This window comes from Paenibacillus catalpae, from assembly GCF_900112695.1.
Lineage (GTDB): Bacteria > Bacillota > Bacilli > Paenibacillales > Paenibacillaceae > Pristimantibacillus > Pristimantibacillus catalpae.
In genome coordinates, this window is record NZ_FOMT01000003.1 from 634387 (window position 1) to 692057 (window position 57671).

58 protein-coding genes, 1 pseudogene and 1 riboswitch (2 of these 60 only partly in view) are annotated in these 57671 nt (G+C 49.1%); of the genes and pseudogenes, 32 read left to right on the plus strand and 27 right to left on the minus strand.

The window, feature by feature from the left end; all coding sequences use genetic code 11:
- Positions 1–275, plus strand: partial view of an FAD-dependent oxidoreductase gene (locus BM200_RS16405; RefSeq protein ID WP_091187424.1) — the end only. It extends 889 nt beyond the left edge of the window; the window shows 275 of its 1164 coding nt (coding positions 890–1164); its start codon lies beyond the left edge, outside the window; it ends in the stop codon at positions 273–275.
- A gap of 40 nt (positions 276–315) precedes the next feature.
- Here BM200_RS16405 and BM200_RS16410 read toward each other — a convergent pair whose 3' ends face one another.
- On the minus strand, positions 316–2622 hold the full coding sequence (locus BM200_RS16410) for a helix-turn-helix domain-containing protein (RefSeq protein WP_091187425.1): 2307 nt from the start codon (positions 2620–2622) through the stop codon (positions 316–318).
- 116 nt (positions 2623–2738) lie between these two features.
- Between BM200_RS16410 and BM200_RS16415 the strand changes: the two genes are divergently transcribed.
- From BM200_RS16415 to BM200_RS16445, 7 genes are all read left to right on the plus strand, one after another.
- Positions 2739–4244 (plus strand): extracellular solute-binding protein, encoded by a 1506-nt coding sequence (locus BM200_RS16415; RefSeq protein ID WP_091187426.1) that lies wholly within the window; start codon positions 2739–2741, stop codon positions 4242–4244.
- Positions 4245–4432: 188 nt separating this feature from the next.
- Complete coding sequence (locus tag BM200_RS16420; protein WP_091187427.1) at positions 4433–5995, plus strand: extracellular solute-binding protein; 1563 nt, start codon at positions 4433–4435, stop codon at positions 5993–5995.
- Positions 5996–6068: 73 nt separating this feature from the next.
- A complete protein-coding gene (locus BM200_RS16425; RefSeq protein ID WP_091187428.1) occupies positions 6069–7022 on the plus strand; it encodes an ABC transporter permease in 954 nt (317 codons plus the stop codon).
- 22 nt (positions 7023–7044) lie between these two features.
- Positions 7045–7920 (plus strand): carbohydrate ABC transporter permease, encoded by an 876-nt coding sequence (locus BM200_RS16430; protein WP_091187429.1) that lies wholly within the window; start codon positions 7045–7047, stop codon positions 7918–7920.
- Positions 7921–8050: 130 nt separating this feature from the next.
- Entirely contained in the window at positions 8051–8497 is a 447-nt protein-coding gene (locus BM200_RS16435; protein ID WP_091187430.1) for a hypothetical protein, read from the plus strand.
- Between the two features lie 21 nt (positions 8498–8518).
- Positions 8519–8878, plus strand: a complete 360-nt coding sequence (locus tag BM200_RS16440) for a winged helix-turn-helix transcriptional regulator (RefSeq protein WP_091187431.1) — start codon at positions 8519–8521, stop codon at positions 8876–8878.
- Between the two features lie 190 nt (positions 8879–9068).
- Positions 9069–10238, plus strand: coding sequence for an MFS transporter (locus BM200_RS16445; protein WP_091187432.1), 1170 nt, complete (start codon positions 9069–9071; stop codon positions 10236–10238).
- Positions 10239–10461: 223 nt separating this feature from the next.
- On the opposite strand, the gene BM200_RS16450 is transcribed toward BM200_RS16445, so the two are convergent.
- On the minus strand, positions 10462–11325 hold the full coding sequence (locus tag BM200_RS16450; RefSeq protein WP_091187433.1) for an AraC family transcriptional regulator: 864 nt from the start codon (positions 11323–11325) through the stop codon (positions 10462–10464).
- A 294-nt stretch (positions 11326–11619) separates the two neighbouring features.
- On the opposite strand from BM200_RS16450, the gene BM200_RS16455 reads away from it, so the two are divergent.
- From BM200_RS16455 to BM200_RS16465, 3 genes are all read left to right on the plus strand, one after another.
- Positions 11620–12549 carry an ABC transporter permease gene (locus BM200_RS16455; RefSeq protein WP_091187434.1) on the plus strand — a complete coding sequence of 310 codons (930 nt, stop codon included), beginning with the start codon at positions 11620–11622 and terminating at the stop codon, positions 12547–12549.
- A gap of 15 nt (positions 12550–12564) precedes the next feature.
- Positions 12565–13437 carry a carbohydrate ABC transporter permease gene (locus BM200_RS16460; protein ID WP_091187435.1) on the plus strand — a complete coding sequence of 291 codons (873 nt, stop codon included), beginning with the start codon at positions 12565–12567 and terminating at the stop codon, positions 13435–13437.
- A gap of 65 nt (positions 13438–13502) precedes the next feature.
- Complete coding sequence (locus BM200_RS16465) at positions 13503–15185, plus strand: ABC transporter substrate-binding protein (RefSeq protein ID WP_091187436.1); 1683 nt, start codon at positions 13503–13505, stop codon at positions 15183–15185.
- Between the two features lie 65 nt (positions 15186–15250).
- Here the strand turns inward: BM200_RS16465 and pstB are convergent, their stop codons facing one another.
- The 4 genes from pstB to BM200_RS16485 all read right to left on the minus strand — a co-directional run bounded on the left by pstB (position 15251) and on the right by BM200_RS16485 (position 18944).
- Positions 15251–16009 carry a phosphate ABC transporter ATP-binding protein PstB gene (gene pstB, locus BM200_RS16470; protein ID WP_091187438.1) on the minus strand — a complete coding sequence of 253 codons (759 nt, stop codon included), beginning with the start codon at positions 16007–16009 and terminating at the stop codon, positions 15251–15253.
- 119 nt (positions 16010–16128) lie between these two features.
- On the minus strand, positions 16129–17016 hold the full coding sequence (gene pstA, locus BM200_RS16475; protein WP_091187440.1) for a phosphate ABC transporter permease PstA: 888 nt from the start codon (positions 17014–17016) through the stop codon (positions 16129–16131).
- A complete protein-coding gene (pstC, locus tag BM200_RS16480) occupies positions 17013–17915 on the minus strand; it encodes a phosphate ABC transporter permease subunit PstC (protein WP_091187441.1) in 903 nt (300 codons plus the stop codon). The genes pstA and pstC overlap by 4 nt, the downstream gene beginning before the upstream one ends.
- A gap of 90 nt (positions 17916–18005) precedes the next feature.
- Complete coding sequence (locus BM200_RS16485; RefSeq protein ID WP_091187443.1) at positions 18006–18944, minus strand: phosphate ABC transporter substrate-binding protein; 939 nt, start codon at positions 18942–18944, stop codon at positions 18006–18008.
- A gap of 196 nt (positions 18945–19140) precedes the next feature.
- On the opposite strand from BM200_RS16485, the gene BM200_RS16490 reads away from it, so the two are divergent.
- The 5 genes from BM200_RS16490 to BM200_RS16510 all read left to right on the plus strand — a co-directional run bounded on the left by BM200_RS16490 (position 19141) and on the right by BM200_RS16510 (position 23231).
- Positions 19141–20421: an acetylornithine deacetylase gene (locus tag BM200_RS16490; RefSeq protein ID WP_091187445.1), complete on the plus strand. Its 1281-nt coding sequence runs from the start codon at positions 19141–19143 to the stop codon at positions 20419–20421.
- A gap of 70 nt (positions 20422–20491) precedes the next feature.
- Positions 20492–20947 (plus strand): DinB family protein, encoded by a 456-nt coding sequence (locus BM200_RS16495; protein WP_091187447.1) that lies wholly within the window; start codon positions 20492–20494, stop codon positions 20945–20947.
- Between the two features lie 68 nt (positions 20948–21015).
- Positions 21016–21624, plus strand: a complete 609-nt coding sequence (locus BM200_RS16500; RefSeq protein WP_139230792.1) for a hypothetical protein — start codon at positions 21016–21018, stop codon at positions 21622–21624.
- A gap of 100 nt (positions 21625–21724) precedes the next feature.
- On the plus strand, positions 21725–22351 hold the full coding sequence (locus BM200_RS16505; RefSeq protein ID WP_091187450.1) for a hypothetical protein: 627 nt from the start codon (positions 21725–21727) through the stop codon (positions 22349–22351).
- A 109-nt stretch (positions 22352–22460) separates the two neighbouring features.
- Positions 22461–23231, plus strand: a complete 771-nt coding sequence (locus tag BM200_RS16510) for a TetR/AcrR family transcriptional regulator (RefSeq protein WP_091187452.1) — start codon at positions 22461–22463, stop codon at positions 23229–23231.
- A 58-nt stretch (positions 23232–23289) separates the two neighbouring features.
- On the opposite strand, the gene BM200_RS16515 is transcribed toward BM200_RS16510, so the two are convergent.
- Positions 23290–24078, minus strand: a complete 789-nt coding sequence (locus BM200_RS16515; RefSeq protein ID WP_091187453.1) for an ABC transporter permease — start codon at positions 24076–24078, stop codon at positions 23290–23292.
- Positions 24075–24962 (minus strand): ATP-binding cassette domain-containing protein, encoded by an 888-nt coding sequence (locus BM200_RS16520; RefSeq protein ID WP_091187454.1) that lies wholly within the window; start codon positions 24960–24962, stop codon positions 24075–24077. Before BM200_RS16520 ends, BM200_RS16515 begins: the two co-directional genes overlap by 4 nt.
- A gap of 214 nt (positions 24963–25176) precedes the next feature.
- Here BM200_RS16520 and BM200_RS16525 point away from each other — a divergent pair, with 214 nt between their 5' ends.
- The gene (locus BM200_RS16525) at positions 25177–25500 is read left to right on the plus strand and encodes a YtxH domain-containing protein (protein ID WP_091187456.1); all 324 of its coding nucleotides are present in this window, start codon (positions 25177–25179) and stop codon (positions 25498–25500) included.
- Positions 25501–25640: 140 nt separating this feature from the next.
- Here the strand turns inward: BM200_RS16525 and BM200_RS16530 are convergent, their stop codons facing one another.
- From BM200_RS16530 to BM200_RS16540, 3 genes are read right to left on the minus strand one after another with little or no spacing between them, the layout of a single operon-like run.
- Positions 25641–26417 carry a sigma-70 family RNA polymerase sigma factor gene (locus BM200_RS16530; protein ID WP_091187457.1) on the minus strand — a complete coding sequence of 259 codons (777 nt, stop codon included), beginning with the start codon at positions 26415–26417 and terminating at the stop codon, positions 25641–25643.
- A complete protein-coding gene (gene rsbW, locus BM200_RS16535) occupies positions 26414–26854 on the minus strand; it encodes an anti-sigma B factor RsbW (RefSeq protein ID WP_091187934.1) in 441 nt (146 codons plus the stop codon). Before rsbW (BM200_RS16535) ends, BM200_RS16530 begins: the two co-directional genes overlap by 4 nt.
- Positions 26855–26890: 36 nt before the next feature.
- Positions 26891–27343 carry a DUF948 domain-containing protein gene (locus tag BM200_RS16540; RefSeq protein WP_091187459.1) on the minus strand — a complete coding sequence of 151 codons (453 nt, stop codon included), beginning with the start codon at positions 27341–27343 and terminating at the stop codon, positions 26891–26893.
- A gap of 119 nt (positions 27344–27462) precedes the next feature.
- On the opposite strand from BM200_RS16540, the gene BM200_RS16545 reads away from it, so the two are divergent.
- Positions 27463–30144, plus strand: a complete 2682-nt coding sequence (locus tag BM200_RS16545; protein ID WP_091187461.1) for a response regulator — start codon at positions 27463–27465, stop codon at positions 30142–30144.
- Positions 30144–31013, plus strand: a complete 870-nt coding sequence (locus BM200_RS16550; RefSeq protein ID WP_091187463.1) for a CheR family methyltransferase — start codon at positions 30144–30146, stop codon at positions 31011–31013. Before BM200_RS16545 ends, BM200_RS16550 begins: the two co-directional genes overlap by 1 nt.
- Before the next feature lie 37 nt (positions 31014–31050).
- Here BM200_RS16550 and BM200_RS30825 read toward each other — a convergent pair.
- The 8 genes and pseudogenes from BM200_RS30825 to BM200_RS16590 form a co-directional block, all read right to left on the minus strand.
- Positions 31051–31252 (minus strand): annotated as a pseudogene (locus tag BM200_RS30825) (transposase); the annotation flags it as partial.
- A gap of 301 nt (positions 31253–31553) precedes the next feature.
- Positions 31554–31982 carry an anti-sigma B factor RsbW gene (gene rsbW, locus BM200_RS16560; protein ID WP_091187464.1) on the minus strand — a complete coding sequence of 143 codons (429 nt, stop codon included), beginning with the start codon at positions 31980–31982 and terminating at the stop codon, positions 31554–31556.
- 2 nt (positions 31983–31984) lie between these two features.
- Entirely contained in the window at positions 31985–32311 is a 327-nt protein-coding gene (locus BM200_RS16565) for an STAS domain-containing protein (RefSeq protein ID WP_091187466.1), read from the minus strand.
- 32 nt (positions 32312–32343) lie between these two features.
- Complete coding sequence (locus tag BM200_RS16570; RefSeq protein ID WP_091187467.1) at positions 32344–32883, minus strand: hypothetical protein; 540 nt, start codon at positions 32881–32883, stop codon at positions 32344–32346.
- Positions 32884–32963: 80 nt separating this feature from the next.
- The gene (locus BM200_RS16575; protein WP_091187469.1) at positions 32964–34103 is read right to left on the minus strand and encodes a PP2C family protein-serine/threonine phosphatase; all 1140 of its coding nucleotides are present in this window, start codon (positions 34101–34103) and stop codon (positions 32964–32966) included.
- 118 nt (positions 34104–34221) lie between these two features.
- Positions 34222–34623 carry a YflT domain-containing protein gene (locus tag BM200_RS16580; protein WP_091187470.1) on the minus strand — a complete coding sequence of 134 codons (402 nt, stop codon included), beginning with the start codon at positions 34621–34623 and terminating at the stop codon, positions 34222–34224.
- A gap of 47 nt (positions 34624–34670) precedes the next feature.
- Complete coding sequence (locus BM200_RS16585; RefSeq protein WP_091187473.1) at positions 34671–34832, minus strand: DUF1328 domain-containing protein; 162 nt, start codon at positions 34830–34832, stop codon at positions 34671–34673.
- Positions 34833–35050: 218 nt separating this feature from the next.
- Positions 35051–35815, minus strand: a complete 765-nt coding sequence (locus BM200_RS16590; RefSeq protein WP_091187474.1) for a glycerophosphodiester phosphodiesterase — start codon at positions 35813–35815, stop codon at positions 35051–35053.
- 272 nt (positions 35816–36087) lie between these two features.
- On the opposite strand from BM200_RS16590, the gene BM200_RS16595 reads away from it, so the two are divergent.
- The 7 genes from BM200_RS16595 to BM200_RS16625 all read left to right on the plus strand — a co-directional run bounded on the left by BM200_RS16595 (position 36088) and on the right by BM200_RS16625 (position 41754).
- The gene (locus tag BM200_RS16595; RefSeq protein WP_091187476.1) at positions 36088–37053 is read left to right on the plus strand and encodes a carbohydrate ABC transporter permease; all 966 of its coding nucleotides are present in this window, start codon (positions 36088–36090) and stop codon (positions 37051–37053) included.
- Entirely contained in the window at positions 37053–37880 is an 828-nt protein-coding gene (locus BM200_RS16600) for a carbohydrate ABC transporter permease (protein WP_091187478.1), read from the plus strand. The genes BM200_RS16595 and BM200_RS16600 overlap by 1 nt, the downstream gene beginning before the upstream one ends.
- Positions 37881–37966: 86 nt before the next feature.
- Positions 37967–39376 carry an ABC transporter substrate-binding protein gene (locus BM200_RS16605; protein ID WP_091187479.1) on the plus strand — a complete coding sequence of 470 codons (1410 nt, stop codon included), beginning with the start codon at positions 37967–37969 and terminating at the stop codon, positions 39374–39376.
- Positions 39377–39538: 162 nt separating this feature from the next.
- Positions 39539–40393: an alpha/beta fold hydrolase gene (locus tag BM200_RS16610; protein WP_091187481.1), complete on the plus strand. Its 855-nt coding sequence runs from the start codon at positions 39539–39541 to the stop codon at positions 40391–40393.
- A gap of 130 nt (positions 40394–40523) precedes the next feature.
- Positions 40524–40748 carry a cysteine-rich CWC family protein gene (locus BM200_RS16615; RefSeq protein WP_091187483.1) on the plus strand — a complete coding sequence of 75 codons (225 nt, stop codon included), beginning with the start codon at positions 40524–40526 and terminating at the stop codon, positions 40746–40748.
- Entirely contained in the window at positions 40748–41059 is a 312-nt protein-coding gene (locus BM200_RS16620; protein WP_091187484.1) for a DUF1806 family protein, read from the plus strand. The genes BM200_RS16615 and BM200_RS16620 overlap by 1 nt, the downstream gene beginning before the upstream one ends.
- Positions 41056–41754, plus strand: a complete 699-nt coding sequence (locus BM200_RS16625) for a PIG-L family deacetylase (protein ID WP_091187486.1) — start codon at positions 41056–41058, stop codon at positions 41752–41754. The genes BM200_RS16620 and BM200_RS16625 overlap by 4 nt, the downstream gene beginning before the upstream one ends.
- Before the next feature lie 15 nt (positions 41755–41769).
- Here the strand turns inward: BM200_RS16625 and BM200_RS16630 are convergent, their stop codons facing one another.
- The 3 genes from BM200_RS16630 to BM200_RS16640 all read right to left on the minus strand — a co-directional run bounded on the left by BM200_RS16630 (position 41770) and on the right by BM200_RS16640 (position 45333).
- A complete protein-coding gene (locus tag BM200_RS16630; protein WP_091187488.1) occupies positions 41770–42930 on the minus strand; it encodes an acyl-CoA dehydrogenase family protein in 1161 nt (386 codons plus the stop codon).
- Between the two features lie 58 nt (positions 42931–42988).
- Positions 42989–44746 carry an adenine deaminase gene (ade, locus tag BM200_RS16635; protein WP_091187935.1) on the minus strand — a complete coding sequence of 586 codons (1758 nt, stop codon included), beginning with the start codon at positions 44744–44746 and terminating at the stop codon, positions 42989–42991.
- Positions 44747–44802: 56 nt separating this feature from the next.
- Positions 44803–44900, minus strand: a riboswitch (purine riboswitch).
- A gap of 28 nt (positions 44901–44928) precedes the next feature.
- A complete protein-coding gene (locus tag BM200_RS16640; RefSeq protein ID WP_091187490.1) occupies positions 44929–45333 on the minus strand; it encodes a MerR family transcriptional regulator in 405 nt (134 codons plus the stop codon).
- A 116-nt stretch (positions 45334–45449) separates the two neighbouring features.
- Here BM200_RS16640 and BM200_RS16645 point away from each other — a divergent pair, with 116 nt between their 5' ends.
- The gene (locus BM200_RS16645) at positions 45450–46214 is read left to right on the plus strand and encodes an SDR family oxidoreductase (protein WP_091187491.1); all 765 of its coding nucleotides are present in this window, start codon (positions 45450–45452) and stop codon (positions 46212–46214) included.
- A gap of 81 nt (positions 46215–46295) precedes the next feature.
- Here BM200_RS16645 and gpmA read toward each other — a convergent pair whose 3' ends face one another.
- Positions 46296–47033 (minus strand): 2,3-diphosphoglycerate-dependent phosphoglycerate mutase, encoded by a 738-nt coding sequence (gene gpmA, locus BM200_RS16650; RefSeq protein WP_091187493.1) that lies wholly within the window; start codon positions 47031–47033, stop codon positions 46296–46298.
- Between the two features lie 254 nt (positions 47034–47287).
- Here gpmA and BM200_RS16655 point away from each other — a divergent pair, with 254 nt between their 5' ends.
- Both BM200_RS16655 and BM200_RS16660 read left to right on the plus strand, forming a co-directional pair.
- A complete protein-coding gene (locus BM200_RS16655; RefSeq protein ID WP_091187495.1) occupies positions 47288–48475 on the plus strand; it encodes an NAD(P)/FAD-dependent oxidoreductase in 1188 nt (395 codons plus the stop codon).
- Positions 48476–48487: 12 nt separating this feature from the next.
- Entirely contained in the window at positions 48488–49345 is an 858-nt protein-coding gene (locus BM200_RS16660) for an RNA polymerase sigma-70 factor (RefSeq protein WP_091187496.1), read from the plus strand.
- Positions 49346–49449: 104 nt separating this feature from the next.
- On the opposite strand, the gene BM200_RS16665 is transcribed toward BM200_RS16660, so the two are convergent.
- On the minus strand, positions 49450–50550 hold the full coding sequence (locus BM200_RS16665; RefSeq protein ID WP_091187498.1) for a Gfo/Idh/MocA family protein: 1101 nt from the start codon (positions 50548–50550) through the stop codon (positions 49450–49452).
- 221 nt (positions 50551–50771) lie between these two features.
- On the opposite strand from BM200_RS16665, the gene BM200_RS16670 reads away from it, so the two are divergent.
- The 3 genes from BM200_RS16670 (at position 50772) to BM200_RS16680 (ending at position 54312) form a co-directional block, all read left to right on the plus strand.
- Positions 50772–51764, plus strand: coding sequence for a Gfo/Idh/MocA family protein (locus BM200_RS16670; RefSeq protein ID WP_091187499.1), 993 nt, complete (start codon positions 50772–50774; stop codon positions 51762–51764).
- A complete protein-coding gene (locus BM200_RS16675; protein ID WP_342716409.1) occupies positions 51748–52761 on the plus strand; it encodes a helix-turn-helix domain-containing protein in 1014 nt (337 codons plus the stop codon). Before BM200_RS16670 ends, BM200_RS16675 begins: the two co-directional genes overlap by 17 nt.
- A 201-nt stretch (positions 52762–52962) precedes the next feature.
- Positions 52963–54312 carry an MFS transporter gene (locus BM200_RS16680; protein ID WP_245773050.1) on the plus strand — a complete coding sequence of 450 codons (1350 nt, stop codon included), beginning with the start codon at positions 52963–52965 and terminating at the stop codon, positions 54310–54312.
- Between the two features lie 75 nt (positions 54313–54387).
- Here the strand turns inward: BM200_RS16680 and udk are convergent, their stop codons facing one another.
- The 3 genes in view from udk to BM200_RS16695 are tightly spaced (at most 52 nt apart) and all read right to left on the minus strand, a layout consistent with a single transcriptional unit that may run on beyond the window.
- On the minus strand, positions 54388–54996 hold the full coding sequence (gene udk, locus BM200_RS16685; protein ID WP_091187502.1) for a uridine kinase: 609 nt from the start codon (positions 54994–54996) through the stop codon (positions 54388–54390).
- Positions 54997–55048: 52 nt separating this feature from the next.
- Complete coding sequence (locus BM200_RS16690) at positions 55049–56671, minus strand: xylulokinase (RefSeq protein WP_091187504.1); 1623 nt, start codon at positions 56669–56671, stop codon at positions 55049–55051.
- 15 nt (positions 56672–56686) lie between these two features.
- Positions 56687–57671, minus strand: the 3' portion of a protein-coding gene (locus BM200_RS16695) for an MFS transporter (RefSeq protein WP_091187506.1). Its footprint extends 233 nt past the window's final position; the window shows 985 of its 1218 coding nt (coding positions 234–1218); its start codon lies beyond the right edge, outside the window; its stop codon occupies positions 56687–56689.

Below are 57671 nucleotides of genomic sequence, written 5' to 3' on the forward strand. Positions count from 1 at the left end.
GTATTACGCTGATTGGAGATGCTGCGCATCTGATGTCCCCGTTTGCAGGCGAAGGCGTTAACCTGGCGATGCGCGATGCAGCGGAACTTGCGCTTGCCATTGCCCGTCATGATGATCTAGATCAGGCTATTCAAGCTTACGAGGAGAAAATGTATGAGTATTCTTCAAGCTCGGCGAAAGCTTCCGATGATAATCTGAAGCTGATGTTCTCCGAGAATGCCGCTTCGAATCTCAAAGCTTTGTTCGATGAGCTTCATGCGGAATATGCGCAATAATAGATGAGCCCGGGATTCTCATATCCCGGGCTTTCTTACATCAGGAGGACACATGCTTCTCCCGGTATTGTCCGGGTGTAATGCCCTCAAGCTTCCGGAAGGAGCGGATGAAATTTTGCGGATTGTTGTAGCATAGCCGGGCTGCGATATCTTTAACGGGCGTATCCGTCTCCCGCAGCCATTTCTTCGCCATGCTGAACCGGTAAGCGGCGAGATATTCGCTAAATGACGTGTTGGTTTCTTTGCGGAAGACGCTGCTCAAGTAGTTGGCGTTATAATTAAGCCTCGTGGCGCAGTCCTCGAGCGACAGATCGGTATCGTAATGATTATGGATCAGATCGATCATTTTCTCCGAAATATTGTGATATTGGGCATCCTGCCGGTCTGCAAAAATGTGTATCATCGGCTGAATGACCTTGTTCCAGAACCAGTCCTCGATTTCCTTGACCGTATTTAATTTCAGCAGCTCCTCGAATAAGGATCCCTTACCCTGACGAATCTGATTGAGACTAATGCCAGACTCCTGCTTCACGACTAACATACTGTTCAGCAACCGGACTAACGGCAGGTGATAATCCTGTGGTGACATTTCCGCGGAGAAAACAGGCACCAGGAAGCAGTGAAGAAGCTCCTTCGACTTCTCTTTGTCCGCTAATTTAATGGCATCGACAAGATCATTCTCCAGATGGTTCGGATACCGGATGTTCAAATAATGCTTGCCCTGGTTAAGGTTCTCGTATTGAATGACGATCCCTTCTCCAAGCTTCAGGCGGTGCTTAAGCGCGTCGAGTCCTTCCTGGTAGGCAAGAGAAATTTGGGTCATCGACTCGAATGGGAGGCTGATCCCGATGCTGATAGTCAGCTCCAGCAGGCTTTGGATTTGCTGCTGCAGATGCTCGGTTAATTCGAACAAGGCCGTCTTGAAGTCGACATTCTCAACGGATGTGCTGCCAAACAGCGTCACGACGGTATGATCGATCGTCACGGAACCCAGTCTATTCGGCTCGGGAATAAGCTCCTCGATCATATTATGAATAGCAAACAGCAGCAGCTCCGTATCCTGCTTCTCGTATCTTGTACCTTCAAGGGAATCGATCTGGATGGTGACCGCGGCCATCACATCCCATGCCTGAAGCTGCTCGCTGTAGCCGAATCTCTCCAGCTGTTCGGTCAGCTCATTATTTTTGACCTGACCTTGAAAGGCTTTTGCAAGAAACAAGGTGCGCACCTGCTTCAGATACTGCTGCAGCTCGCTCTCCAGCCGGGTTTTGGATTGGAATAACTGTTGGATTTGCTCGCCAATCGCCTGAAATTCATTCTTGCGCTTCTGCCGGATCTCCGGGGTCCGTACGTTCATTTGCTTCAGCAGCATTTCAATAGGCGAATACATCTTGCGGGAACCAAGCCAGGCAAGCAGCATCGTCACCAGCAGCATAAATAAACAGAGGACAAGGGTATAGATGCCGATTTTTTTCGATTCCTTCGTTAAACTCGCTATGGAAGTGAAGGATAGATAGATCCAGCCGCTCGAAGGGGACTTGTAATAGGTCACCGAATATTCCTGCTGATTAAGGAGCGACCGGAATTGCCCGGACGGCCCGGTCAGCTTCTGATCATCGTCAAACCCAACAACCGAGACATTCTTGCCGATCATGGAATGGTCAGGATGCAGCAGAATATGGTGCTTATCATCCAGCACCAGCGTTGTATCGCTCTGCTCCGGGTCATACTGAAGCAACGCCTGCAGGCTGCAGGACGGAATATTGGCCATGATCAGTCCGTATGGATTACGCTCGGTGACGGGCAGCTTTTTGATCAGGCTGATACTGTACTCACATCTGGAGCTGTCGGCGCTTTCTTCACTGTAGAACCAGGCAGAAGGATTCATGACCCAGGATGTATCGTTCTTGGAGTCGATAAGCCCGGTGAGCTGTTCATGATAAGGATACTGGTCAAAGCGGTATAAACCCGAGTTTTTGATCATCCAGTTATGCCGGTTATTAATCAGCACAACGTCTTCCAGCTTCGTATCGAACGATTGCATATGAAGAAGCTCATCGCGTAAATTGCCGTACAATTTGAAATCGCTTACATTTAACGGGCTGTTCATCGTCTGTTTCAGGACATTGGAGTTGATGACCTGATTTAACGTATGGTTGACAGTCGTCAAAATTTGCTCTACATTGGCATTAATTTGAACGAGCAGTTGATATTTTCCTTTATTTACATCCTTTTGAATTTCGCTTGAAGCCGTCACGTACGAGAAGATGCCGATAAACAAGACGGGAAGCGTACTTAACAAAAATCCGAAGATGGTCATTTTGGTCAGGAAACTGAACGAGCGCATGAATAACCAACACCTTATCATCGTTAATATTTCTTTATTGTAGGCCATGAACCATCACTTGGACAATAATCATTAGGTCCGGGAGTAATCATTATTACAGATTAAGGGGGAATCCGATGTTTCTTCATGATTATAAAGGCAGCCTGCCGGGTTGTGCCGGGATCCTGCTGGCGGCTGTGCTGCTTGGTTCCTGCATGGATACTCAAGGATCGAAGGCGCATAAGGATGGCCAATCCCGGCCGGTTATTACGATTATGGCGCCGCTTCATTTTCCGCAAGGCCCGGATTCCTCGTTAGTTGAGAAGATGGAAGAGATGACAGCTGCCAACCTCATTATTGACTGGGTTCCGGACGAAATCTATACGGATAAAATGAATGCGGCGCTAACGATGAACTCGCTAAAGCAAGCAACCTTCGTCAAGTATACCGATTATATCTTTCTGAAAAGCGCGATCCGCTCCGGCATGTTCTGGGAGGTTGGGCCGTATCTCGCTGAATTCCCGAATTTAAGGCGGCTGAATGCAAGCATTCTGAGTCAAACCGCTGTGGACGGAAAGATCTATGGTCTCTATACCGAGCGTCCCTCTTCCCGGCAAGGCGTGATTATCAGGGAAGATTGGCTGGATAATCTGAATCTGGAACCTCCCAAGACGATAGATCAGCTGTATAACGTGCTGAAGCAGTTTACATACGGTGACCCGGATCGGGACGGAAAACAGGATACGATAGGCCTCACTGACCGCAATGATCTTGTTTTTGGCGCATTTAAGACATTAAGCTCGTACTTCGGCACTCCGAACAACTGGATGGTAGATAATCATCGGATTGTTCCGGAATTCGAGACGTTGCCATACAAGGACACGATGGATTTCATGCGGAAATTGTACAAGGAGAAGCTGATCAACCAGGAATTTGTGGTGACAAGCAAAGACATCCAGCGGGATCTGTTGATCAGCGGCAAGGCAGGCGTATATATCGGCAGTATGACGGATGTCCAGCGATTGTCCAATGAGGCGAAGCAGGTAAATCCGGACGCAAGGTTTACCGTCGTGAACCGGATTGAAGGGCCGGACGGTTACAAGGTGTGGTCGATTCCGAATTTCAACGGCCTGTTTCTGTTCTCCAAGAGCGCAATCAAAACCGAGGAGGAGCTGAAGCAGGTGCTCGGGTTCTTCGACCGTACGATGGAGGAAGACACGGCTAATCTGATGAAATACGGCGTGGAGGGCAGGCATTATACATTAGACGGTAAGGAAGTGCTTCTGCCTGTAAAAAGCGAACAGCTTCGCATAAACGAGGTTGCTCCGCTATATTCGTTAATGATTGCCGACCTGAGCAATCCGAATCTGATGAAGGTTGCCCGGGAGGATCCGCTGCTTGCGCTGGCGGAGAAGCTGACCATCGATAATGAGAAGTTTATCGTCAAGGATCCGACGGTTAATCTGGAATCGGTTGCTTTTGATGAGCGGAGCGAGGAGTTAAACAAGATTATTATGGATGCGACCTATCATTATATTCTTGGGCAGATTGATCGGGCTGGCTTCGATCAGGAAGTTGAGAGATGGAAACGCAGCGGCGGAGAACAAATCATCGAGGAATTTACGCAGTCGTATTTTGAATAATAGAGCAGGGCCCGTCTCGTTCATGCGAGGCGGGCTTTTTAAATGCTCACTTGTGAAGGCCATAATCATTTTTGCAGATGCTCCCGCGAAGGCGGTTAATCTGCAGGAATGATTGTATCGGTACCAAGCGGTGCCAAGGTATGGTTGATCTGCAGCACAATACCTATTGATGGTGGAGGTCAATGAGCATGAACAAAAAGGGGTTTGCTATTCTGTTAGGAACCGTAATGAGCCTCAGCATGATGATGACAGCCTGCAGCAGCAACAATAACAGCGGTACAACAAACAATGGCGGGAACGAGGCAACGCCAACCGCAAGTGCGGAGACTTCGCCTGAAACGTCAGAGGCGGCAGCGGAGGAGCCGACAGAGATTACGATTATGCTCCCGCTTAACGTAGCCCAAACACCGCCGGATACGATCAAGAACGAGATTGAGAAGCTGACCCATACAAAGCTGACGTATCAATTTTTCCCGGCAGATACCTATGAAGATAAACTGAACACGACCTTGGCCACCGGCGGGCTTCCGCAAGTTACGTATTTGAAGAACCAGGCGACGTTCGTGCAAATGAAAGGGGCGATCCGTGACGGCCAGTTCTGGGAGATTGGGCCTTATCTCACGGAATTCCCGAATTTGAACAAGCTGAAGCCGCTTATTCTGAACAATACGAAGGTAGACGGCAAGCTGTACTCGCTTTATATCGGCCGGCCGCTTGCCCGTCAAGGGATTATTTACCGCAAGGACTGGGCGGATCATCTTGGCATAAAGACACCGGAAACGGTAGATGAAGTGATTGCGATGGCCAAAGCCTTCACCGAGAAGGATCCGGACGGCGATACGAAAGCAAACACAATTGGTCTTGCTGACCGGAATGATTTGATCTACGGGGCATTCAAGACGCTTGCTTCCTGGTATGCGACGCCAAATAACTGGGGGGAGAAGGACGGCCAGCTGCAGCCTGATTTTACTTTCCCTCAATATGTTGCAGCGATGGATGCGATGAAGCAAATCCGCGACGCCGGCGCGATGAACAAGGACTTTGCCGCAACGAGCAAAACGGATCAGATCAGCCTGTTTACAAGCGGCAAAGCCGGAATTTATATCGGATCGATGTCGGATGTCGATTCGCTGAACAAGGATCTGATCAAGAACGTTCCAACGGCTGTTGTGGATACCCTTGCTTTGATTAAGGGACCAAACGGCGAGCAGGCGACATGGGCTATTCCAGGCTATAACAATGTGGTCTTGTTCCCGAAATCCGCGATTAAAGACGAAGCAGAGCTGAAGAAAATATTAGCCTTCTTCGACAAGCAGATGACTCCCGAAGTGGCCAACATGATGTTCTGGGGTATTGAAGGCACTCACTATACCGTTCAGGACGGCAAGGCGAAAGTGACGGATGATTCGGATCTTATCGAGCGTGAAGTAAAAGGATACAAGGACAGCTTGATCGGCGAGACGGAGACAAACGGCATGTATGAAGGCTTCTATTCTCTTCCCGGACGCATTCATGCGGAAGAGTTCACGAAAGAGAACGAGAAAATCGCCATTATGGACCCTACAGCAGCACTTGATTCTCCAACCTATACGGATAAAGGTGTGGAATTGCAGACGATTATGACCGACGCTACTTACAAGTATATCTATGGGGAAATTGACAAGGCCGGCTTTGAGAAAGCGATCGCGGACTGGAAGAAGCGCGGCGGAGACAAAATTATCGAAGAGTTTAATGCGGCCTACAAGAAATAGGAGCTTAGCCGAAGAGGCTCGCTGATCCGTCAGCAGCCTCTTCGATCCACACATGCAGAGAGGAAGAAGCAGGATGAGGGAAGTGACCATTCGCCCGGCGCAGGTGCAGGCGCCAAGAACCGGAAGAGAGATCACGAGGCGTCTTCGCCGCAATATATGGCTGTATGTCATGGTGCTGCCGGGACTTCTCTATTTCTTAATCTTCAAATACGCACCGATGTTTGGACTGATTATTGCCTTCCAGGACTTTAAGCCGTTTAAAGGAATCAAAGGCAGCGAGTGGGTGGGGTTCGAGCATTTCAATCGCTTGTTTACGGAGCCGGATTTTCTGAACATATTGACCAATACGTTAATCCTGTTTGGGTTTAACCTTTTGTTTTATTTCCCCGTTCCCATTCTATTGGCATTGATGCTGAATGAACTACGTTTAAATGCTTTCAAAAGGCTGTTCCAAACGTTAATCTATCTGCCGCATTTCATGTCCTGGGTCATCATCGTATCGATCAGCTACGTCATGCTGACGATGGACGGCGGGATTGTAAACGCGGTACTTGAAGAGCTTGGACTCTCGAAAATTAATTTTCTGCTTAGTCCCGAATGGTTCCGTCCGACCTATATTATTCAGGTGATCTGGCGTGAAGCCGGATGGGGGACCATTATTTACCTGGCCGCCATGGCTGCCATTGATCCGCAGCTGTACGAAGCGGCACGGATGGACGGTGCGGGAAGGCTTCATCAAATCTGGCATATTACACTTCCGGCCATTCGCAGCGTCATTATCGTCTTGCTCATTCTGAAGATTGGTGATGTACTCGAGCTTGGATTTGAGCATGTTTATTTGCTGCTTAACTCCATGAATCGCGATGTGGCGGAAATTATAGATACCTATGTGTATACGGCAGGATTAAAGCAGGGGAAATTCAGTTACAGCACGGCTATCGGACTGTTCAAATCACTAGTCGGACTAGTTATGGTCATCGCCGCGAACAAGCTTTCCAAGAAATTCGGATCTGAAGGCATTTATTAAGAGATGGGGAGAGGGAATCAGCATGATCCAGGATCGAACCTTAGGAAGCCGGCTGTTTGGCATCGTGAACTTTACGCTGCTGGCGATTTTCTCGCTCGCCACCGTGCTTCCATTCATCCATGTCGTAGCCGGCTCATTAACGACCAGCGCGGAGATGGCAGTCAAAAAATTTATTATATTCCCGACAGATATAAGCTTTGAGGCATACCAGTTTGTGTTCTCGACCAATACAATATTTCGTGCCATTGCGGTATCTATTGCAGTAACCCTGATAGGAACAGCATTCAGCATGCTGGTGACCTCGATGATGGCGTACGGCTTGTCCCGCAAAGATCTGGACGGCCGCAAGCTCCTGATGTTTATGGTTGTGTTTACGATGCTGTTTAACGGCGGACTTATTCCTACCTTCCTGGTAGTAAAGGAGCTGCATTTGATTGATACGTATGCTGCGCTCATCCTTCCGCTGACGATCAGCGCCTTTAATATGATTATCCTCCGCAATTTCTTCCAGAACATCCCGGAAGGGCTTGAGGAATCGGCCAAGATGGACGGCTGCAGCGACTTCGGCATTCTGTTCCGGATTGTACTGCCGCTGTCGATGCCGGCTATTGCAACCATCTCGTTATTTTACGCGGTTACGTATTGGAACACCTATTTGAACGCGATCCTGTATTTGAACGACAGCAAAATGTGGCCGATACAGGTTCTGCTCCGCCAGATTGTTGTTCTCGCAAGCGGATTCGACTATAGCTCCAGTCTTGACGGAGCTGTGCCTCCGCCTGACCAGGCAGTCAAGATGGCCGTTATTGTTGTCGCCACGCTCCCGATATTGATCGTTTATCCTTTCCTGCAGAAGCATTTTGCCAAAGGCGCTCTGCTTGGTTCAATAAAGGGGTAATTGATCAGGCAAAAAACCACCTCGGTTGAGGTGGTTTTTTGCCGCCTGGAGCAGTGTGCAGGTTTGGATGAATATGTTAAAGTTCTAATAGGAAGGTTCGGTTAATTCATTGCATTGGAGTGAGTCGCGATTGAAAAAGGTTGTATGCCTTTGTCTTATACTTATCATAGCTCTCACGGGATGCAATCGTTCATTATCCCTGATGACGGAAGTCGAGCTTCCAAATCAGAATGAAGAGATTAGAACTTTTGTTGATCGGGTGAAAGACAAGAACGGGATTTATTTATATTCTGTTGTCGGTAAAGATGAGTACTTTATTGTGAACTACTCTGTTATACAGCAAGGTAAACAGGTGAAATTATTTAACGGTTCTCGTGCGGAGTTCCGTGAAGATGTGTTTACTATTCTCATGGACGAAATTGAAGTGAAGAATACTGAAGGGGATCATTCGAATTCACATTATCTCGACAACAAGCAATTAGGGTTGCATATTTATAAACTTGATAAGCAACAGACCACCAGCATAAAGGTGATCAAGAATGGAAGAGAAATTCCTATTGATAGGATTGGCAGCTGAGACAGGTTAGGAGGTTACAGCATGGAAGAAAAGAATGAGGAAATCAGCAAAGAAAATAAGGGCTCCAGTATATGCGAAGTGCTGCAAATATTGGGGGCCAAATGGGCTTTCCTCGTGCTGGAGGAGCTGATGAACGGGCCGCTCCGGTTTAATCAGCTTCAGCGGAATGTATCGATCGTGAAGACGCAGTCTTTGACCAATACAGTCCGCCATCTGGAAAGTAATGGCCTTGTTGTCCGTGAGGTGTTCCCGACAGTACCTGTAACGGTGGAGTACTCGCTGACGGAGAAGGGAAGGGATTTTCAAGCTGCGCTGAGAGAGATGGAGAAATGGGTTCAAAAATGGGGCGACTCGCCCAATCCCAGAATCAGCCGCTCATAAATAGAAGGTTTGCTTAAACCGCAAGAGCATTCTGCTCTTGCGGTTTTTTCTGTTCATTCACTTACCAAATGGTTAGTTACTCCAAATCAATGGATTATGCCAAAATAAATTGCGTTCTTACTAAAAGTAAGCAACCTCGATATAATCCAATTAACTCAAATAATCGATTGGTAAGGAAGGAAGTGTTGTTATGAATCGTTTGGTTATTTATCTCTTGATGATAGCGGTCTTCTTCACTGCAACCTCGGAGCTTGTGATCGCCGGAATTCTGAATGTATTAGCTGAGCAAATGCATATCTCCGTTAGTCTGGCCGGTCAGTTGATTACCGCTTATTCGCTCGCCTTTGCAATTGGAACACCTATTATTATCGCAACCACAGCCAAGTGGCCGAGGAAAAAGCTGCTGCTGACCGCGATGGCCGTTTTTATCGGAGGTAATTTTCTCTCGATTGCGGGCACCGGATTTGTATTGTTAATGGCCGCACGGATGCTGCTTGGCGTAAGCTCAGGGGTGTTCATAGTGGCAGCATTTAGTGCCGCGGCGAAGATGGTGCCGGTTGAAAAAATCGGTAGCGCGATGGGCACGATTATTCTCGGGTTCAGCAGCGCCATGATTCTGGGTGTTCCGCTTGGAGTTGCATTAACCAATATGTATAACTGGCAAATGATCTTTATGTTTCTTGGAGCAGGAGGCATTGTTATACTCATTGGTCTGGCGCTTCTGCTTCCCCAAATCGAAGGAGATGCCCCGGTTCCTTTCCGGCAGCAGTTAGCGGTATTAGCTAATCCTGTCATCTTCTTTGCCCTGCTGCTTGTGTTGTTCAGAGAAGCCGGTAATTCAGTGATGTTCACGTATATCGCCTCATTCCTTGGCGACATTCTCCACAGAAGCACGACTGAGATCGGGCTTATGATGCTGCTGTTCGGATTGGCCGGAGCGGTTGGTTCCCGGATCGGAGGCTCGGCCGTAGACAAATGGGGCAGCGCCAAATTAATAATGATAGGAGTGATGATTCATGTCATCGCACTCCTGCTGCTTCCACTCGCTGTCCATTCCTTCCCGGTTGCCATTACCCTGCTGTCTCTTTGGATTATGTCCATGTTCACATTAGGCCCGGCTACACAAACCTACTTTATCGAGCGTGCACCGCAATCGTCGAACCTCATCATCAGCTTGAACATATCCGTTACTCAAGTAGGCATCGCTGCAGGAGCAAGCGTTGGCGGGTTAGTCGTTAATTGGCAGGAGACGGTCCTGTACAATCCTCTAGCAGCCGGTATTGTCCTCATCCTTGCTCTGGCTTCAGCTGCTGTTTCCATTCGAAAAAGCAGGCAAAACCTCCCCCAAATTAAAGCATAATAGCTTTTAATAATAATGGCCGTGCAGATTAAAAATGCACGGCCATTTGTTTACTTCCCCAAAAAAACGGTTAAGAGCAAGCGGAGCATTTCGAATGATTCTTGAGAAGCGAAGCGCTCGCCTTTGTCTCCTGATTCCATCCTATGACAATTTATTTGGGGGAATCAGGAGACAACAGCGATCGAAAGAACATTCGAATGCGCAGCTGACCGTTAACCGTCCTTCACCCTCGCCCATGCAAAGCCTTATACTCCGACGGCGTGCATTTTTTATAGGTTTTAAACACCCGGTTGAAGGTGGGCAGGCTTCCAAAGCCGGATCTCATGGCGACTTCCATGATCGACAGATTAGGATCGGTCAGCAGCTTCTCCGCATGCATAATGCGGTGCTGGATCAGATAGTCGTAATAGGACAACCCCATATATTGCTTGAACATACGGGTGAAATGATATTTGCTGAAGCCGGACAGCTCGGCAAGCTCCTCCACACGAATATCCTCCGTGCAGCGCTCGTTCATATAGTTGCATACCTGCAAAAATTTATCGACGTATTTATGCTGCTTATGCCCTTTCGTACGTGGAAAACGGCGCTCCTCATGCATGAAATTACGGCCAAGCGTGACAAAGAAGCTAATGAGCTTGGCGTAAGCCGAAGCTTCCTTCAGCATCGTATGACTGAAATATTCATTCACCAGCTCCAGAAGCATGGGCCTCAGTAGTCCATGCAGCTCTTTGTTTTGCTCTGCCGTTAACAGGAGGCACGGGCGCAGCAAATGGAAGGTAGAGTCAAAGCCATTCAGAGAGTACAGCAGCGAGCAGTCGAACTGGAGGATCAACCTGGTCCCGGAATCGGGAGCAAAGATCTCATGAAGCTCCCCTGGCGGCAAAACCAGAATATCGTTCGGATAGAGGACATGCTTAGTCTCGTCAACGATAACGGTATAGATATTTTCCAGCGGCATGATGACTTCCACAGCGGTATGCCAATGGATCGGATAGTTCTCGACTTCCTTGTTCAGGAAAATCCTGATTCCTAGATGTTCACCGTAAGATACCGTTTCTTTGACTCCGTTAAGGATGGGGATCATGCATCACTCTTCCTCTCGTTAGTAACTAATCAGATAATGGCATCCTCTTCTTATAAAATCAATAAGTCTATCAAAAAAGGCAATATATGAGAAGTCGAAAGCTATATTTACGAAGAGGGGCCTATCAAATATCGCTATAATAAAGCCAATGAAAGCGAATACATTTGTCGGGAAATGACTTCTATTTTGCATTATTTCATCATGAAGTCCGCTTGACCATGCGACTAAAGTAGTTAAATATAGCTATTTTTAATCGGTCAGTAGACGAAATGGACTAGAGGAGAGTGGAGATAAATGGAAGGCTCAAGCAAAGTATTTGATGTCTCGCCGCTTTGGAAGCATGTCAGAAAAGAATGGAAGCTGTATTCCTTCCTTGTTCTTCCCATCATTTATTTTCTTATTTTCAAGTACGCCCCCATGATCGGAAATGTAATCGCTTTCCGGAAGTACAGGGGCGGTCCTAACTTTCTTGGTGCGGAATGGGTAGGGCTGCAATATTTCAAAATGTTCATGAAGGATCCTACCTTCTGGAGGGCCTTCTGGAACAATATCTTCTTAAGCGCTTCGTATTTGATTGTCCGCTTCCCGTTAACTTTAATATTTGCTCTTCTGATTAATGAGATCAGGAGGCTTAAGCTGAAGAAATTCGTTCAGACCGTTTCGTATCTGCCGCATTTTATATCAATGGTTATTTTGGCGGGGATGGTCAAGGAAATGCTTGCCGCATCAGGCCCGATTAACGCATTGCTTGGCAAGTTTGGCATCGAACCGATCTCGTTTATTTCTTTGCCTGAGTGGTTTCCGTCCATTTATATCTCCTCTGGCATATGGCAGGGCTTAGGCTGGGGAACGATCCTGTATCTGGCTGCCATGACCGGGATTAACACCGAGCTCTATGAAGCCGCCAGAATAGACGGCGCAAGCCGCTTCCGTCTCGCGTGGCATGTGACCATTCCAGGCATTCTGCCAACGATTATGACGCTTCTTATCCTGGATATCGGCGGTATTATGGGCTCGAACTTCGAGAAAGTCTTGCTCCTGTACAATCCGCTTACTTATGAAACGGCGGACGTTATATCCACCTACGTATACCGGATGGGTATTACCGGAGGGAACTTCAGCTTCGCAACCGCCGTTGGTTTGTTCGAAGGCGTCATTGGCTTAATTCTAGTGACGATGGCGAACACGATTTCCAAAAAAACGACGAAGTCCAGTCTGTGGTAGGAAGGAGTGCTTAACGTGAAGGTATCCGCATCTTCTCGCATTTTCCAAGGCTTTAATGCCTTGATCATGACGCTGGTCATATTCTTTACCCTATATCCGTTTATTTATCTGATTGCACAGTCCTTCAGCTCGGAGGCAGCGGTATATGCAGGCAAGGTATCCTTTTATCCGGTAGATTTCACGGCTCTTACTTATAAAGTGATCTTGAGCAAACCCGATTTCTTCCGGTATTACGGCAATACCCTGCTGTACGCCGCGGTTGGGACACTGATCTCGGTAACGGCAACAGCAGTGATGGCTTATCCGTTGTCGAAGGAAAAGCTGCGCCTTAACAAGTTCTTCATTCCGTTTGTCCTCTTCACCATGTATTTCGGCGGCGGACTTATCCCGAACTATATCCTGGTGGCAAAAACACTTGATATGCGTGACACGATTTGGGCTCTCGTTATTCCCGGTGCGATCAGCGCCTTTAACGTGATATTAATGAAAACCTTTTTCTCCAGCCTGCCTAACGAGCTCGAGGAATCGGCGAAGGTTGACGGTCTTGACGTGTATGGTATTTTTCTGCGGATTACGCTTCCGTTATCAAAGCCGATTATCGCTACGATGGTCTTGTTTGTTGTCGTAGGGATATGGAACAGCTGGTTCGATGCCTCGCTCTATATTCAATCGAAAGAGAAATGGCCGGTGGCGCTGTATTTGCGGCAGGTCATCGAAACGGCAATCAGCCCTACAGAGATTGGAGCGAGCTCTGAACAGACAACGCAGATCGCTGCTACCGTAAAATCTGCTGCCATGGTCTTAACCTCACTGCCTATTATTTGTATCTACCCGTTTGTGCAGAAGTATTTCGTGCAAGGGATGATGATTGGTTCCGTGAAAGGCTAACGCGATATAACCGGAACGGCCGTCAGGTGAGTTCTGTTATATAACTATTAAAAGGGAGGCACGACATGAAAAGATTCAGTAGAAGAATGGGAATGATTTTATCCGTCATAATGATCATGTTCGTAGTAGCAGCGTGCAGCGGCAATAATGGGAATTCCGGGGGCAATAACAAGCCCGCAGAATCAAATGCGGCATCTAACGATGCAACGCAATCGGAGAAGCCGGCAGAGGATTACGCATTTGGAGAGGACGTTACTTTCCATTCGAATGAGCCTGTTACTTACTCGATGATGTACAGCGACCACGAAGGCTACCCTTATAAAGAAGACTGGAGATTCTGGAGCGCAATCAAAGAAAAAACAAACGTGTCATTCGACCTTGCGATTACAGCGAGAACCGAATACGAGAATCAGAAATCGCTGCTCGTAAACAGCGGCGACGCGCCATATATCATTCCAAAAACATATGAAGAAGCAGCGTTTGTTGCCGGCGGTCAAATCGTGCCGATCAGCGACTATGTGCAGTACATGCCTAACTTTCAAAAAGCGGTAAAGAATTGGGGCATGGAAGAGGACCTGAAGGTGAAGCTGCAAGCCGACGGCAAATATTATGTTTTGCCTGGTTTGTGGGAATCGCCGGGCGGCGGCTACTCCTACATCATCCGCAAAGATATTTTCGAGAAAGCTGGCGTAGATCTGTCCAAGCAAACTTCTTGGACTTATGAAGACTTCTATGAAGCGATGAAAAAGGTAAAAGAATTCACAGGCAAGAAATATGTTCTGTCCGATACATCCAAAGGCGAATCCACCTTGAATATCGCTGCTGTTGAATACGGCGTAACAGCTGGCTGGGGCAAAGCGAACGGGATGCGGTTCAACCAGGATACCAAGCAGTTCGAATTCGCTGACAACACGCAAGACTACAAAGATTTCGTAACTTATTTCAATAAGCTGATTACAGAAGGCATTATGGATCCGGAATCGTTCACGCAAGAGGATGATGCCGCAAAATCCAAATTCTTCAAAGGCGACTCCTTTGTCGTTAACGGCAACTATCAGCTGCTTGCTGACTATCAGACGAAGATGGAAGATCCTAACGCCGAGCTGTATATGATTACGCAGCCAGGTGGTCCTAAAGGTCAGCTGCAGGTTGAAACCTCCCGTCTTGAGAACGGTGTTATGATCAGTCAGAACGCGCTGAAAGATTTGGGCGAAGAGGAGTTTATCAAGATGCTTCGTTTCGTTGACTGGCTCTGGTACTCGGAAGAAGGACAAACTCTTAGCCTGTGGGGCGTAGAAGGCGAGACTTATTCGAAGGATGCCAGCGGCAAGATTACGCTTAATTCGGATATTTCCTATAACGGCATGAATCCTACAGCAACGAAAAAATTGAACGTGGATTACGGCTTTGGCAGCGGCATGTTTGCTTACGGCGGTTCTTCCAACCTGAGAATGTCCAAAATGACGGAAGGCGAGAAAGATTTTGTCTCCCGTGTACTGAACGACCGTACGCCTCGCAAGCTGGCACCGCCTATCATGGCTAATCCAGATGAGAGCGAGCAATTGAATCTGATCTCCAAGCCGCTAATGGATTACGTTAATACAATGACGCTTAAATTCATTACCGGTCAAGAGAAGCTTGAGAACTGGGATAAATACGTGGAGCAAGTAAAAGCAAACGGCAGCGACCGTTATACGCAGATGGCAAACGAAATCTTCGAGAAAACAAAGAGCACTCTTGGATACTAAGAAATAAATAAAGGGCAGGACGAATCTTAACGGTTCGTCCTGCCCTTTAGGTTTGCCTCATATCCTTAGCCGAAACGGCCGGTAATGTAGTCATTGGTCCGTTGATTTGTAGGATTAGTGAAGATCGTTTCCGTTTTATCATACTCGACTACATGACCGTTCAGGAAGAAGGCGGTTTTGTCCGACACCCGTGCGGCCTGATGCATATTATGCGTAACGATAACGATGCTGTAATCCTGCTTCAGTTCCGAGATCAGCTCCTCGATCTTGGAGGTAGAGATAGGATCTAGTGCAGAAGCCGGTTCGTCCATCAGAATAACATCCGGCTTAACCGCGATCGTGCGGGCGATGCAGAGGCGTTGCTGCTGGCCGCCGGATAATGCCAGGGCGGATTTATGCAGGCGGTCCTTTGTCTCTTCCCAGATCGCCGCTTTCCGAAGCGACTGCTCTACGATCTCGTCCAGCTGCTTCTTGTTCTTGACCCCGTGATAACGCGGGCCGAAGGCGATATTCTCGTAAATCGATTTGTGGAACGGGTTGGGACGCTGCCATACCATGCCGATATTTTTGCGGAGCGCAACGACATCCGTATCCGAGCCGTTAATATTTTGGTCTTTCAGCCAAATATCCCCGGTCACCCGGCATGATGGAATCAAGTCGTTCATCCGGTTCAGGCTTCGTAAAAAGGTCGATTTGCCGCAGCCGGAAGGACCGATTAGAGCGGTAACTTCCTTCTCGGCAAAATCAAGCGAGACGTCGTGAACGGCATGTTTTTCTCCATAATGAACGTTTAATTGTTTGGCAGACAATGCGATATCTATCACGCTCAGGACCTCCTAAAATGAATTGCGAAGCAATTCATGCTTCGCAAGCATTCGCTTAATGAATTGCGAAGCAATTCATGCTTCGTAAGCATTCGCTTAATGAATTGCGAAGCATCCGCTTATTTAGACGCTGTGAATCTGTTGTGCATGTATCGTCCAAGCGCTCTTGCGCCCAAGTTGAACAGCAATACGGTAATGATAAGTACTGCCGAAGCGCCTGCAGCGATCTGCGTAGCATCAGGAGCAAGACCTTCCGAGTTGACCTTCCAGATATGAACGGCGAGCGTTTCGGCCGGTCTAAGCGGGTTGAGCGGCGAATCGTTGTGGAGCGGATTCCAGTCGCTGAAATCAAGACGCGGGCTGCTCATGCCGGCGGTGAACAGAAGCGCTGCCGCTTCCCCGAAGATCCGGCCTGCAGCCAGAATCGAACCGGAGAGTACGATAGGCAGAGCAATCGGAAGCTGGACGGAACGGATTGTTTTCCACTTGGAAATACCAAGGGCGAGACTTGCTTCTTTCTGCTGTACCGGTACGCTGCGGAGACCTTGTTCGGTAATCCGCACCATGAGCGGAAGGTTGAATATCGTAAGCGCAAGCGCGCCGGATAACAGGGAGAAGCCAAGGTTAAATTTATTAACGATAACAAGAAGGCCAAACAAACCAACGATAATCGAAGGGAAGGAAGACAATACTTCGACTACCAGACGGATAGCAGAAGTGATCTTGCCAGCCTTCGCATACTCGCTCATATAAATGCCGGCACCAATGCCAAGCGGTACGGTAATGATCATCGTTAACACGAGCAGGAACAGCGAGTTGAACAGCTGCGGGCCAATACCGCCGCCTTTGCGGATCGTTTCTGGCGGAGAGGTAAGGAAATGCCAGCTGATATGGCCAAGTCCCCGGAACAAAATGTAGCCCAGGAGTCCAAGCAGGGCGAGAGCAATTAAGCCGGTGATGAAAACAATAACGCCTGTTGCGATTTTATCTGCGGTTTTGGCACTCATAGCTTCTTCCTTCCTTCCAGCCAGCGAATAATAAAGACGAATACAAAGGTCATCAGCATCAGAATTAATGCAAGAGACCACAGGGCGTTATTTTGAACGGAGCCCATCGCCGTGTTACCCATGCTAAGTGTAATCGCGCTGGTTAGCGTTGAAGTTGATTCGAACAGGGAATTCGGGATATGGGGCGCGTTGCCGATAACCATTTGTACGGCGAGCGCTTCGCCAAATGCCCGGGCGATACCAAGTACTATGCCTGTCATCTGCGCGGGAAGCGTAGTCGGCAGGACGATGCGATATATCGTTTGCCAACGGGTTGCGCCAAGAGCATACGAGCCTTCTTTCAGGCCCGCGGGCAGGGAAGCCAGCGCATCCGTTGCTATAGTCGTAATTGTAGGTAATATCATAAAGGCGAGTACGAGCGAGCCTGCTGCGATCCCGACACCTTGTCCGGGGAACAGATCACGGAATAAAGGTACGATAACACTTAAGCCAACAAATCCGTATACAACGGATGGAATGCCGGCAAGCAGCTCAATAACAGGCTGCATAAACGTACGGCCGATTTTTGGGGAAAGCTCAACCATAAAGACTGCCGCGCAGAACCCAAGCGGAGCAGCGATGATGGCTGCAAGGATGGAAGTGCTGAACGATCCAAAGATAAATGGCAATGCGCCAAACATAGGCGGTTCGCCGTCTGGTTTCCATTTCAGTCCTGTTAACAAATCCTTTACATTTACGCCGTTTACGATAAAGGTGCTAAGTCCTTTTGACGCGACGAAGTAAACCATCGAAAAAATGGTGATGATAAGAAACAAGATGCAGATGAATGTATAAACTTTGCCAACCCATTCTTCCGCAAGATGCGGCGTGGCTACTTCTCGATCATTAGACTTCTTCATCGTGACCACCCTTTACTTAGTTTACATAGGCATGCAGTCAAGAGACGAGCTGGCCCGCCTCTTGACTGTGCCTTATTTATTTAAGTTGAATTATTTCGTTACAGCACCTGCAGCATCCCGTTTAACTTCCATTTTGCTGATTGGAATGTAGCCCATTTCAACGACATCGCCTTCGTCGTTTTGAACTTCTTCAGATACCATGTAGTCGAGGAAAGCTTTAGTAGCTGCGTCAGGCTCGCCTTTTGTATACATGTGCTCGTAAGCCCATACCGGGTAAGAACCGTTTGCTACGTTATCTACGTTAGCGTCAACGCCGTCGTATTTCAAAGCTGTTACCGAATCATCCAGGTAGGACAGAGCCAGGTAGCCGATAGCGCCAGGAGTTTCGCTTACGAGCTTCTTAACTGTACCGGAAGCATCCTCTTGGATCGAACCTTCAAGATCTTCTGTTTTAGTGCCAAGTGCGAATTTCTCGAAAGTTGCGCGTGTGCCGGAGCTCGAAGGACGGTTAACGATTTGGATTTTCGCATCTTTACCGCCAACGTCTTTCCAGTTCGTTACTTTGCCTGTGAAGATGTCAACCAGTTGTTGTTTAGTAAGATTGTCAACGCCTACGTCTTTATTTGTAACAGCAGCCATCGCTACAACAGCTACTTGATGGTCAACCAGTTCAGCCGCTTTGTCAGCGTCAAGCTTCTCTTCAGCGAATACGTCGGAGTTACCGATTTGTGCTTGGCCTTCGGATACTTGCGTCAGACCAGTACCGCTGCCGCCGCCTTGAACCTGAATCGATACGCCGGAGTTTTTCTCCATGAACTCTTTGGATACTTGATCAACAAGCGGTTGAAGTGCAGTGGAGCCGGATGCCAGAATCGAACCGGACAGATCAGCAGAAGCAGCGTTATTTGTTGGAGCATTGTTTGATGCTGCTGCGTTTCCGTTGTTGGCACCGTTATTCGTATTGTTGCCGCATGCTGCGAGCGATAACGACAATGTCAGTGCCATTGTGACGATCAGAGACTTTTTCATTTTGAGTAGGTTCCCCTTCCAAACTATCGTTTTTGTTTTTCCTTACAAGAGTCATTGTAGTAGGGCTACGTAAACAGAAAACCCTAATCATGTTAACGCAATGTAAATTTTTTTGAGCGTTGTAAAAATTGCTCGAATGGGACCGAATCCTCTATAGTAGGAAGGAAAGTTTCTATAGAGATGAGGGCGCATTTTGATGAAGGAATTACTGCTGGAGCAAGTACTGAATCAGGTGGAGAAACGGCAGGAGGAATTACTCGCTTTGCTAGCTGAATTGGTCGCATTCCCGACGGTAAGCCCGCCTGCGCGCAATACGATGCAGGCACAGCGGTTTATGGAGGAGCAGCTAAGCAGACTCGGCTTTGAGACCGAGCTGTGGGAAGTGTATCCGGGCGATCCGAATGTAACGGCTGTTCGAAAAGGAACGCACAGCGGAGCTTACCGCAGTCTGCTGCTGAACGGACATATCGATGTTGCTGAAGTAGGCGACACCTCGGAATGGTCGGTTGATCCGTTCCGCTTAACCATTCATAACGGAAGGGCCTACGGCCGCGGGACAGCGGATATGAAGGGCGGCCTTGCCGCACTGCTGTTTGCGGTCAAGCTTCTAATAGAAGCGAATATGGAGCTGAAGGGTGATTTGCTCTTCCAATCCGTTATTGGGGAAGAAGCCGGTGAAGCGGGTACAAGGGCCTGCATGGAGAGGGGCTGCGAAGCGGACTTTGCGATTGTGGCGGATACAAGTCAATTGTCTGTTCAAGGTCAAGGCGGGGTCATTACCGGCTGGGTGACGGTGCAAAGTCCGGTTACCCATCATGATGCGATGCGCTCGCGGATGATTCATGCAGGAGGCGGTCTGCATGGGGCAAACGCGATTGAGAAGATGGCCAAGCTGATTACCGGACTCCAGGAGCTCGAGAGGCACTGGGCGGTCACGAAGGCCTACCCGGGATTTCCACCGGGATCGAATACAATAAACCCCGCTGTTATAGAAGGCGGACGCCATGCGGCCTTTATCGCGGACCGATGCTCGTTATGGATAACGGTACATTTTTACCCGGATGAAGATTACGAGTCCGTAGCTGCCGAGATCGAGGAGCATTTGCTGCGCGTGGCCCAAGGCGATCCGTGGCTTCGGCTTAATCCGCCTGAATTCCGTTGGGGCGGCAGGTCGATGATTGAGGAGAGGGGAGAAATATTCCCTTCATTAAAGCTGGATCAGAATGACGATGGGGTTAAGGCATTGTTAACGAAACATCAGGCTGTTCTGAATCGCGAAGCGGAGGTTGGCATGAGTCCAACCGTTACGGATGCCGGCTGGATTGGACGGGCAGGAATTCCAACGGTCATTTATGGACCCGGGGAACTAGGTAAAGCGCATGCCGTGGACGAAAGCCTTGATCTAAAAGAGCTACTTGATTACACGAAGGTTATGATTGCTTTTATCGCGGACTGGTGCAACCGGGAGAAAGTGTAAAAGATGAAATTGAAGTTTTCAGCCATTATAATGAATACGGATGATAATAAACCAGAGGAGAGATCATAAGATGACTAACATCAATGAGTTTATTGCCGCATGGAGAAGCCACCGTAACGTATTGCATGACATGGTGGCGGATGTAACAACGGAGCAAATGTCCTTCAAACCTTGGGAAAAAGGCATGTCGATTGCAGAGCTTGTCCTACATATAACAGGATCGATGGACATGTTCGTGAAGACGGTACAAAACGGGGTATTTACGCCGGGCAGCAAGCAGGCCTTTACAACGGCGGATGAGCTGAGAGCTGGGGTAGCAGGGGCAACCGAGCAAACGGAAGCCATCCTTCGTTCCCTTACTCCGGAGCAGCTAACACAATCCATCGATTTCTTTGGCAATTCGCTTCCGGGCTTTGTTCTGCTGCAAAATGCGAAAGACCATGAAATTCATCATAAAGGCCAACTGTTTACTTATTTGCGTCTGGCAGGCATCGAGAAGCTTCCATTCTTCGTAAGCCGCGGATAGGACTGTTAAAGTATAGCACTGGACGGTGCAAAGCGCCGGATGGTATGATGCTTGAGGGTGATTACAAGATGAATAATGATACGACGAATACGAATAATAACGATAATACGGAAGTATGGGACTCCCTGATGAAGACGATTTTTCAGAGGGGACTAGCTGCCATAAGACCATTTTTCCCTAATGTAGAAGGTCTTATTGTGACGGATGAAAAGTTCGGCCAAATCTTCATCTACCGGGTAACGAATGATTTCAAGAAGTCGTATGACTGCGGCTTCTTCCTACGCGAACTGGCTGAACAGTTCCAGGACGGCGGCCGGGACGCAGGGGAATGGATGGCATCCTTCTTCTATGAGCTGATGAAGACGTCGAAGGGCGGCAGAGAGCTGCCAGGGCCGCATGAAAGCGAAGAAAAAGAAGAGGAATTTATCGATCATGTGTTGTTCCCGCATTGCCTTGGGGCGGTCAGTGAGGAATTTTCCCCTCTTCGTATTACGGGCAAAAGAGGGCTGGATGACAACCTTACGCCTGTCCTTGAGCTTGGATTTATGGATATTCCAACAGAGAAATGTGTCTTCCCGATTCATTATTTGTATAAAATGATGCAGTTGAACCGCGATCCTTCGGATACGCTTCTTATTGCACTCACCAAGCTGCGCCAGAAGCATGTTGTTGAGTAATCGCAGGCGTTGGGCCGTCCTTTAGGGCGGCTTTTCTTTATTGGGAATTGGACTAGACTGTTTAATTGGTGGAATGATATGATAATTACGGGTGAAGCGAATGAATAACGAGACGACAAACGAAGAGATCAAAGGCAATCAAGAAGAAGAGGCGAAGCAATTCGCGGAGCTGGTCAAAGCAGTCCAGCATAACGGCTTTGTCGCATTGAGACGGCATTTCGAAGACGTCCAAGGCCAAGTATTGAATCAAGAGCTTTATGGTCCCGTGTTTGTTTACAAAGTGAAGGATGAATCGGGCAGCGACTATGTATGCGGCTTCTTCCTTCGTGAGTTAATCGCGAATTTCCAGGCGGGTAACGATGAGGCAACAGAATGGATGGCTTCGTTTTTCTACGAGTTGATGAAATCCGAGGGGGGCAAACCACTTCCTGAGCCTCCTGCAAGCGAAGATGATGCCAAGGCTTTAATCGATCATGTACTCATCCCGCATTGCATTAAGGCTGTTGAAGAAGAATTCCCTGAGGAGAAGGTTCATGCAGGACTTGCCTGGAACGAAGAGCTTAAGGGTCCGGTGTTCGAAACGGGCTTCCCGGCTATCGTTGACGGCAATAATGTTTGCGCTTTCTCACTTCATCTGTTGTATACGCATCAGCTTCTGAATCGCGATCCTGCGGAATTGCTCCTGAAGGGATTGTACAAAATCCGCGCAGAGCATGGTTTGGATTAAAGAAAAAAGCGGCTCCTAACAAGGAGCTGCTTTTTTTATCCCAGCTCATTTATGGTATACTGTTTACATAGTAAGCAATTATGGGAAGACAAGTATGGAGGACAGTGGGATGGAGCATGACGATGAGGTTGAAGTGTTAAATAACCTGCCGCGTGGAGTCGCGCTGGCATGGGGGCTGGTGAAAGAATCCCAGAGAGGGCCAAAGCGCGAGCTGTCCATTGACCAGATCGTTGCCGCCGCGGTAGATCTGGCGGATCGCGAAGGGCTTGCGGCTGTCTCCATGAGCCGGGTTGCGGCTGCTTTAGGATTCACGGCCATGTCTCTTTACCGCTATGTACAAAGCAAAGATGATCTGCTGTTGTTGATGCAGGAAGCGGTCTGCCAATTCCCAGACCAGCCTGAAGAAATACTCGCCGATTGGCGAGAGGGGTTGCGTCTGTATGTACGGGCTTGCATTGAGGTATTCGTCAAGCATCCCTGGTATGCGGATATCCCGGTATCTGGAGTGCCTATCACCCCCAATAATCTGCTGATCGTAGATCTGGCTCTTCGGCCGTTGCGAAATCTTCCGCTTAATGACTATGAGAAGATGTCTACGGTACTGCTGTTGAGCAGCTACGCGCGTTCAACCGGTATGATACAGAGGGATATGGAGCGGGCGATTCAAGGAGGGGCAAGTCCGGGTTCATTCAGTGGTTTGGATTACACCAAGGCACTTAAGCTTCTTGTTAAGAAGGATCGTTATCCGGATCTGCAGCCTATTATCGAGTCAGGCGTATACACCGAGGAGAATCCGGCTGACAATCCGGTTGGCAACGACTTTGATTTTGGCCTGGAGCGGATTTTGGACGGCATTGAGCATTATCTGGCATCGAAATAATAAAAAGACATCGGCTTGATGGATTCCATCAGGCCGATGTCTTTTTTAGGTGGCTCCGTTAGCGGCGCCCTGCTTTTTTTCGGAAGGAGGAGATGCTCCATAAGAATGCTATAGCCAGGATAAGCAGGCACCAGCCGACTGCCCACCATGCGCTGTCGTTTAGCGGTGTGCCAGTGAGCAGACCCCGGATCGTCTCAATGACTGGGGTGATCGGCTGATGATTCGCTACGCCTTGCAGCCACGAAGGCATCGTATCTGTCGGAACGAAGGCACTGGACAAATAGGGGAGGAACAAGAGCGCAAAGCCATATCCGCTAGCAGCGGCAGGACTGCCGGCTACTAACCCGATAGCGGCGAATAACCAGGTGAAGGTTAGGATAAAGAGGGTAATAACGGCAATCGCGAGCACCCATTCGAGAAAGCTTGCGTTAGGCCGGAATCCGACTAGCAGGGCTACGCCAAAGACAACGCCGGTTGCGAATAAATTACGGGCCAGACTGGCTACGACATGGCCGGTTACAACACTGAGGCTTTTGATCGGCATTGTCCGGAATCGGTCGATGATGCCATTCGTCATATCATTGGATACATCCACGGCTGTACTTGAAGAGCCAAATCCTGCACAGAGCAAAATAATGCCGGGAACAACGTAATTCACGTAGTCTCCGCTCGAATCGATTGCTCCTCCGAATACGTAAGTGAAAAGAAGCATGAGCATAACCGGCAGCATGATGGCCATAAGCAGAGCTTCTGTATTGCGCAGGCTGTGACGAAGACTCCGGCTGATAAAGACGAGATTTGTCGTCATGAGGGATGCCGGCTTAACTGGTTTGTCCGCTGCTATCATACGTGTAACACCTCTTTCTTGTTTGCCGTCAAGGCAACAAATACATCATCCATGCTTGGTCTGCGGATATTGACCCGTGTCCCGGGCGGAACTGAATGGGCCAGGTCATTTAAAGTGCGGCTTATATCCTGAATGCTGCCTGTAGTTGGTACGGTATGGATGACTTCGTCATGGGCATTCAAAAGCTCAATGACTTCTCCTCCCACACGAGCCTTTAATTGCTCGGCGCTGCCGGATGCTACGATCCTTCCGCCATTGATAACGGCAATCTGGTCGGCAAGCTGATCGGCTTCTTCCAAATACTGCGTCGTAAGAAATATCGTCCTCCCTTGTCTCGCCAGCTGACTGATGATATCCCATAACGCCCGGCGGCTGATTGTATCAAGTCCGGTTGTAGGTTCATCCAGGAAAATAACAGGGCGGCTGACAACAAGACTGATTGCAAGATCCAGTCTGCGCCGCATGCCTCCCGAGAAGGTTTTTACCCGTTTCTTGGCTGCATCAACGAGATCAAATGCTTTCAGAAGCTCCATTGTACGCAACCGGGATTGTGCAGCGGTAAGGCCGGAAAGCCTGCCGATCATCCGTAAATTTTCCTCGGCGGATAAGACTTCATCTACTGCGGCGAATTGACCGGTCAGGCTGATGTTCTGCTTAACCTGATCCCGCTCTGTCAGGACATCATAACCTCCCACATTCACTTTTCCTTCATCAGGCGAGACCAAGGTAGACATAATATTAATCAGGGTTGTTTTGCCGGCTCCGTTAGGACCCAGTAAGGCAAAGACAGTTCCGGCAGGAACAGTCAGGTCAACGCCGCTTAGCACGGTTTGTTTGCCGAAGCTTTTACGTAGGCCCGAAATTTCAATCGCGGATTGTTTCACAACGAAACGCCTCATTTCTGTGTACGTCGTACACTGATTATTATATAAACAGTATATGAAATAAACATTAAAAGATGCAACGTTTTTTTATCTTCGAATATTCGCAGGCGGGGAAGGGGAATTCGTCTGTTTCAAAATAACCCTAATGGTGTAATAGATAATACGAGATCGAATACGGTTTCGAATACGAGAACGGAATAAAGGAGAGATAACAATGCCAAAGGAAAACACAGGTAGCGGTTTGCTGGTGGGTACGATTGTCGGGACAGCGGTAGGTGCTGTTGGGGCGCTTCTGCTTGCACCAAAATCAGGTGTGAAGCTGAGGGAGGATCTCTCGAATAAGTTCCAGGCTATTAGCCAGCGTACACAGGAACTTGCTTCGACAGCCCGAGATAAAACAAAGGATGTCTTATCAAGCGTAAGGGAAGAAGCATCGGATTTGTCCGAGCACGCCAAGAAATCCAATGAACATGTCATGGATGCCTTCAGCGCTGCAAAGGATGATGTAAAAGATAAGGTAGGATCGACCTCTAATTAATGTATGAGAGGGGATCGAAGGAAAGAGGCTGTCCGGTCAGGACAACCTCTTTTTTTTTTGCTCTCAATGAGCAGTGTAAAATTGTGCAGAGCAAAAGAAAACCGCCTGTCTCTTCAGAGACAGGCGGTTTTAAGTTCCGTTCATCCTTCTTCGCTTTGCTGCGGATGCAAGATCTGCTTGAGTTTATCCAGAGCACGCTTCTGGAAGCGGGATACGCTCATTTGGGATACGCCGAGCTGATCGGCAATTTCCCGTTGGGATTGGCCATGCTGGTAGACAAGCACCAATACCTTGCGTTCCTCTTCTTTTAATTGATCCAGAGCATCCTGGAGTGCCAGCTGATTATCGACATGACGGTAATCATCCGTCTGATCACTGATGACATCGCCAATGGTGGCACTGTCGCCTTCGCTTGAGAGCGGAGTATCGAGGGATACATACTGATAAGATTCCCGTGAAGACAAGACTTCGATGGTTTCCTCTACCGATAATCCCAGATATGCCGCGATTTCATCCATTTTCGGCGAACGCTCCAGCTTTGTTGTCAGCTCATCAATGGCTTTTTGAACAAGCAGCCCTTTTTCCTTCATATTTCTTGGCACCTGTATGTACCAGGATTTATCGCGCAAGTAGTTTTTGAGCTGACCGATGATGCTCTTCATCGCATAGCCTTCAAAAGGAACGCCTTTGTCACTGTCATATTGCTTGAACAACCGCAGCATAGACATTTGACCGACCTGGAATAGATCCTCATACAGATCCGGTCGGTTTCGCGATATTTTAGATACAGCCATACGGACCAGCGGTTCAAAATGCTGCAACAATGCCGTTGCGGCATCATTGCAGCTTACTTGTCTATATTGAAAAAGAAGATTTGTTATTTGCTGCTGATCCAGGCAGGATGATTGTGATTTCATGCCATCTCCTCTTTCCTACCAAGTCGCTTGGTTAGAATCACCTCGGTTCCCATTTCTGTGCGGACTTCCACTTGATCCATCAAAGCCTGCATCAGAAATAGACCGAGACCTCCCACATTAGCGTCACTTAAAGGCTTGTGATGCAATGAAGCATCGGCTATGACAGAAGGTTCATAAAAAAAGCTGCTGCCCGAGTCTTTCACCCTAATGTGAAGGGAGTCCTGCTGAACTTCAAATACAATTTCCATTATGCCATGGACACCACCGTCATAAGCATGAAGCACAACATTCGTGCATGCCTCTGTTACGGCTACCTTCATATCTTCAATTTCCTCGTAGGAAAAGCCTTCTTTTGCAGCTAACCCCGACAGGGTCAGCCGCACAATATCAATATAATCTGCTTGAGCCGGTATAGTTAAACTTATCCATGGTTTCATCATTTTCTCGTTCCTCTCCGCTAGTCCTATTATAGCCTATTGTTGTTTGAGTTTTCTCCAAATACGTACCGAGGATAAAATGCCATCTGTTATAGCGCTGGTGACTTTGCTGCTGCGATGTCCGGTTGCTTCATTGTCGTAGACTTCCCGATGCTGTTTGCTTTTCATCGTTGTCACAAGACTAACGGCCGTTTCCTTCATCACGCCGGTGAAGCTGTGGAGCGTCTGGCCGATATCGTGAACGGTGGCAAAGACAACATCCAAAGAGCGAAGCTTCGTACGGACATCACGAGTCATTTCATTTGTATTGTGGATCATTTCCTTCACGTCGCCGCTGATTTGCGACACATCGGTTCTGAGTTCTCCGACGGTTGATCGAACTTCCTCCAGGGTTGCTGTTAACGCTTTAATGGTCTGAATGAGGAAAAACATCAGAATAACGAAAGCAACCGTAATAACAGCAATAATGATTTGAATAAAGAGATCCATCTGCAATCACATCCTCTTTTCTCTTTAATTACCCTAGAAAAATGTAAGTGAAACAACAGATTCGAAGAGATGATAGTGGTATACTTATTAGAAAGAGATCAGGAGAAAAGGAGATTAGTATGCTTCGAGCCATCAAATTTAATATCAGGACGAAGATAGCGATCGGGTATTTCCTCATACTTGTTTGTCTTGGTGCCTCGATCTTGGCCGTAACCGACCGTATTGAGGCTCTGCAAACTGAAGTGGAGTCCATTACATCAAGAGATGTAGAAATTCATAATCTTATTGCATCTATTCAATATGACGCTATTAGTATGGAGACCGCTCAGCGGGGATTTATCATTACCGGCGACACAAGTTATCTGGAGCCTTATGATCTGGGCAAATCCCAATGGGAAGCCAATTACAATAGCCTGTATGCCTATATATCCGATAACCCGAGCACACAAAAGGCGCTTGAAGAGATCAAGCTGTCGATTCAGGAATGGATCAGCAAGACGGCAGAGCCGACCATTGCGATGAAGAAGGAAAACAGAAGTGCTGACATTATTGCCTTTTTCCAGGATGATGTCGGCAAGCAGCAGATGGACAGCCTCCGAGCGAAATTTGATGCTGTCGGGAATCAAGAGGTCCAATCGACAAGACTGCATATTATTGATCTGGAAAATAAAAACAGAATACTGACCATTGGGATCTATGTCCTGCTGCTGGCTGCGACGATTATTTCACTCATGATTGTTTCCTTTGTGTCGGGGTCCATTGTGAAGACCATTAAGCAGGTTGTAAGAACAATTACCGAGATCGCTTCTTCCGGAGGTGATTTGGGCACAAGGATTAAAGTGAATACGAATGACGAGATCAAGGAGCTTGGTGATGCAACGAACAGATTGCTCGCAAGTCTCGAAGCGCAAAGCTGGATTCAAGCGAAGGTAGCCGAAGTGGCGACAATGAACCAAGGAATTAATGATCTGGGGATATTGGCGAGATCCTTCCTGACCAAGGTAGCGCCAATGATCAATGCTTCTTACGGCGTATTTTATATCCGGAGAGGAGCAGGCGAGCAGCAGCGCTTGGAGAAGCTGGCATCCTATGCGGGTACCGGCGAAGAAGCCGGCAAGGAATCATTCCGTTTCGGAGAGGGTCTGGTTGGTCAATGCGCCTTGGAGAAACGTGTATTCCTTCTTAATCAGCCGGATCAAGCCCCGCTGATTACAACTGGACTTGTCCAGCTGGAGCCCCGCAGCATTCTGATGGTTCCAATTGAATATGAGGAGCGGCTCGAGGCCGTCATTGAATTTGCTTCCCTGCAGTCATTCACCACGCAGCATCTGAAGCTGCTGGAGGAGATTGAGCAGGACTTTGGCATTGCCGTCAATAATGTAGCTGGGCGGATGGAAGTAGAACGGCTGCTGAGCGAATCCCAGGTGCTGACGGAAGAGCTCCAGATGCAGCAGGAGGAAATGCGGATGACGACCGAACATCTGGAAGAGCAATACTTGGTCGCCGAGCAGAAAACAAAAGAGCTTGAGAAAGCGAAGGAAGAGTTAGAAGACTATTCCGAGCAGTTGCAGAAAAGCTCGCAATACAAAACCAACTTCCTGGCGAACATGTCACATGAGCTCCGGACACCGCTTAACAGCATTCTCATCTTGTCCCAGTTGCTGGCCGAGAATGAAAACCAGACATTAAATGATGACGAAGAAGGTTATGCTAAAGTTATTCACACTTCGGGTACGGACCTGCTTAAGCTGATTGATGACATTCTGGACCTGTCGAAGATTGAGGCAGGCAAAGTGGTTCTGACTATTGATGAGGTTAACCTTACTGAAATTCCGGAGATGATGAAGCTGACATTTAACCCGGTAGCAGAGAAAAAGGAACTTGCCTTTATCGTTGATATGGCCGATAATCTGCCAGATGTCTGGTATACGGACGGGCAGCGGTTGCAGCAAATTCTTAAAAACCTGTTGTCGAATGCTTTCAAGTTTACGGAAAAAGGCTCGGTTCATTTGCAGATTGAGCGGGCAGGTGACGAAACGCTGGCTATTTCGGTGACCGATACGGGGATCGGTATTCCAATGGATAAGCAAAAGCTGATCTTTGAAGCTTTCCAGCAGGTAGATGGCAATACGAACCGGCTCTATGGAGGAACCGGTCTTGGATTATCGATCACCAGTGAATTTGTGAAGCTTCTTGGCGGTTACATTAAGCTTAACAGTTCGGTTGGCAGAGGAAGCTGCTTTACCATTTATCTGCCTGAGCTAAGCCAAGAGAGGCTGGATACCATCCAGCTCGCTATGCAGGAATCGGCTGCCGCTGCCGAACAGCTTGGCGAGATCCCGGTACAGGAAGAGAGCGGGAATGAGACGGATTCTTCACGGATTAGCGAAAACGAACAAACAAGCGGATCGAATTTTGCCGGGAAGAAAGTGCTGCTGGTAGAGGATGATGCACGGAATGTATTCGCGCTTGTTCAGGCGCTCGAGAGCAAAAAGATGCAGGTAACCGTAGCGGGCAACGGCCGGCGCTGTATGGACATTTTGGAAGAAAATACGGACTTTGATCTTGTATTGATGGATATTATGATGCCGTTGATGGACGGATATGAAACGATGCGGGAAATACGCAAATTGCCGCAGCTGCAAGATATGCCAATTATCGCGCTTACCGCTAAAGCGATGAAATCCGACCGCGACAAATGTCTGGAAGCGGGAGCGTCGGATTATATCAGTAAGCCATTACAGATGGATCAGCTGTTCTCGCTTATGCGGGTGTGGCTGACGAAGCAGGTGAGCCATTGATGGATGATCATCCTTACAAGGACTTGCCTGAAGCGGCATTGGATGAGCTGCCGGTCACGGAATGGGAAAATATTGAGATCGAGCTGTTAATTGAAGGGATCTATCTGGCTTACGGGCATGATTTCCGCCATTACTTGCGCTCCTCTTTGCGGAGGCGTATTCGTAACCGGATGTGTCTCGACGGCGCGGATACGGTTACCGGGCTGCTCGGGAAAGTGCTTCATGAGCCGGGATACGTTAATAAGCTGGTCAACGATTTTTCGATTAAAGTAACGGAGATGTTCCGGGATCCTAGCTTTTTCAAGGCGTTCCGGGAAAGGGCTGTTCCTCTGCTGAGGAACAGCCCTGAAATTCGGATTTGGCATGCCGGCTGCTCAACGGGAGAAGAGGTCTACTCCATGGCGATCTTATTGCAGGAGGAAGGGCTTCTCGATAAAGCTAAGATTTATGCGACCGATATGAGCGAGCGTGCTATTGAGCAGGCGAAGGCAGGGAAGTTCCCGCTGAAGCGGATGCAGACGTTTACGAAGAACTATATGCAAGCCGGCGGTACCAAAGAGTTCTCGGCTTATTATACGACGGACCGGGATTATGCGATATTTGACCCTTCCTTGGCGGATCATATGATGTTTGCCCAGCATAATTTGGCTACGGACAGCACATTTAACGAATTCCATGTTATTCTCTGCCGCAATGTCATGATTTATTTCAATCCCGAGCTCCAGGACCGCGTCCACCGGCTGTTTCATGACAGCTTGACAGTTGACGGCATACTTGGCCTTGGCAGCATGGAATATTTGATAGCCCCTTGGAAGCATCACTACGAGGAATTGGCAGACGGAGAGCGTCTTTTCGTGAAGAAGCCTTAAAAGAATGAGGCCGTCTCAAAAGAGGTTCGCTCGCTAGAGTGTAAGCATAGATGATGACCTTCATGAGCATTTTAGAATGATAGCTGTCCCGGCCCATCACCGGGATAAGCTTTGGTGAAGAGATTCATATTTAAACGGTTGACTTAGTCGTTGATGACGCGAACGAGATGTATTTTCGGGGATATCTTCCTGCAAGTCCATGGCAAGGAAAGTTGATCCATGGCATATTCTTTGTACAAAAGAAGCCTCTCCTTTGTTGATGGTTGGTCGCACTTCCATTTAAATAAGGATTGGCTTCTTTTTGTTTGTCTTTTCGGCATTTCATTGACAGGTTAATGGCAAACGGAGCGTTTTAATGATTCTGGAGAAGCGTCAGCGTTCGCTTTTGTGAGGGGATTCCAACCTTACCAAGTTGATTCAAAGGAATCCTCGAGCAATGGCGATCGGAAGAACATTAAAATGCGCAGGTTGCTATTCAACCCAAATTTAAAAGAGGTGCCCTTAGTCATTTACATGACTTTTGGGACACCCCCATCTTCCCTATTGACTCACATATTTCGTCAGAATAACCTCTGTACCATTCTCATTAGATTGGACGGTTACCTCATCCATTAGAGCTTCCATTAGATAGAGACCAAGTCCGCCGACCGGCAGTTCGCTGATTTCGATCCCTTGAAGGGGAGGGGAAATCTCGTCAGTTTCTGAATCATGATGCTCGAATGGAGGGCCGTCATTTTTAACAATAATGGTTATGCCAGCCTCGGTCGGCTGGAAGCTGATATCAATCAGGCTGAAGCCTTCCTCCGCGGGACGTCCATGCAGAACGGCATTGGTGCAGGCTTCTGACACGGCAACCTTCATATCTTCAATGTCTTCATAGGAAAAAGACAACTTGGACGCAATACCGTAAAGGCATACTCTTACGATATCAATATAGTCGGCATGAGACGGAATTTGTAATCGTATCATGTCTATTTCTCTGTCCCTTCCGATAAGTATCCGGAGATGCCTGTTAAATCGAATAAGCGTTGAATGGACGGCGGGATTTCCGTAACGGAGAAAGGAGCGTTAATCCCGTCACGATACTTCAGTATGGATACAATAATCCCAATACCCGTACTGTCGATATACTTCAGCTCACGAAGATTCAAGACGAGATTAAGATCCGTCCGGTCCATAACCGGCTCCAATGCGGTTCTTAGCTGAGGCACGACGGATAAGTCGAGCTCACCGCCAAGCGATATCATGTAGCTGTCACGTGTTTCTTTTTGATCAATCTGGAATTGCTGAGACTTCATTCGATTCACTCCGATCATTAAAGTAAGGGTAGTTATACAGATGAAATATGATAATACGCGATAGATTCGAGCGTACCGTTGTCATAGTTAATGAACAGCTTCAGCACGTTCTCCTGGCGTTCATATACGATACCGTCATCGGCCTTATAATCCGGCTCGCCCAGCGCCTCAATTAATGCTTCTATGGAGACGGGGATTTCCTGATCATCAATCCAGATGGTATCCGCGCTTCCGCTAACCTTGATTTCTTCCATAATACCATCGCTGAACACGACATCCAGATTTGGATATTCATACGTTTCTAGCTCTGTAAAATAGTCATCATGGGTGACGCGGACAGGTTCGCCAAGCATTCGCTCGACTGTTATTTTATCATCGTAGAGTGTAAGTCCATTAACGGACTGCAGTTTGATGTCTGATAGGTCATAGTCCGCATGGGATACGGTTACCATTTCGTTTGGCGTAGGAGCAGTCTGCAGCTCATGAACGGGTTGAGGCAGGGCCATATAAGCGAGCGGCACGATGCCGATGATCCCTCCCGCAAGATAACATGCCAGGAATGTATTCTTCATATTGATCCCTCCAGCCTTTGTCATTAGCCTTACTATGGATTACCCGATAAGGGGGGAGTTGAAACAGGCTGGAGTAAAAATTATTTCGTATATAGAGTGACGAGGCAAATATCATCCTTTTGTATAGTGCCGTTATCATTCGGAATCATGGTAGCGACAAGCGCAGAAGGGTCCAGCCGCTGTTCATTTCGCATGAGGCTGATTAACGTCTCGTTTGAGATTTCGTGCCCGTCTGCCATCCCGTCAGTCAAGCCGTCGGTGTAGAGAACAATGCCGGCGTCCTGTTCATAATGAAACTTGCCTTTGCTGACCTTCAGCTTGTTAAATAAGCCGATGGCACTGCAGCAAGGCTCAAGCAGTGCGGGCTTGCCGTCCAGGAAGGCGATTCCGGGAGGATGCCCGGCGTTGACGTACTCGATTGTTTTTTCCTCCACATCAAGCACCAGATAAATCGCCGTAAAATAGTAACTCATTAATTCATCCTTCATATGCAGCTGATTCATGTAGCGGTTGAGCTCATGCATGACCTGCTCAATGTCGGAAATGCGCGTGATGGTATCACGCAGCACGGAAGAGATGTACATGCAGACCAGAGATGATGAAATGCCATGGCCCATCATATCAAGCAGAATGACACCATAACGATTCCTGTCAATCCGGTACCAGTTGTAAAAGTCACCGGCAAGCTCGGAAGAGGGCTGGTAGGCGGCATTGATTTTCAAATTCTCGTCATCAATGGCTGTGCTGAGAACACTAAGCTGCACCTGCTTGGCCAGCTCCAGCTCGGATTTCATTTTTTTGTCATGTTCCTTATGCCGGTCGATTTCATGCTTCAGCCGCAAGGCTGAGCGTATCCGTGCAAGAAGCTCCATCCGGTTGATCGGCTTCATCACATAGTCGCAGGCCCCGGCATCAAGGGCTTCGGCCATCTTGTTCGAATCTCCAACCGCGGTAACAAATATGATCGGAATGTCCTTGTAACGCTTGTCCTGCAATACGTTTCGGCATGCTTCAATTCCGTCGATGTCAGGCATCATCATATCCATAAGAATTAATTCCACATCCGAGTCTATTGAAGCAGCCGAGCCTTCTATACCAAGAATTCCATATAGTTCACGGGCTGATGAGGCTGTTAATAAATTCCGGTAACCGGCTTTATTCAGAATCGTCTGCACAATAAGCTGATTGGTCGCATTGTCGTCAACAATGATGATACTCATCCGGAGCACACCTTTCTTGCCTATTTTTTAACATTATTCTTTTTAACACTATACCATAGTTCAAAGACCTACCCATACGGATAGGTCTTTGTTTTTGAATGTTCGCTTGAACGAACATTTATAAGCGGTATTCCGGATAGTAATAGACCGAAGTGTCATAATCGTCATCCTTGTATTCCTTGCCGCCCCAGCCGATAACCAGAATTTTATCCCTGTCCATTTGCTGCTCAAGATGCTCGGCATATTGCTTGGAGATCCCGAGTGATCTCATCTTAGCGCGAAGCTCATCGCCGGTAGAGCGGAAGATGTTGGCGATTGCCGTTCCCACGCCTTCTGCGGATACACCGATTTGCTCGGCGTCCGTATTTTTGGCAATGCGTGCTGTACGGCCTTTATCGTGAGTCAGTACAAAGATGTTCTCCCTCGCATAGCCGTCGCGTTCGAAACGGTGAACCTGCTCTTGAACCTCCAGCATGTTATTAACCGTGTGTACTCTTGTCGTCATGGTTTGGGTTGTCATTGTAATTCCTCCTCGATTTTAGTTAAATGATTGGCTGTTGTTCTTGGTTATGCTCGTCTTCGTCCGAATATCAGGGATGCGATAAAGAGGACGATAAAGACTACGAATAAGATTTTCGCAATGCCGGCAAGCGCTGATGCGATGCCCAGGAATCCAAACAGGCCGGCGACGACTGCGAAGATGAAGAAGAGTAGTGCCCATCCTAACATATTAATCACCTTTCTTTCGATTGGGTTTTTCTTGCTGTTTTGTTTGTTTCGCTTGCTTGTCTTGCTTGATAGATACTTAACCAGGATGCCTGGAGATGAAACAGCTTCTGCAGCAAAAAGTCTAATCCGATAGGCTCAGGAATTTATCTTCATTAATATATCTACCTAAAAAACAGCCTGCACGGGTTAACGTGCAGGCTGTTTGACGTGCCAATCTATTAAAGACGGCCCAGATATTCCTTCAATCGACCAGGAAAATCGGTAATGATGCCTGTTACGCCGATGGAGACAAGACGGTCCCATTCGGCAGGATGATTGGATGTGTAAGGATAGATATGAAGCCCTGCGGCAACAGCGTCCTCGGCATCCTGAGCTCCGATGAGCCCGTGATGCGGATGAAGCGACCACACCTCTGTTTCCAGCAGCGCCGCGTACGAAGCATGATGAATGAGGTCGGCGGCATACAAGAGTCCGATGCGCAGCTCCGGCTCCGCCTGCTTCAGCCTGAGAAGCAGCTTATGGTCGAAAGAAGAGACGATGGTGCGCTCTAGTCGATTTTCGGCGCGGAGGTAGTCCAGCAGGATTTCGTCGAGGAGGGCTCCTGCGGAATCCTTCACTTCAACATTGATCTCAACGTCCTCCGGGAGGAGGTCGTACACTTCCTCCAGAAATGGGACTCGTTCTCCGGCAAAAGCAGGCGAGAACCAGCTTCCCGCATCCGCCTCGCGGATAACGTCCGAATGCAGGGAGCGGATCGCTCCGGAGCAGTCCGTCGTCCGGTCGAGCGTATCGTCATGGCAGACGATAAGCTTGCCGTCCATCGACAAATGAATGTCCAGTTCCACCATATGGCTTCCTTGCTCGGCCGCAAGCCTGAAGCTCGCCAGCGTATTCTCTGGTGCTTCTCCGGCCGCTCCTCTATGCCCGATTACGATTGGGCTGCTTGCATTTCTCTTCATGTCATGCTCGATTTCCACTGTCATCTTCCTGTTCCCTCCCAGTCGGGCATGCACGCGCTATTTTCGGCAATCCCGTTAGTCACCCTTTATCATATGCCTTCTTCGTGGGCTTGTCCCGCATGCATTTGAAAACTAAAAGAAATCTTTAGAAAGATATGGTTTCTTTCAATTAAGCGTTATCTCCTTTCCTAATCTTCATAAATTTATGACATTGAGGTTACAAATGGGAGTTATTGTTAGACTTGCCAAACCGAATCCGGCAAAACCATCTCTTGAAAGGGCGGTTGCAGTCACAAATGAACTCATCCCTCTATTCGGACAAGTCTAAACCAGTCTTGTCTCCGGTCTCCAAAGTCTCGGTCCGTACCCCGATTGCCGCAGGCAAGCTGAGGCGGATGCGGGAGCAGCTGCTAGGTTACCTGTTTCTATCGCCTAGTCTGGCTGTATTCCTCTTGTTTTTATTTTATCCGATGGCTCGCTCGGTCTATCTGAGCTTTCAGCTTACCGATCCCCGCGGCAGGGTTGCCGCTTACGCGGGCTGGGACAATTATTCGCGGATGATGGAATCGTCCGCTTTCTGGAACAGTCTTTGGATCACGGTCAAATTCACGCTGCTGACCGTGCCTGCCGGACTTGCCCTCGGCTTGCTATGCGCCAGCCTCGTGCATGCCGCCGGCAGAGGGAGCAAGATCTTCCGCTTCATCTTCTCGGTTCCGCTGGCTCTTTCCGTCGGAACGGCGTCTATCCTGTGGATGATCCTGTATCACCCGTCCCTTGGCATGCTCAACTACTTGCTTGAACAGATCGGCATCGGGCCGGTCCAATGGCTGACCGATCCGGCAGCAGCGCTTGGTTCCGTCTCGCTTATGACTATTTGGATGAACTCCGGGTTTCCGTTCGTCTTGCTCCTGGCCGCCATTCAAGGGCTCGACAACGATGTTATGGACAGCTCGCGAATCGATGGCGCTTCGATGTGGAGAACATTTTTCTCGATCAAGCTGCCGCTGCTGTCGCCGACGCTTTTCTTCCTCGCGGTCGTGTCGATTATGAGCGCCTTCCAATCGTTCGGACAAATCAATATCCTCACCAAGGGCGGCCCTGCCGGATCAACGGATGTGCTGGTGTACTCTATTTACCGGGAAGCCTTCATTAATTACCAGTTCGGAACCGGCAGCGCTCTGGCCATCGTCCTGTTCATCCTGATGCTTCTTCTGACGGCAGTACAATTCCTCGTGCTTGGAAAGAAGGTGCATTACCAGTGATGGCATCACGCAATCCGGTCCGTTTTTTCAGCCTTTACGGCTTACTCATTCTGCTGTCGCTGCTCGTGCTGGGACCGCTGTTGTACCTGCTTGCTCAGATCTTCATGACTCCGGCCGAAGCAGGTCAATATCCGCCCAAGCTGCTTCCTTCCGGTCTTCATACGGCAGAGCTGAAGAATGCGATCGAAACCGTGCCGATATTCGGCTTCATCTTCAACAGCTTTATTCTTGCGGTTGCGATTATGGTGCTCCAGGTGCTGACGGCGGCACTGGCCGCTTACGCATTTGTCTACATCCGGTTCTCCGGAAGCCGGTTCTGGTTCGCGCTGTTTATCAGCACGATGATGATTCCATGGGAAGTAACCATTATTCCTAACTATTTGACGGTCAAAAGCTGGGGATGGCTCGATTCGTTCCAAGGGCTCATTGTACCTTTTGCAGCCTCGGCGTTTGGGGTGTTCCTGCTCCGCCAGTTCTTCCTGCAGCTGCCACGTGAGCTGTTCGAGGCGGCGCGCATCGACGGCTGCGGACATTTCCGCCACTTCGTCTCCGTTGTGCTGCCGTTATCTGGCCCAGCCGCTGCATCGCTGGCCGTATACGTGTTCCTGAACGGATGGAACCAGTACCTGTGGCCGCTGCTCGTTACAAGCAGCGATGCCATGAGGACGGTCCAGATCGGAATCGCGATGCTGCAATTCGAGGAGCTGACGAGCTGGAATCTGGTGCTTTGCGGAGTGGCGCTTGTTCTGGTGCCATCGCTGGTACTGCTGGCGCTGGGCTTGAAGCCGCTTGTAAGAGGGATTACGGCCGGCGCGGTTAAAGGCTGATGAGGAACTTTAGTTCAATTCGGGTATTCGTCCTTCGGGACTAGCCATATATAGAAAACATTATTTTAAGGGAGAGAAAAGAAACCATGGTTAAACGCAATTGGAAAATGGTACTGCCTGTGGCGGCAATGCTTGTGCTGCCTTTATCAGCTTGCGCATCGAATCCGAACAACGGCGGAAATGAACCGTCGCCTACCGTTTCGGCTTCCAATACGGACACCGCAGCAAACGCTGGCGCAGCTTCCACCGAGCCGGCCAAAGAGCCTGTCAAAGTGGTCTGGTGGCATTCCATGAGCGGCGAGCTCGGAACGGCTGCGGACAAGCTCGTCAGCGATTTCAACGCTTCGCATCCCGATATTAAGGTAGAAGGCGTCTTCCAAGGCACTTATGACGAAAGCCTGAACAAGCTGAAGGCTTCCATGGATTCCAAGTCCGGCCCTTCCTTGATCCAGGTGTATGAGATTGGTTCGAAATTCATGATCGATTCCGGCGCCGTAACGCCGGTACAGCAGTTCATCGACGAGGAAAGCTATGACGTGTCTTCTCTGGAGCCGAATATCCGCAGCTACTATACGTTCGACGGCAAGCAGTACTCCATGCCTTTCAATACTTCCAATCCGATACTTTACTATAACAAGGATCTGTTCACAAAAGCCGGTCTTGATCCGAACAAGCCGCCTGCGACTTACCAAGAAGTAGCTGATGCTGCCAAGAAGCTGACCGGGGACGGCGTGACAGGAGCATCCTTCGCCATCTACGGCTGGTTCATGGAGCAGCTGCTCGCCAATCAGGGCAAGGATCTTGTAAATAACGGCAACGGCCGCGACAGCTCCGCTTCGGAATCGCTCGTGAACCAGGAAGCAGCAGTCAAGACGCTGACCTGGTGGAAGGGCATGGTTGATGACAAGTCTGTTCTGAATCTTGGACGCAAGACGGACGACACGAAAAAAGCGTTCCTGGCCGGCCAGATTGCCATGACGCTTGATTCGACGGCTTCGCTGCGCGGCATTGTTGACGGCGCAGCAGGCAAATTCGAAGTGGGTACGGCCTTCCTGCCGAAACCGGACGCTTCCTCCGAAGGCGGCGTCGTTGTCGGCGGAGCAAGCCTGTGGATTCTGAACAACAAGCCGGCGGAAGAGCAGAAAGCCGCTTGGGAATTCATCAAGTACTTGGCAGAGCCGGCAGTCCAAGCAGAGTGGCATATCAACACCGGCTACTTCCCGATTACAAGCAAAGCTTATGACGAGCAGATTGTAAAAGATAATCTGGCGAAGTATCCGCAGTTCCAGACAGCGGTAGACCAGCTTCATGCCTCCAAGCCGGGCACAGCAAGCCAAGGCGCCGTAATGGGCGTATTCCCGGAAGCGCGCCAGACGGTGGAAGGCGCGATCGAGGAAGCGTTCACGGGCAAGAAGGACGTTAAGGCTGCGCTTGATGATGCGGCAAAGCAGATTACCGAGAAAATCGGCATCTACAACAAGACGGTAGCGAAATAACTAGCGAAAGCTTTTGCAGCCTGGAACAGCCCTTGGGATCTATGCTCCCAAGGGCTGTTTTTAATTATGTTCAGAATTATCTGATAATAATGTTTCATCGAATCGATAGCTGGTTAAGTAATGACATGATAGCAATTCCAAATCGAAAAGGATGTGGGATCGATGGAGAAGCATAAGGTACATGTTAACGGCATCGATATGGTATATGAAGAATGTGGTCAAGAAAACGAAAAAACGATTATTCTGATTCACGGTTTTTGCGGCTCCTCCCATTACTGGCATAATGTTTGTCCGCTGTTGACCGAGCACTACCGTGTAATCATGCCGCAGCTGCGGGGTCATGGCGAGACATCGGTACCAGACAATATTTATACAATGGAAGCATTAGCTGATGATATAAATGGACTCGTAGAAAAATTGGGCATAGAAAAAACGGTTTTATTTGGCCATTCCCTTGGCGGCTATGTAACGCTGGCATTTGCTGATAAATACCCGGATAAGCTGTCCGGCTTTGGACTAATTCATTCCACGGCTCTGCCGGACACGGAAGAAATGAAGCGGAAAAGGTATCAAGATATCGCCTTCATCCAGAAGGAAGGGATCGAGCCTTATGTCCACGAGCTTATTCCGAAGCTGTTTAAGGAATCCAAGAGGCAGGATATGCCTGATGAGGTGGAAAAGGTTAAAGAGGCCGGACTCAAGATGTCTGCAAAGGGAGCTATTCATACGCTTGAAGGTATGATGATGAGGCCGGACCGCAGCGCGATGCTGCATGAAGCATGTTACCCCATTTTGCTGGTGGCAGGGGCGGATGATGAAGTCGTGTCTCCGGATGATACATTCTCCGTCAATGAACAGGAGACGCCAAAGACGACTTACGAGTACCCGCATATTCAAGAAAACACGTTCGAGGGCGTTGCTCATATGAGTCTGTTCGAGGCCCCAGAGCAGCTGGCCAGGGTCATTGCGAACTACCTCAGAACCCTTGGGGAGAAGGAGCCCGTGAGGGCATTGTAAGCCGGTGAATAAACAGAATAGAAGGATTGCCCGAATGGATCATTCCATTCGGGCATTTTTTCTGTAAAGGATGCATTTCTGCTTCCCTGGAAGTATGATTATATCGAATGCAAGTAAAGTGGGTGAAGAGATGACCGAAGAAACCGCAGCCCGTTGTCCAATCTGCAAGGAAGATAATAAATGCGGCAATCTGGCGGGAATACCGGCCGGATCGTGTTGGTGCAGCAAGGAAACCTTTCCGCAGGTGGTCTTTGAGCAAATACCGCCTGAATGGTTAGGGAAGGCATGTGTATGCCAGGCCTGTCTTCATAAGCTGAAGCAAGAATCGATGAAAGAGTCCGGGGGAATAAAGTGATGAATCCGATTATCCAATCAGAAGTAGAAGAGCTGCTTCGGGCTTTCGTTGGCGAGGAGATCCATGTCCATAGCGAAGCAACCTCTTACGTGTTTGTCCGCAATTTCAAGCTAAAGCTGACGCAGGCTTTTGTTGCTGGAGAGGGGCCTTTTAGGGTCGCTTTCCGTTTCGATCACATCGGCTGGCTGCGCATGGAAGCACTGACTCATTATGAGCTGGATCACGAAGACCGGTTATTGCTGGCCGGTTATGATGACAGAGGGCGCATGAATGTAGCCCTTCATCTTGGAAAGGAGCCGTTTGCAGAATGAGTACATCTACGAGAAAACTCCTTGCTGTATTTGCGCATCCCGATGATGAGTCATTTATTTGCGGCGGAACGTTAGCCAAATATGCAAGCAGCGGTGTCGAGATTACGCTCGTCAGCGCTACCAGAGGCGAGATGGGGCGAAGAATGGGCAATCCTCCTTACCTGAATCGTGAAACGATGGCGGCGGCACGGGAGCTGGAGCTGCGTGAAGCTTGTAAGTGTTTGGGGGTTCAACATCTTCAATTTTTCGATATCCGCGATAAAACGGTGGAGTTTGTTGACCCAGATCAATTGTCGGACCGTATTGCCGGATTAATTAGAGAAGTGGATCCCGATGTTATTCTCACCTTCCATGAGCAATGGGGCGGACATCCGGATCATTGCGCGATAGGCAAAGCGACGGCGGAAGCGCTCGCCCGTACGGGGTTGAAGAAAGCCCTGTATTACATATCCTTCGGGGACTCCTTGGCATATCCTGAATCCTTTGGATATACGAGAGAGGATATCTCTCAAATCAACATAAGCAAGTTTAAAAAAGCAAAGCTTGCCGCGTTCCGTGCTCACCGTTGCCAGACGGAGATGGATGAATGGGTATGGCTGCCGGATAAGCAGGCAATGAACCGATTGGGGGATTATGAGTATTTCATAAGAGGAAACGAAGAGGCGCTTCGAAGAGACCGGAGCGATCTGTTCTAGCACCTCATGAAACGATTATTGGGTGAATTCGCTTAAGGCTTCGGCTGCGAGATTCGATATAACCACATTGTCCATCGGCGGATTATGCAGTCCTGCCCGGACATCCCGGTAATACCGTTCTAATGGCAGTTGCCGGGATAAGCTGGTTCCGCCGACAATCCGCATCGCAAGATCTACGATCCGAATCGCATGATTTGTCACGATATATTTGGCAAGGCCAAGGTCCGCTTTCAGAGCGGGCCTGTTCGCCGTCTCTTGATCCCAGCGGTCCGCAACGGAATAAAGCATCGTATGAGCGGTGCGAAGCTCGATCTCCATCTCGCCAATCGAGTGCTGAACAGAAGGGAGGGCGGCAATTGGCTTCTCCATCGTATTTGGTTTGTACGAGTTGGCAAAATTCACGGCGAAGTCTCTAGCCGCCTGTGCGATACCTAAATAACATGCCGGGATATGCAGCATCCAGCCGCCGCCGTCATCCGAACCTTTGCCGTGAAGTCGGTTTGCGGTTGGTACAAAAGCCTGATCAAGCACAACATCATGGCTGCCGGTTGCCCGCATGCCAAGCGTATCCCAGGTCTCAATCAAGGACACCTGTTCTCCCCGCTCTACGAGAAAATCGCCAGTGCTTTCTTCATCAGGAATATAAGCTGTAACGACAAACCGGTCAAGGATCGGGGACAGCGTGCTGAAGGTTTTGCGGCCGGAAATCAGCCATCCGCCGTCAACAGCTGTTGCTGTAGTCTCGGGCTTGCCGCCCCGGCTTGGACTGCCGGAAGCCGCTTCGCTGGCGAAAGTATTAATCATCGCGCCGTCATTAACGACTGCTTCGCATAAATGGGCGAAGACGGGCTCCGGCCATTTCCGGGTTGTCCGCAGATGAAGAATCTGGCCCATATGCCAGCCAACTGCTAAAGCCGTTGAACCGTCACCATAAGCAATACGTTCTTGCAGCATAACGAGCTCATACAGAGAAATCTCATCGCCGCCGTAAGCTCGCGGCACGGTCAGCTTCAAGTACCCTGCCTCTTTCAAATCCGCAAAATTATCAAAAGGAAAGGAACCTTCCCGGTCATGCCGGGATGCTCTTTCCGCGAAACGAGCTGCTAATTGATCTGCTTGAGCCGCAAGGGCTCTCTCTTTCTCATTCCGAATATAGTGATCGATCCACCTGGCCATCCGTTGTCCACTCCTCTCTCCCTTATTATAGCAACTAGATAGAGGGAACAGGAAGCGGTTAGGCTTGAACGCCGATATGGGCGTTTGAAGCGAACCGGAACAAACCTTTATCCGTTAATTTGAGCTCGGGGATGACCGGAAGAGCCAAGAAGGATAAGGTCAGAAACGGATTAAACGTATCCGGAGCACCAATCGTGCGCAAGGTCTCATAAAGACTTTGCATCTCCGTATAGACCTCCTTATAGCTCTGCTCGGACAATAATCCGCCAACGGGCAAGGCCAGGGAAGCGAGCACCCGACCGTCCAGAGCAACGGCCAGACCGCCATTCATGGAGACGACATGCTCGATTGCGGTCAACATATCTTTATCGGACACACCGGCGCAAATGATATTATGCGAATCATGGGCAACCGACGATACGATGGCGCCTTTGCGTAATCCGAATCCTTTTACAATCGCGAGCCCGATATGGCCGGTTCTATGATGACGTTCTACGACCGCAAGCTTCAGCTGATCCCGTTCCACTGAGGCCAAAAACCGCTGCTCCTGGTCTCTCTGGACTTGTTCCTGCAGATGAAGGGTGACAAGCGAGTTCGGAATAATCCCGATCACATTGCAGAAGTCCGATTGAAGCGGGAGGTGAAGAGCATCCGGCTTCAGCGGCTTCATTCCGTTACGGATTACGGCAGCAGTCGAAGCACTGACTGAAGACGGGGAGATCGACTCAGGGAAAGCGGCTTCATTAAGCTCGCCGTTCTGGAATACACAAACACCTTCCTTATAGACTTGCCGGATAGACATGGAGCCGAGATCATCCAGAATAACAAGATCAGCTTTATAACCGGGTGCGATCGCCCCTTGATGACGGAGGCCGAAGCATTCGGCGGCATTTAGGGTAGCCATCTGGATAGCGGTAACCGGATCAAGTCCTTTGCTCACAGCAAGACGGATACTGTAATTGACGCTGCCTTCCTCGAGCAAATCATCAATCAATTTATCATCCGTCACAAAAAGACATCTCCGGCTGTTCTGCGGCGTGACGGCAGGGAGCAATGCTTCCAGATCCTTGGCAACCGTTCCTTCGCGAAGCATGAGGTACATCCCAAGCTCAAGGCGCTGCCGCGCTTCTTCGGCGTTGATCGCCTCGTGATCCGTGCGAATGCCTGCGGCCATGTAAAGGTTTAGCTGCTCACGTGAAATGCCGGCAGCATGGCCGTCGATATGGGCATGATGATCGGCTGCGTCTGCCAGTTTAGTGATCAGGCCGGGACTTCCTGCAGCAAGTGCAGGGAAGTCCATCACTTCAGCAAGTCCAAGCACCTTGGGGTGATGGAAGAAAGGGTGGAGCTCTTCGGCTTCCAGCACTGCGCCGCTTGTCTCGAAGGGAGTGGAAGGCACGCATGACGGCAGATTGACATAGATGTCGAGGGGAAGACCTTCGGATTGGTCAAGCATGTATTGGATCCCCTCCCTGCCCATTACGTTGGCAATCTCATGAGGATCGGTCACAACCGCAGTAACCCCGTGCTGAAGGACGACCTTCGCGAACTCCCGCGGCGTAAGCATCGAACTCTCGATATGTACATGACCGTCAATCAAGCCGGGAATAATCCATTGACCTGATGCATCAATGACGGTTTGGCCATCCTTGTACTCGCCGATTCCTGCTATCATGCCATCGACGACCGCAATATCGCCGGTCATGATGCTGCCAGTAAATACATTCACAATTTTCCCGTTTCGGATAACAAGGTCTGCCGCAGCACGTTTTGCTGTTACCTCAATTCGTTTAGACAGCCGGTCTTTTGTATTCATGTCTCCTATTCTCTCCTCTTTTCCATAAAATAAAAAAAACTCCCGATCACCATCGATGCTGAAATAAGCATGCTGGTAATCGGGAGTTTACGGTTCCCGGTAGAAACCCTCGACCCGTATTGCCGAGGTTATACGCAATATTAGTATCTATTGTAGGGGATGGATACCGGAAATTCAAAGCATTATTTTTCTGGAACTGCATGCTCTAATTGTTCATCAATCTTGCGCATCAATTCCGGGTCCTCGTACCAATCAAGCTTTTTGTCAATCTGCTTAAGGTTATTGTTCAGTTCCTGGATCTGTTCTAGCACCTTAAGTTTGTGGTCAGCAAGCATTTTTTTGCGCACCTCAATGGTTGCGCTTCCCTGCTTGCACCAATCGCTGTACTGCTTAATCTCCTTAATAGGCATTCCGGTGTCTTTCAGACAGCAGATAAGGGAGACCCATTCCAGATCCATCTCCGTAAAGATCCGGATGCCGGATTTATTGCGTGATACGAATGGGAGCAGACCTTCTTTGTCATAGTAGCGAAGCGTGTGGGCAGACAAGCCAAATTTGCTAGCAACTTCATTAATCGTAAAATTCATTTTTTTTCACCCTTTAGCTTGACTTAGAGTTAACTCGAAGGAGTAACCTCACTTTAGAACAACTGATCGCAATAATCAAGTGTTCAAATTACAGAGGTAAAAAGGAGAGGCTAACAATGGGAGCTAGTCATAAAATCGCACTTGTCACAGGAGGAAGCCGCGGCTTAGGGCGCAATTCGGCTATCGCTTTATCGAAGAAAGGAATCGACGTTATTGTGACTTATCTGTCCCGTTCGGAAGAAGCGGAAGAGGTCGTGAAGGAGATTGAGGCAAATGGCTGTAAAGCGGCCGCGCTTCAGCTTGATGCGGGCAATATTTCTTCCTTTGACAGCTTTGCCGCACAATTGGATGATCTTCTGAAGGAGAAGTGGGGCCGTGATCAAATCGACTTCCTGATCAACAACGCAGGGTTTGGCATCCATTCGCCGATTGCAACAACCACGGAGGAGCAGTTTGACAGCTTGATGAACGTTCATTTCAAAGGTGTCTTTTTCTTAACGCAAAAGCTGCTGCCTCGTATTGCAGATCAAGGCGGGATTGTCAATCTGTCTACAGGGTTAACGCGGTTTACGACGGACGGTTATGGCGCTTATGCCGCTATGAAAGGTGCTATTGAAGTGCTGACGAAATATATGGCGAAGGAATTGGGTAATCGCGGGATCAGGGTCAATCTAGTTGCGCCAGGTGCGATTGCGACGGATTTCGCAGGAGGATTCGTGAGGGATAATCAGGACATTCGTGGTCATCTCGGCTCGCTGACGGCACTTGGCCGTGTTGGCGAAGTTGATGATATTGGCGGTGTCGTAGCGGCTTTATGCACACCGGAGCTTGGCTGGGTGAATGCGCAGCGCATTGAAGCCTCGGGCGGTATGAACTTGTAAGGTGCTCGAAGGGTGTTGTTAGCATAATTCTCATATTTGAACTTATTGCTGGAGCCGGCTGCAAACCGGCTCCAGTTTCATTTACGGGGTCATATGCGTCGGAATCTGGCCTGCCGGATAAGGACCGTCCCAGCCCAGATAATAATGGCGGACTGGTTTAAGATCATCATTTAATTCATAGACTAGCGGAATGCCCGTTGGAATGTTCAGGTCTGCTATACCGTCAGGCGGAATTTGATCCAGGTATTTCACCAATGCCCGGAGGGTGTTGCCATGAGCGGCAATAAGCACGCGGCCTCCTGCGGAGATGACAGGGGCTATTTCGGCATTCCAGTATTTCAGCACACGTGCTTCCGTGTCCTCCAGATTTTCCGTTAACGGAACTTCACCATTCTTCAAGTCCTTGTACCGCGGATCAGCTGCCTCATAACGCAGGTCGGTTTTGTCCAGCGAGGGAGGGCGGATATCCACGGATCTTCGCCATATGTATACCTGGTCTTCCCCGTATTTCTCCGCTGTCTCGGCTTTGTTTAGTCCCTGCAGGGCGCCGTAATGCCGCTCATTTAACATCCAGCTCTTATGCTCAGGAATCCATAACAGGTCCATCTCATGAAGGATAATCCAGGATGTCCGAATGGCTCGCTTCAAGACGGAAGTATAGGCGGCATCGAAGACGTAGCCGTGCTTTTTTAATATTTTTCCCGCCTCTCTCGCTTCATCGAGCCCTTGAGTCGACAAGTCGACATCGGTCCAGCCCGTAAAACGGTTCTCAACATTCCAAACGCTTTGTCCGTGACGAATTAGGACGATATTTTTCAAGCAGATAACCTCCGCTCCTTCTGTTTTATCTATCTCTATAATGTTCCCTATGCAATAAAAAAACAAGCTGGCCTGATAGAAATCAGAGCCAGCCTTTAACTTTATTTGATCTTGAAACTTCAATAATGTAATATGAGTTAATCTTTACGTCAACGTTAACTTTGTGCTAGTAAAATGGAAGTTGGTTTAAACGTTGTCACAAAAAAAGGCCTCATCTCGTTACATGTGCAAACAGGAGAAGAGGAGAGGTTACGATGAAAGAACTGACTTGCATGATTGTTGGCGGGGGCTTTGCGGGCATTCACGCGGTAAAAGCGATACGGAAAGCTCACAAAGCAAACGGTGCTCCATATAAACTTAATCTGATTTTGTTTGATCAACAGCGAAGTCACTTGCGCAAAGTATTGTTGTTTCGCCCTGCGGTAAGCGAGCAGAATATTACGATTCCTTGGCAGCAAGTGCTGCAGGACGATGCCGTGTTTATCCAAGGCTCCGCCCTCGAAGTAGACGGCGTTCATAAGAAGTTGTTGTATCGTGACAGTGAGGGGCAGACCAAGGAGCATAGCTATGACGTGCTTGTGATGGCAATCGGGAGCATAGCCCGCCAGCCAGATCCAAATCAAGGAGGAATCCCGTTAACGGGAGTGGATGCCGCCGCTCGCATTCTTGAGTTATGGCAGAGCAATATGAAACGCGCAGCGATAGAAAACAAGAAGGAAGAAAGGCAAAGGCTGCTGACGGCAGCTGTTGCGGGAGCGGGAATATCCGGAGTGGAGACGGCTGCAGAACTTGCATATGCCATGAGGAACGAGGCGTCGGCTAACGGACTGGATCCTTCCGAGGTTAAAGTCCATCTCATCAATGCTCAGGAACGGCTGTTTCTTGAAGGCCCGGTCAAGGTAAGCTTAAAGCTGGATCAAGATCTGGCGGAATGCGGGGTTATCGTCCATCATAACCGGAGAGCGATTCGGGAGGAGGAAGGACGCCTTCAGTTATCCGAGGGGGATTCGCTGCCGGTAGGCTTAACGGTCTGGACGCTTGGTCTTGTGCCTAACCCGGCTCTACAGACAATGGGGCTGCCTGTTACCGAACAGGGGCAGGTTATTGTGGATGAGAGCTACAGGGTTCGCGGCAGGAGCGGCGTATATGCGATCGGTGACAATGCTTTTATTGTGGAGCAGGCAAGCGGCAAAGCATGCCAGATGACCTGTAAGGAAGCGATTCCGCAGGCGCAGCGGCTGGGCAAAATTATTGTCGCCGATTTGACAGGCAGCGAGGCGCCTAAGCATAAAGCGGTAATGGATGCCTTCACGATCGGACTTGGACCGGGACGGGGGATCATGTGGACGCGTAAATGGGGGCTTGATATAATCATTTCGGATAAGCTTGCCTACAAAATCAAATGCTTCGCTTGGGATTATGCCAGTATGCTGAAATCGTAAGGAGCTTGTGACATGGTAGAGCTATATACGCAGTATAAAAATCTGTTGTTCCGTCTCGCATACGAGCTGACAGGTTCAGCGGCCGATGCGGAAGATGCGGTTCAGGATGTGTTCGTCAAGGTACAGAAGGTTAGTGCGGAACGATTAAAGGAGCCTAAAGCTTATCTGTGCAAAATGATGACCAATCATTGTATCGACCTGCTCCGTTCCGCACGCAAGCGCCGGGAGCTTTATATCGGTCCATGGCTTCCAGAACCGGTATACGAGAGCAGCTTCGAGGACGCCGAGCATCATGATACCCTTTCTTATGCGATGCTGGTTCTGCTTGAGAGGCTAACGCCTGCGGAACGGGCTGTCTTCGTATTGCGCGAAGCACTTTGCTTTGATTATCCCGCTATTGCCGAGCTGATCGACAAAAGCGAGATGAACTGCCGCAAGCTTATGAGCAGGGCTAAAGCAAAGATGGGAATCGCAGAAGAGGAACTGCACAACCGGGGCAGGATCCGGCAGCAATGGCTGGAGCTGTTTGTTCAAGCATTGTCGCATGGCGAGGCGGAAGCTGTGCTATCTTTGCTTCATGAGGATGTGGTGCTTCTCTCTGACGGCGGCGGCAAAGTTCATGCAGCTATCCGGCCGATTGTGTCTTCCGGACGTGTGGCTCAGTTCCTTCTTGGCATTATTCGCAAAGCTCAGCACGAAGAGGGATTATCTGTGGAGTTTGCTGCACTGGGCGGCGGCACGGCTATTCTTGTCCGGCAAGGCGGCCATGTAACAACTGCGGTTTTTTTATCGATGAAGCAAGACAAGATTCAGGAAATTTATTTGGTCGTGAATCCGGAGAAGCTTATCAGGTTACAGGAACATTCGTAATCATTTGGATTTTGATGCCTCTTGGCGAATTATGCTGGAGGATGAGGATGAAGAATAACGGCAGCACAAAAAAACACGCCCGTTTCCGGGCGTGTTTTTTTGTATTATTTCGCAACCTTTTCGCGGTTGAGATAAACGGTTTCACCTGTGCGGGCGGATTCGTAAATCGCTTCCAAAATCTCCGTTACAACAAGTGCTTGCTCGGCTTTAACAACCAGATCCGTATCATTCAGGATCGCGTTGATCCAAGCCGCGCATTCAACATCGATATCGCGTTCCGATGCGCCGTCGTAGAAGGCTACGCCGCCAGCGGAGAGGTCAACTTCTTTCACGAACAAGCGGCTGTTTTCTTCGCCATTGATGCGGAGGCCGTTCTTCATGTCTGCTCCGCCTTCTGTACCGCAAAGCGTACATTTTGCTTCATCAATGTCCAGCGTATTCAGAGCCCAGCTTGCTTCAAGCGTGATCGTTGCGCCGTTCTCCATCTTAATGAATCCTACAGCTGAATCTTCAACCGTAAACTTGGCAGGATCCCATGGGCCCCAAGCGTTAGCGGCATTTTCTTTGGAACCAAGCTTGTGGAATACAGAGCCTGTAACGGATACCGGCTTGTAGTTATCCATCATCCAAAGCGTCAAATCAAGAGCGTGAGTACCGATATCGATGAGCGGTCCGCCACCTTGTTTCTCTTCGTCAAGGAATACGCCCCAAGTTGGAACTGCGCGGCGACGAATCGCATGTGCGCGTGCATAGTAGATTTCGCCAAGATCGCCTTGCTCGCATACTTTTTTCAGATATTGGCTGTCCGGACGGAAACGGTTATTGTAACCGATCGTCAGCTTTTTGCCGGTACGTTTGGCAGCATCCAGCATTGCTCTTGCTTCAGACGCCGTTTTAGCCATTGGCTTCTCGCACATAACATGCTTGCCGGCTTCCAGCGAGTCAATCGTAATAAAGGAATGGGAATCGTTTGGCGTTAATACATGCACGACATCGATAGACGGGTCTGCAATCAGCTCGCGGTAGTCCGAATATACTTTCGAGCCTTCTGTGCCGTATTTTTGCTGTGCTTCTGCAGCGCGTTCTTCCACGATGTCACAGAAAGCAACGATTTCTACATTCTTGTTTTTGCTAAGTGCAGGGAGATGTTTGCCATTGGCGATACCGCCGCAACCGATGATACCAATCTTCAATAATTTACTCATGTCCAGCCTCCGTTATAAGTAAAATATGTTTATGCCATTACTATAGGTTTGACCGATATTTGGAGTCAATAAGTCTGAAGAAATGTTCTTGTCTGTGTCGTTAAATTGTAGTCAGAATGTCTTTATGTTCTAGTTTTCCTTTAGGGAATGGTATGCTAACTTAGAATAAAGTCGCAAATATGAAGTGGTTGCAAATAATTGATCTGAGGAGTGGACGTTATATGATTAGAGTCGCAATGTTAAGCTATTGGCATGTTCATGCATGGGATTATACGAGAGAGGCGCAAGCGCATCCGGCTACGGAAATCGTAGCGGTATGGGATGAAATTCCGGCAAGAGGAGAAGAAGCTGCAAGCAAGTTAGGCGTACCTTTTATCTCGGATCTGGACCAATTGCTTGCAAGAGAAGATATTGACGGTGTCATTGTAGATACACCAACCAACATCCACCGCGATGTTATGGTGAAGGCGGCACAAGCCGGCAAGCATATCTTTACAGAAAAAGTGTTGGCGCTTACAACAAAAGAAGTAAATGAGATTGTAAATGCTGTTGAGGAAGCAGGCGTGAAGCTGACGGTTTCGCTGCCAAGACTAAATGATTGGTATACAGCATCTATTGAGAAGGTTCTTGAATCAGGCGATCTTGGAAAGGTAACGATGGTCCGTGTCCGCTTGTCACATAACGGCGCAACTGCCGGCTGGCTTCCGGAGCATTTCTACAGCCTTGAAGAATGCGGAGGCGGAGCACTGATCGATCTGGGCTGCCACCCGATGTATTTGACAAGACTGTTCCTGGGCGAATTGCCCGTTCAGGTTCAAGCTTCATATGGCTATGTAACCGGCAAAGACGTAGAGGACAACGCGATCTCAGTGCTGACTACGGGAAGCGGGGCAATTGGCATCGTAGAAGCAGGATTTGTTAACGCGCATTCCCCATTCACCATTGAAATTCATGGTACGGAAGGCTCGCTGCTGTACGGTACGCCGGATGCCAAAGTTCTGGTTCGCAGCAATAAGAACGGCGAGTCAGAGTGGACTGAAGCGGGGCAGGAAAGCGGCCGTATCAAAGCATTCGAGCAATGGGCGGACCACATTCAAAATGGCACAACAGCGGTAGACAATATCCGTATGGCGCAAGAGCTTACGATGCTGATGGAAGCTTCCAACCGCTCCGTTGCTGAGAAGCGGGCTGTACGTCTTGAAGAAATCCGCTAATAAGGTGGCCGGCATGGAAGAACGGGAGCTTAACGTGGAGCCCGACAGCAAGGTGAGTGTAAGACCGTATCCATATGCCGTTATGAAAGAAAAGATGGACGCGCTTGAACGGCTTGATCTGCATTTCAGGTGGGGCCGTTACGGAATCCGGGTCTTGAAATGGCATCTGACCAGTTTTAAGCCCGGACAGCTTATTAAATTCCATAAGCATTCGGAGTTTGAATTTCATTTTGTCCCCCGCGGCAAAGGAACCGTTACGCTGATCGACCATATTTATAAGCTAAACAGCGGGATGTTCTATTTAACCGGCCCGGGAGTTGTGCATCAGCAAACAGCGGATTCCAGGTCCGGGATGGAAGAGTTATGTCTTCATGTGGATATTACTCGCCTTCCGGAAGAAGAGGGTGCGGAAGAATGGGGAGCGGAGTGGGAGAATAAGGAGTCGGAAGCCTGCATGCAGGCTCTGAACGATTTTCCGCTTCGCCCGTTCATGGATCAGCATGATGCCATGTCCTGTTTCCTTCAGGCCTATTTAGCTTGGCGGTCCGGAGAGCTTGGCGCGTATACGACCATTCGGCAGTCGCTTATTCAAATTCTGCTCCGCGCAGCCAAAGCGACTGTAGACCGGGAAGGGCAGCAGATGCTTCCGTCACGGGATATCCAGGCGCATCGCTTCGAGATGGCGCAGCAATACATTTACGACAATTATGCAAGACCGCTTACGCTGCAGGAGGTTGCGGACCGTATCCAGATCAGCACCAGACAGCTGCAGCGCGTATTCCACCGTTATGGGGTCAGTTCATTCACCAGTTATTTGGAGGACTTCCGGCTTCAGCGCATTTGCGAGGAGCTTGTTGAGACCTCTAACACGGTTGAATCCATTGCGGTGAACCATGGCTTTACGAATACCAACTATTTGTTCCAGGTCTTCAAACGGAAGATGGGGATGACACCGCTGGCTTACCGCCAGAGCCGTCAATCCACGATGACGGAATAAGAGTGAAGAAGTACCGACGAGGGAGAATGCCGTAAGCGTCCAGTTCAATCGACGCAGCGGCGTTCTCCTTTTTGTTGCCCGATAGAGACCATCCCGCGCTGAAGCAGCCCTGAGCGGGGAGGCATGCTCTACCCAGGGAGGCGAAGCCGTTTACGCTTGTGTTATACTAAACAAAGTAAAGTGACTTCGTAAGGAAACAAGGTGAACAACTTGAATGACAGAGTGGTAATGCCCGTGTGGATGCTGGGCTTGTTTGTCGTTGTCATGAATACGACAATGTTTAACGTCTCAGTGCCAAGTATTATTACGGATCTAAGGATTTCATCCGATCTCGGATCATGGATTGTATCAAGCTACTCAATTGGTTATGCACTATCAACCGTGATCTACAGCCGTTTGTCGGACATTGCTCCAATTCGCAGGCTGGTTGCGATTGGGCTTCTCATACTAGGGCTTTCATCGGTGCTTGGTATCTTCGCCCATCATTTCGCTCTCTTGCTGACAGCAAGAATACTGCAATCGGCTGGAGCCGGCGCGATGGCCGGGCTTGGTCTTGTTCTGGCAAGCCGATATATCCCGATCGAGAGAAGAGGTAAGGCCATTTCGATGATAGCGGCCGGCAGCGCGATGGCGTTTGGGCTAGGCCCGATTGTTGGCGGTGTGATCAGCGAATACTTTGGATGGAATGGTCTGTTTGTCGTCACTTGCCTCGTACTCGTCATCCTTCCGATACTGCTGAAGCTGCTGCCGAAGGAAAATCCGAAGCCGGCAAAGTTTGATTATTTCGGTGCGGCATGGACCGTTATCAACGCAACGACTTTATTAATTGCAGTGACGCAGCAATCTTTGATCTGGTTTGTGGCGAGTATCGTTACGATCGCTTTGCATGTGCTGCATATTCGCAAAGCGAAAGGCGAAGGGACCTTCGTTAATCCGGAAGTATTCCGTCAGCCCGGATATAACCGGCTGCTAGTTGTCGGGTTCTGTCTGCTGATTATCAACTTGGGCAATTTGTTCCTGATGCCGCTTGTGCTGGCGAATTTATTCCACAAATCGGAGATGATGATTGGCTTCCTGATCGCTCCGGGTGCAATCCTATCGGCTATGCTGACACCGTTTGTCGGGCGATGGCTTGACCGGTACGGCAATGTCCGGTTCCTGTTCATCGGGACGGCCGTCTTGATGGTTGTGATGGCTTTGTTTATGACGGCACTAGGCAACTCGCCATTTATCATCATGTGTGGCTATCTGCTGTTCTCGCCAGCCTTTTCGGCAACGCTGGCTTCGCTTAATAATCAGACCTCCAGCATTTTGCCAAAGCATCTGATTGGTTCCGGGATGGGAATGATGCAGCTTTTTCAGTTTTTCGGAGGATCGTTGTCCGTGGCGATCTGCGGATTGCTGCTTCATAAGATGAGAAATATTTCTCTTGAGCACGCGTATAACCATGTGTACCAGCTGCTCTTCCTCTGTCCGGTAATTGCGATTGTCATGCTCGGTTGGTATTACTCATCCTATCGAAAAAAAGTACAGGCGCAAAATCTTATATAAGGTAGTTCCTATTACCCGGGTAATGAAGGAAAGCATAACAAAGGACGCAGCTGTCAGAGCTGCGTCCTTTGTTGTCTAAAAATATTTCTCCATCAATATGGATAACATCTGGATGCCAACTTCATTTTGCCCGCCTTCGGGAATGATAATGTCAGCGTACTTCTTGGACGGTTCAATAAATGCTTCGTGCATCGGCTTAACCGTCTTAAGGTACTGGTCGTGAATGGATTGAATCGAGCGGCCGCGCTCTTCAATATCCCTAAGCACCCGGCGCAAAATCCGCACATCGGGATCCGTGTCCACGAATACCTTAATGTCGAGCATCGCGCGCAAATTCTCGTCGGACAGAACATGAAGTCCTTCAATAACGACAATATTGCAAGCTTTAAGCTCCACGGTCTTTTCCTTGAAGCGGGAGTGGGAGGTGAAATCATAGACAGGTGCCTGAGCGGCTTCTCCGGATTTCAGCTGTTTCAAATGTTCGATCAATAAATCATTGTCGAATACAAGCGGATGATCATAATTTAGTCCTTCACGCTCCGCGAGCGTCAAATGGGGATGATCCTTGTAATAATTATCCTGCGAGATGAAGGTTACCTTCTCTGCGCCAAGACGTTCAATAACCGAACGCGCCACCGAGGTTTTCCCTGAGCCGGTGCCGCCGGCGATACCAATAATAAGCATAGTTGTTCTTAAAGCCCCCTAATGTATTAAGCCCATCAATTCAAGTATTGTATCACAGCGAAGCGCGAAAAACATCTGTCCGGCCGCGGTGCTTATTCAGAATCCCAAATGCTTTTTTATTCCGGATGTACAAGGACTTGAATACTTCAAAGTACGTATCGTAGGTTGCTTTATTTTCCCGATTTGGTTCGTAGGCAGCACGAACTTTAATTAAAGTCTTCGCTTCATCTATGCCGGGAATCAAGCTTAGTCCCACAGCTGCAGTAACGGCTGCCCCGATAGCTCCTGCATTTTGCGGACTGTCGACCGTCTCGATCGTCCGCCCGAGAATATCCGCGAGAATCTGACAGGTGAGAGGGGCAAGAGCGCCGCCTCCAACAAAACGGATCGCCTCGGAGGTTTTGACCTTCCGCTCCTGCGATTCCAGCTGCCACCTCAGATGATAGCAAATGCCCTCCAGTACGGCATGAATCAGCTCGGTTTTCCCCGTTTCAATACTGATGTTGAAAAATACCCCCCGCGCATTCGAATCCTCAAACGGACAGCGGTTTCCATGCAGCCAAGGCGTGAAGATGACGCCATTGCTTCCAGCGGGAACATCCCTGATTGCGTACATCATGTAATCGTATAGGCTGCGATACATCGTTTCCTGAGAATCGGAGATCTGCTTCTTCTCCAGATAGATGCCGATTTCATCAAGAGCCAGGTGATTTTTGACCCATTCCAGACATTTGCCCGCTGTCTCCAGCTCGCAGAAATAATGATAATGATGCGGCCTTGCGCCAACAATCGATGCGATCATGCTGGTTGCATCGATGATCTGCCGTTTAACAACCGTGGATACCCAGCCGGAGGTGCCGAGGTAAATATGGGTATCGCCTTCTTCAACGGCACCAGCCCCAACTCCAATGAGAGAGGCATCTCCGCCACCGCCAAACACCGGAGTGCCTTCTGCAAGCTGCAGCTCCATTGAGGCCTCGGCTGTCAACAATCCAGCTTTTTCGGTAGACGGGATAACTCTTGGGAAATGATCAAGATGCACGCCAAACATCCGGCACAATTCCTTGCTGAAACGGCCTTTTCGAGCGTCGAACAGCAAGGTGGCATACGCCGTATCCTCGGTCATGACATATTCGCCCGTACATTTGTACAGGAGATACTCTTTGACATCCAGCCATTTGTGAACGCGGCGGAAAACTTCAGGCTCATGACGCTGAACCCATTTGTACTTCCAGACGGGATCCTTCACGCTGGCCGGAACGGCGCGAGTAATGGCAAGCGACTTAAGCAGCTTGAAGACATTAGCCCCCGCCACCTGAATGCCATGCATGATCCCTTTGCGGTGTTCTTCGGAAGCGCGGGTATCCATATAACTCATGGCTTTCCGGACAGGCTGCCCCTCGTTGTCGACAAGAATCAAGCCCTGCATCTGGGCGCAGAACGATATCCCGCTTATTTGCGCAGCCGGAATAAGGCTGGCTTGCAGCACTTTCCCCGTCGTCTCCCGCATGGCGTTCCACCAGTCCGCCGGATCCTGCTCCGCGCCGCCGTTATCTAGAATGGTGAGCTCATAGCTATGCAAAGCGCTTGCGATAAGCGTGATTGATTCGGCCAGATGATAGAGACATGTCTTGACGCCGGATGTTCCTACATCATAGGTGAGTACGTAACTCATCGGTTGCACCTGCCTTTACATAGGCTGATTCTTATCTCCATCCTTGGGGGCCGGAGCCCGTAAGGATGACTCTTGAATGCGAAGCGTTACGGGAAGTAATATGGCGGTTAAAAGAACAAATAGCAGCATTGGCCAGACGATGGAATCCAAGGCGTCGTTTAATAGCTCAAACAGATAAACAAAAGCAATTCCAGATACCTGACCCATCAGCAGAATCATGCCCAGCGAGGTACCTTCCTGCACCGGGTAAGCCAGCTCCGAACCATGCTGAAAAAGAATCGGAGCAACGCCCATAATGGTAAAGCCGGCAAGACCGGCGATGACGGCTACGGGGAAGGTCTGTTCGGCAAAGGTAAGTCCAAGGTAAGCAGGGATGAGCAAGGTGATGGCCGCGATAAAAAAGGGCGCCCTGATCCGGTATTTATCCGATAGGATCGGCAGAACGACGGCGCCTATTATGCCAGCGACAATAAAGACGGCGCCAACAAGTCCGGCTTCCTCGGATGAAAATCCCCGAGGGGTTAGTATGGTTTCAAGCAGGGTGAGAATCGTGTTGAATATCCCAATCGAGATAAAGCTGATGAATAAGATAAGGAAATAGTTCTTGTTTGTCATAAGAAGTCTGATGGATTCGAATCGCAAAACCTCTTGATGAGGAGCGGCATGGGTGAGGGGAGCGGGAGGTTTTACCGGCACAAAGGCGGCGGCCAGGCATGAGGCAGCAATCGCAAAGACCGCAAACCACATGAACAGCTCCGGGATGCCGGCTGCTTTAGCAATGGCAGGAGCAAGAGCCATCGGAACGATAAAGCCGATATATTGGGCCAGCGTCAAAATGCCGGCTGCCGTGGATCTCTCCTGAAGCGGGAACCAGTCCGAGGCTACTTTGGTTGCGATATTCAGAAGAAACGGCTGCCCGATAGCCAGGATGAACTGGAAGATCAGGACAAGTGTGAAATCATCCGCAAACAAAGCCCGCAGCAAGCCAAACACGGCTGTT

Coding starts and splice junctions, on each gene's coding strand:
- BM200_RS16450 (WP_091187433.1), bottom strand. CDS start 11,325: ATGATCCCCATCCTTAACGGAGTCAAAGAAACGGTATCTTACGGTGAA.
- BM200_RS16515 (WP_091187453.1), bottom strand. CDS start 24,078: ATGATAGCAGCGGACAAACCAGTTAAGCCGGCATCCCTCATGACGACA.
- BM200_RS16525 (WP_091187456.1), top strand. CDS start 25,177: ATGCCAAAGGAAAACACAGGTAGCGGTTTGCTGGTGGGTACGATTGTC.
- ade (WP_091187935.1), bottom strand. CDS start 44,746: ATGAATACAAAAGACCGGCTGTCTAAACGAATTGAGGTAACAGCAAAA.
- BM200_RS16490 (WP_091187445.1), top strand. CDS start 19,141: ATGAAGGAATTACTGCTGGAGCAAGTACTGAATCAGGTGGAGAAACGG.
- BM200_RS16610 (WP_091187481.1), top strand. CDS start 39,539: ATGGAGAAGCATAAGGTACATGTTAACGGCATCGATATGGTATATGAA.
- BM200_RS16600 (WP_091187478.1), top strand. CDS start 37,053: ATGGCATCACGCAATCCGGTCCGTTTTTTCAGCCTTTACGGCTTACTC.
- BM200_RS16660 (WP_091187496.1), top strand. CDS start 48,488: ATGGTAGAGCTATATACGCAGTATAAAAATCTGTTGTTCCGTCTCGCA.
- BM200_RS16430 (WP_091187429.1), top strand. CDS start 7,045: ATGATCCAGGATCGAACCTTAGGAAGCCGGCTGTTTGGCATCGTGAAC.
- BM200_RS16485 (WP_091187443.1), bottom strand. CDS start 18,944: ATGAAAAAGTCTCTGATCGTCACAATGGCACTGACATTGTCGTTATCG.
- BM200_RS16540 (WP_091187459.1), bottom strand. CDS start 27,343: ATGGATCTCTTTATTCAAATCATTATTGCTGTTATTACGGTTGCTTTC.
- udk (WP_091187502.1), bottom strand. CDS start 54,996: ATGCTTATTATTGGTATCGCCGGCGGCACCGGCTCAGGGAAAACCTCG.
- BM200_RS16625 (WP_091187486.1), top strand. CDS start 41,056: ATGAGTACATCTACGAGAAAACTCCTTGCTGTATTTGCGCATCCCGAT.
- BM200_RS16530 (WP_091187457.1), bottom strand. CDS start 26,417: ATGAAATCACAATCATCCTGCCTGGATCAGCAGCAAATAACAAATCTT.
- BM200_RS16445 (WP_091187432.1), top strand. CDS start 9,069: ATGAATCGTTTGGTTATTTATCTCTTGATGATAGCGGTCTTCTTCACT.
- BM200_RS16565 (WP_091187466.1), bottom strand. CDS start 32,311: ATGAAGTCTCAGCAATTCCAGATTGATCAAAAAGAAACACGTGACAGC.
- BM200_RS16630 (WP_091187488.1), bottom strand. CDS start 42,930: ATGGCCAGGTGGATCGATCACTATATTCGGAATGAGAAAGAGAGAGCC.
- BM200_RS16465 (WP_091187436.1), top strand. CDS start 13,503: ATGAAAAGATTCAGTAGAAGAATGGGAATGATTTTATCCGTCATAATG.
- BM200_RS16550 (WP_091187463.1), top strand. CDS start 30,144: ATGGATGATCATCCTTACAAGGACTTGCCTGAAGCGGCATTGGATGAG.
- BM200_RS16415 (WP_091187426.1), top strand. CDS start 2,739: ATGTTTCTTCATGATTATAAAGGCAGCCTGCCGGGTTGTGCCGGGATC.
- BM200_RS16620 (WP_091187484.1), top strand. CDS start 40,748: ATGAATCCGATTATCCAATCAGAAGTAGAAGAGCTGCTTCGGGCTTTC.
- BM200_RS16570 (WP_091187467.1), bottom strand. CDS start 32,883: ATGAAGAATACATTCCTGGCATGTTATCTTGCGGGAGGGATCATCGGC.
- BM200_RS16410 (WP_091187425.1), bottom strand. CDS start 2,622: ATGCGCTCGTTCAGTTTCCTGACCAAAATGACCATCTTCGGATTTTTG.
- rsbW (WP_091187464.1), bottom strand. CDS start 31,982: ATGATACGATTACAAATTCCGTCTCATGCCGACTATATTGATATCGTA.
- BM200_RS16655 (WP_091187495.1), top strand. CDS start 47,288: ATGAAAGAACTGACTTGCATGATTGTTGGCGGGGGCTTTGCGGGCATT.
- BM200_RS16670 (WP_091187499.1), top strand. CDS start 50,772: ATGATTAGAGTCGCAATGTTAAGCTATTGGCATGTTCATGCATGGGAT.
- BM200_RS16595 (WP_091187476.1), top strand. CDS start 36,088: ATGAACTCATCCCTCTATTCGGACAAGTCTAAACCAGTCTTGTCTCCG.
- BM200_RS16455 (WP_091187434.1), top strand. CDS start 11,620: ATGGAAGGCTCAAGCAAAGTATTTGATGTCTCGCCGCTTTGGAAGCAT.
- BM200_RS16505 (WP_091187450.1), top strand. CDS start 21,725: ATGAATAACGAGACGACAAACGAAGAGATCAAAGGCAATCAAGAAGAA.
- BM200_RS16640 (WP_091187490.1), bottom strand. CDS start 45,333: ATGAATTTTACGATTAATGAAGTTGCTAGCAAATTTGGCTTGTCTGCC.
- BM200_RS16645 (WP_091187491.1), top strand. CDS start 45,450: ATGGGAGCTAGTCATAAAATCGCACTTGTCACAGGAGGAAGCCGCGGC.
- pstC (WP_091187441.1), bottom strand. CDS start 17,915: ATGAAGAAGTCTAATGATCGAGAAGTAGCCACGCCGCATCTTGCGGAA.
- BM200_RS16605 (WP_091187479.1), top strand. CDS start 37,967: ATGGTTAAACGCAATTGGAAAATGGTACTGCCTGTGGCGGCAATGCTT.
- BM200_RS16545 (WP_091187461.1), top strand. CDS start 27,463: ATGCTTCGAGCCATCAAATTTAATATCAGGACGAAGATAGCGATCGGG.
- BM200_RS16580 (WP_091187470.1), bottom strand. CDS start 34,623: ATGACAACCCAAACCATGACGACAAGAGTACACACGGTTAATAACATG.
- BM200_RS16590 (WP_091187474.1), bottom strand. CDS start 35,815: ATGACAGTGGAAATCGAGCATGACATGAAGAGAAATGCAAGCAGCCCA.
- BM200_RS16665 (WP_091187498.1), bottom strand. CDS start 50,550: ATGAGTAAATTATTGAAGATTGGTATCATCGGTTGCGGCGGTATCGCC.
- BM200_RS16615 (WP_091187483.1), top strand. CDS start 40,524: ATGACCGAAGAAACCGCAGCCCGTTGTCCAATCTGCAAGGAAGATAAT.
- rsbW (WP_091187934.1), bottom strand. CDS start 26,854: ATGAAACCATGGATAAGTTTAACTATACCGGCTCAAGCAGATTATATT.
- BM200_RS16585 (WP_091187473.1), bottom strand. CDS start 34,832: ATGTTAGGATGGGCACTACTCTTCTTCATCTTCGCAGTCGTCGCCGGC.
- BM200_RS16495 (WP_091187447.1), top strand. CDS start 20,492: ATGACTAACATCAATGAGTTTATTGCCGCATGGAGAAGCCACCGTAAC.
- BM200_RS16575 (WP_091187469.1), bottom strand. CDS start 34,103: ATGAGTATCATCATTGTTGACGACAATGCGACCAATCAGCTTATTGTG.
- BM200_RS16690 (WP_091187504.1), bottom strand. CDS start 56,671: ATGAGTTACGTACTCACCTATGATGTAGGAACATCCGGCGTCAAGACA.
- BM200_RS16500 (WP_139230792.1), top strand. CDS start 21,016: ATGAATAATGATACGACGAATACGAATAATAACGATAATACGGAAGTA.
- BM200_RS16425 (WP_091187428.1), top strand. CDS start 6,069: ATGAGGGAAGTGACCATTCGCCCGGCGCAGGTGCAGGCGCCAAGAACC.
- BM200_RS16420 (WP_091187427.1), top strand. CDS start 4,433: ATGAACAAAAAGGGGTTTGCTATTCTGTTAGGAACCGTAATGAGCCTC.
- BM200_RS16440 (WP_091187431.1), top strand. CDS start 8,519: ATGGAAGAAAAGAATGAGGAAATCAGCAAAGAAAATAAGGGCTCCAGT.
- pstA (WP_091187440.1), bottom strand. CDS start 17,016: ATGAGTGCCAAAACCGCAGATAAAATCGCAACAGGCGTTATTGTTTTC.
- BM200_RS16510 (WP_091187452.1), top strand. CDS start 22,461: ATGGAGCATGACGATGAGGTTGAAGTGTTAAATAACCTGCCGCGTGGA.